The organism is Streptomyces sp. NPDC020898 (genome assembly GCF_044333925.1).
In the GTDB taxonomy this organism is placed as follows: domain Bacteria; phylum Actinomycetota; class Actinomycetes; order Streptomycetales; family Streptomycetaceae; genus Streptomyces.
In genome coordinates this window covers 79575-134858 of record NZ_JBIRRV010000004.1, presented here as the reverse complement: position 1 = coordinate 134858, position 55284 = coordinate 79575, and the positions used below count along the sequence as shown (strand labels likewise).

The following is a 55284-nucleotide window of genomic DNA, read 5'->3' as shown; positions in this document are numbered from 1 at the left end:
CGCGGTACAGAACCCGAGGGCGGAAGCTGACGAGTCCGGCCAGCAGGTAGACCGGCGACATGTGGCGCACCGAGCGGCCATGCAAGAAGACCGGCTAGTTCCGTTGCAGCGAGCTGGGCAGGAAAGGCGAGGGGAGCACGAGCGCCGGCCAGGTCGTCCCGAAGCCGTCCACTCAACCGACGGCGCGGACGGAACCGAGTCGTCGCGCTCCTGGTGCTCGCAAGCGCGGTGGTGATCCGGCCGACCAGGTGCTCGGCGCGAGTATCGGTCTTGGCCTTCGACGCGATACGCAGAGCAGCGAGGAAGTTGGCCTCACTCAGCTTCTTGCGCTGTTCCTCGATGTCCTCGGCGGCGAAGGACACGGCGAGCTCGCCGAGAAGTCGCGTCGTCTTGGCCCTCGTGGCCGGCGGGGCTTTGGTCGGGGGTCTTTTAGGGACAGCCGCGGTGACGACCAATTGCGTCAGGACTGCCTCGCCGGGGCCGAGCTGCTGGACGCTCGCGAGCAACGTGGCCGCGAGGTTCGCAGGCTTCGGGATGTTCAGTAGCCGATCCGGTGAGGTCTGGCCTAGCTCAACTACCCAGCTCCACTCGTGCGTTGGTGGAGTCTCCTCGGGTGTGACCACCGTGCCGGGCAGCAAGGTGCGCAGTTCACTGGCGATCAGGTCGGCGTGCGCTGCGGGAGCCCTCAACCGATAGGAGATGCCACGTTCGGTGGCGAGGAGTTCAAAGGCGAGCGTGTTGACCCCAAAGACGCCGAACGCGCCCGTGCGCAGCGTGCCGCTAATCGCTTGGAGCCACGAGGTAACTTGCTCGGCCGTCAGGTCGGGCGGAAATAGGAGCGTGTACGCGCGGCGGCTGTCGTCTCGTGCCGCCTGCTTATTTTGTCGCATGTACCACAATCCAGCTAAGACCAGTAGGGGTGTTGCAAAGGCGAGCAACACAAAGGGGCTCATACTGAGAATTTTCGTATGAGCCCCTGAGTTTTTGCTGCTTACCGACGTCGGTAGACCAAGATGCCGAAGATGGTTACCAGCACAAGCAGAGTCGCTGCGGCGCCGATGATGTATGGAATGACTGGTTCAAGCGACCACCACAGAACCCGGATGCCTAACGCGAACCCGATGACCAACACAAGGTAGTGGCGAGCCTTGCGCACGGGCTTACCGCTTCTTCAGCCGGTCAATGTCCCGTTGCGCCCTTCGCCGGAACTCGGTGATGTCCGTGATGGTGGCGTACAGCTCCGAGGCCGTTTCGCTGAATCGCACGGCCGCCCGGTCGCGCTGCCACTGCCAGGCTCGGCCTCCGAAGAAAGCCAAGACCAGCAGCAGGAGGATGGTGACGCTGTTCATCTCTACTGCCAGTCGTTGTTGAAGTTGGCGACGCTTCGAGCGATGCCCTGCACTGTGATGTTGACGATCAGGGCGATGGCTTCGGCCGCATCGGGGTTGGCCTGCTCGGCCTGGTGCTGGATGGCCTTGATGTAGCCGACTTCCTGGATGGCGAACTCGCCGACCATGGCCTTGGACTGGACTCGGCTCTGCTCGATCTTGGTGTAGTCCGCGATGCGGCTAATGTCGCGCCGTGTGCGAGCAGAGGGGGTGGATCTTGCCTGTCCCCTCGGCACGATCTCGTATGACATGAAGGTTCCTTCCGACTTCCCATGCGACTGCTGGCACCTTGCGCCGTAGTCGTTCTGGGCTTGCGGTGAGGAGCTTGGAGTCTGCCGAGACAGGTCGCCAATCGGCGGGGGAAAACTGCCCACTCTTGCGATTGTGTGACTAGGCGGGAGGTGGGCACGGTTGTCGATACGGTTCGGTCATGGACACCAGAGAGCGCTACCAGCCGAACCAATACGAAGGGCTGCGGGAAGTCCTTAAGAAAGTTCGCCTCAAATATTCGCCAGGCTCTTTTCGAGGAGAGACGGAACTCAAGCGAGTAGTTGGCTATCTGAACGCGGGATTGAGTCTGCTCTTTGGGGATGGAAAAGAGGTGCCGGTAGCTCCCCATAAATTCTCAGTCGAGGCTTTGACCAAGAAGGCGCAAATTGATACGGGAACTGGATCGCCAACCGACTTCTATATCCTATGGAGGGGTGTCGATGATTGCGCAGTCGATATCCTTCACTATTCGGTATGGGTGGGTCATTGGAAAGCTCATTTTAAAGTCGCTTCAGACGGGAAATCGACCCTGTCGAAGCCAGGAAGCGGGCTGTCTCATGCCATCCACGAGGTTGCATACAACGATTTTTGCGTCAGTATCAAAAGTGCTCAGATTTCCCTAATTTCTAGTTGTTTTGTCGCTGGGAACCCTGATGTTGGGGAGGCGGCTAGTCGGGTGTATGCCGAGATTCATAGGAACTGGAAAGAGGTGTACTCGTCTATCCTTAAACTCCATAGACTCCGGCTTCGTGACGGAATGAAAATTGGTCAGCTTACAGACATCCTTACTGCACAAGCGGATGGTCTTGTAGCTCTCATGAAGTCCAATCCGAATGCTCGTGTCGTTGACCACGAGAAGCGCCGGACTCTGCTTGGCTATGCAATCCTCGCGATTGTTGCCGGAGCTGTAGAGAAAAACGACCCACAGAAACCGGAGACCTCTGTTGTCTCCATTGTGGATGGTCTCTTGCGGTAAAAATAGCTATTGACCTTGATGTGCATTTCATTCTTAATGGGGGCAAGCTATCTAGCCCCTGGAGGAAAAATGCGCATCGTAATCATCGATGATGATGGTAACAAGAGTGAGTACGTCACTGAGGCCACCGAGACTCATTATGCGCTTCTAGAGGCAAGTTGCGCCCTCGAAATCATGCCTGACGTCGATAGGGACGCGGCTCCCGAGTGGTTTGACAGGCGGCTTAAGGAAGCTCTTGAGCTTAAAAAGGCTCACTACGACAGTCGAAGGAGCCATGAGGCGTTCAAGTGTGACTATCCAATTCCTCATGTCCATTGTCGAACCTGCCAGTCCTGCACCCCTCTGGTAGAGGCAATGTAACGACTCTGGCCCCGTGACATAATGTCACGGGGTTTTAAACATCATCTATCTCGTTGAAGGGATCTAACATGCGCTACGAGCACAACCTGCAAGCAAAGCTCAAGCAGAAGTACGGCCTCGTCTACGGAGCCCATCACGATGCGTACAAGCACGAGATTCGGTACCTTCGCGACTTCATCCAGAAGTCTCCGGCTCTCCGAGCTATCACCGAAACGCTCGAAAATTCCAACACCGAAATTAATCCCGCTGAATGGGTTCGCGACAATTTTCGTACGCGCAGCTTTTCTTGGCCTGACACCGAGTCGGGACGGGCAAAAATTATCTGGTGGTTCATTCAACGATGGGCAGACGGGGCAGACCCTTTTGGTGTTGCCCAATCCTTCTCAGTTAGCAAATATCTCGATGTCATCCTTCGTGAGATGACGGAGCAGACGGTTCGGCCGTTTGTTGAGTACCTCATGGAGCAACTCGGCTCCGCGAGCGAAGTGCTCTACATGCTCGAACGCTTCGCACGGCGTCTTGAGTGGTTCGACCAGGCTGAGCTGTACGCGAAGTACGGAGCTGACACCAAGCACGGCGAAGACACCTACGACACCCACCTGCGTAAGTTCCTCTTTGACCAGGGCATCGACTATCCGTTCTCGCAACCGAAGTCCGCTTCAGGGCAAGTGGACGTTGTCTCAGGGCTGGACGGAGACGACCCGTTGGTCTGCGAGGTCAAGCTGTACGACACCTCAAGGAAGGGCTACGGAGTTCCGTACGTAGCCAAGGGCTTCCGCCAAGCACTCGACTACGCGCATGACTACAGCAAGAGCGTTGCGTACCTGGTGACGTTCAACTTGAGTGACCAAGGGCTCCAGATGCCGACGGATGAGGTGACGAAGCCCTGGCCGCCTCGACTTCACGTTGATGGCGTCACCGTTTACTTGGTGACCGTCAACGCCAAGCCACTTCCGTCGGCGAGCAAGCGGGGGAAGGCAAGTCCGCGAGTCGTGACGCGGGATGAACTGGTGAACCCGCACGAGGACGAGGCGAGCGAAGGCTGACGCGCGACGAAGAGCACCCTGCACTGGATGAGTGCAGGGTGCTCTCTTGCTTGATCGAGCCGACCAACCGTCAGCCGGCCTCGCTTACGGGGCTCCTCCGCCCATGGGTCACCTCCTCCGCTCGAAGGTCGTCACCATCAGGCGGTCAAGCAGTGCTTGACGCGCCTGAAGTTCAACCGGCCCCCATGGGGCTCGGATGCCTGCGGGCAACAAGAGGGGACGGTGCGGAGGGTCAGAAGGCGGCGGCTCTGTAGACCCCAGGGCAAGTTCCGCCCACACGACCTTGCCGCCAACGTGCGGGCGGTAGACGTCCCACTTCTCGGCGAGAGCCTCGACCAGCAACAACCCTCGGCCACTGGTGGCGTTGAAGTCGGGGTTCTGGCGCACTGGCGTCTCTGGTGTGCGATCCCAGACCTCGGCGAAGAGCGTTCCGTGTACGACTTGCAGCTGCACGCCGATGACGTGCTCTTCCTTGATCTGCCACGGCTTCGGGTCGGGGTCGGTGATGCCGCTGGCCTGGATCGCGTTCGTGACCAGCTCGCTCATGATGAGCGTCGCCGACTCCTCCTGATCCAAGAGGTTCCAGCGGTTCAACGTGAAACGGACGAACGTCCGGGAGTGGCCGACTGCCGTAGGAACGGCGGTCAACCGAAGCGACGCCGCGAGCAGTGGAATGGGGCGCACGATGTCGGCATGGTTCATGACGCGTTGCTCCTTGGCATCGAGGAGCCCTGAACCACCCAAAGACGAGCGCCGATCTCGCGTTCAATGTGGTCGCGCATGGCAGCTTGCAGACCAGGCAGGCGAGCGAAGTGCCACAGGGACGGCACGATGACGTGGCGGACGTCAGTGCTCTTGAGTGCGTCGGTCAGCGCGAAGAACGCCGACTCCTCGTCGGCGCGGAGCCGTTCGATAAAAAGTCGCTCCAGCGTGAAGCCCTCGCGAGTTGCATGTCTGGCCAACTCCGCTTTGATTGCCTCGTTTTCGTCCTTGTCGTCGTCGCGGGCGAGCTGCCGCATGTAACCGAACATGTTGGGGGTCATCCGTCCTCCGGGGGCTGAGGAACGGTTGGCGAGCAGTGGCACGGGGGTTCCGACTGCCCGCCAACACGCCACCCAGAGAAGCGGTTTGACCTGGGAAAACACCACAGCAAACGTGCTGCACGAATGTCGCATCCGTGACGCATTCACCGGTCTGGCCTGCACAGATGACCCACTGGCCGCTACGGTAGAGACTCGCCCCGTAACGGAGGGATGGGCGATGGCAGCGAGACGTATAGGCCTCGCCAGGCGCCGGAAATCAGCAGGCTTCACCCAAGAGGGACTAGCTGAGCATCTAGGCGTCGAGCGGTCAACGGTAGGTCGCTGGGAAAGCGCCGACACGGAGCCTCAAGCGTATATACGGCCAAAACTGGCACGGGCGCTCAAGGTTGGTCGCGACGAACTACAGGCGCTCCTCGAAGACATCACAGTCACGGACACCAAGCCCAGCGACCGCATGAGTTATGTTCTCGAAAACCCAGCGTCCGCGGACCTGGTGGTGGTTGCCTACCTTCACGAGCGCCTGCGGCAACTGGATGAGTCGTACGACCAACAGTCTTCGACCAGTCTCCTTGGTACGGCCGGTCAGCTGCACGGGCAGGTTCGCTACCTCCGTGAGAACGCCAGGAACCCTCGTGTACGCCGAGCGCTGTACGAAGTCGAGGCCGATTCGGCAACCTTTCTCGGCCAGTTGGCCTGGGATGCTTCCCAACGCCGCGACCATGCCGCACCACTTGGGTACTTCGAGGAAGTGGTGGCGGCAGCAAGACACGCTCGTGATCCGTCCACCGAGTCGTACGCCACCCTCCGCATGAGCTTCGTCGCCCTGTACGGCGAGAAGAACGCGGAGCGCGGGGTCATGCTCGCCGAGCGGGCAGTCGAGGCGGCCCGGTTGGTCAGCCCGTCGCTGACGGGCTTGAGTCTTCTTCACGTCGCCGAGGGGCACGCCATGACCGGCGCGCTCAAGGAGTGCGAGGAGGCCCTGAAGAAGGCCGAGGCTCAGTTCGATCGTGTGCACTCGGATGATCTGGCCGCGCCCTACTACACGGTGAACGAGTACAACCGGCTGGCGGGCTCCTGCTACTTGGCTCTCGACCTCCCAGAGCGGGCCGAACCGATCCTCCGCATGACTTCCCGGGCGCTGGCCGCCAAGAAGAAGAGTCAGGCCATCGCGCTCGGCAACCTGACATTGGCGCTCATCCGTCAAGGGAAGCTCGACGAAGCCGCTGCGACCATGCACCGCACCATTGATGCCGTCGAGCTGACTCGTGGCGGAGGTGGTCTTAATCTGGCCTTCTCTGCCGGGCGCGAGCTGCGGCAGTGGAGGTCGGAGCCGTGGGCGCAGGAGATTAATGATCGTCTGCTCGCCCTGATGTAGATGGGTGGGGCGTGACAGACATCGACCAGGCCAAGCAGGCCGTACGCGAGCGGGTATGGCAGCGACTGATTGACGGTGGCGGCGCCCCGGCCGACTCGTACGGGAAGATCCCCGGGTTCTACGGCTCGGAGGCGACGGCGGAACAACTTGCCGGTCTGGATGAGTGGCGGGCAGCGACCACCATCAAGGCCAACCCCGACTGGGCGCAGCTTCCTGTGCGCGTCCGTGCCCTGAAGGAGGGCAAGCGCGTTTACATGGCCGTGCCGAAGATGGCCAGCGTCCAACCGTTCTACCTGCTCGACCCTGAGGCGCTGAGCATCCCACCCGAGGAGGCCGCCGAGAAGAAGGGCGCGGCTCGGGTCGCTCGACGTGTCAGCGTAGATGAGGTGCAACCCATCGACATCGTGGTCTGCGGCAGTGTCGCCGTGAACCGCTCCGGTGCTCGCATCGGCAAGGGTGCCGGGTACTCCGACCTTGAAGTGGCGCTTCTTATCGAAGCCGGCCTCGTCACCGAGAAGACGGTCATCGTCGCGCCAGTGCACCAACTTCAGGTCATCGAGGACGAGATCCCCGAGACCGATCACGATTTCAGCGTGGACTACATCGTCACGCCCGACGAGGTGATCCCGTGCCCCAACCGCCGCCGTCCGCGCGGGTTGGTGTGGGCAGATCTAACGCCCGAGAAGATCGCGGCAATCCCGGTACTGGCGCAGCGTCGGCCGTCGTAGGCGCCTGGCACGCCTGATGGCCTGTCACATGGTCGCTGACCTGCGCGTTTGGCCCGCTCAGGCACCCTGTCGGGGGCTACTCAACAGGGGTAGACTGTCCCTGTCCGCACCACCTCGTATGCGAATGTGCTGGTCCAGCAGCATTCCGGTCAGCGCGGCGAGCGGGCTGCGGCCGAGGAGTGCGTCGGCCTCGGGGTCCTGGGCGAGGTGGAGAGTGACGTCCATGGGTCGATCATGCCCCGATCGGTGCCGGGTTGCCCGGTCGGCCGTTCGTCACGGCCGCCAGTTGCCCAGGCGCGGTCGGCGGTCGTACGGAAGGGGTTCGTGGCAGGGCCCGTGGTCGTCCTGCCCGAGATCGACCTGCCTGACGTGTATCTGCCCCAGAAGCGCGCCCAGCTGGCCTTTCTTCCCCGGGAGGTAGTTTTTCCCGGGTGACCCCGACCTCAGGACATCCGACGCCCGCCGATCTGATCGCCCACTACGGGCTGGAGCCGATCCCGCGTGAGGGCGGGCTGTTCCGGCGTACGTGGGCAGGACCCGAACGCGCCGACGGGCGGCCGGAGGGCTCGGCGATCGTCGCGCTGCTCACCTCCGCGCCCGGCGACTTCTCCGCGCTCCACCGGCTGCCGTCGGACGAGGTCTGGCACTTCTACCTCGGCGATCCGCTGGAGATGCTCCTCCTCGCACCGGACGGGACCTCTCGGACGGTGGTGCTCGGGCCCGGTCTTCTGGACGGTCAGGAGGTCCAGCTCACCGTGCCCGCCGGTACCTGGATGGGTGCGCGGGTCGTCGCGGGCGGCGCGTGGACGTTCTTCGGGTGCACCATGGCGCCCGGGTTCACCTTCGAGACGTACGAGCACGGGGACGCCGTCGAGCTGGCCGCGCGTTATCCGGCCGAGGCGGCCCGTATTGAGGGACTGTGTCGCCCATGAGCGCTGTGGGTCTTCTTGCCGGTCAGGTCGCCCTTGTCACCGGGGCCGGTGGCGGTATCGGGCGTGGGATTGCTTTGCGGTTCGCGGCGGAGGGGGCCGCCGTCGCGCTGCACTGCCGGACGTCCGACGAGGGTGCGCAAGAAGTGGCGGCGCGGGTACGGGAGTTGGGCGGGGAGGCCGTCGTACTGCGGGCCGATCTCGCCGTCGAGGACGAGTGCCGGCGGGTGGTGCGAGAGGCCGCCGAGTGGGGTGGCGGGCGGCTCGACGCGCTGGTCAACAACGCGGGCGTGCAGCCGGTCCAGGAGCTGGCCGGGATGACGGTCGCGGACTGGCGGGCCGTCGTCGACACGAACGTGCTCAGCGTCTTCGCCTGTACGCAGGCCGCCGCCGAGATCATGCGGGAAAAGGAGGGAGGGGGCGGGGGCAGTGTTACGCACGTCGCTTCCATCGAGGCCGCGCATCCGGCGTCCGGGCACGCCCACTACTGCGCCTCGAAGGCGGCGGTGGTGATGCACGCCCGGTCGGCGGCCCTGGAGTACGGGCCGTACGGCATCCGGGTCAACACCGTCTCGCCCGGGCTCGTCGACCGGGAGGGGCTGGCGGAGGCCTGGCCGGACGGGGTGCGGCGGTTCCAACAGGCGGCGCCTGTCGGGAGGTTGGGGCGGGCCGAGGACATCGGCGACGCGTGCGTGTTCCTCGCCTCGCGGCTCGCGTCCTGGGTCAGCGGCCATGACCTGGTCGTCGACGGAGGGGTGTCCGCCCGGCCCACGTGGTGAAGGCCACGGCGAATCCCGTGCCGGCGCGGTGAGCGGGGCGTCAGGATCGTCCGTACGTATACGAGAGCCGGAATGTCCCGGAGACGGAGAAGGTACGTGGGCCGACTACGGAACGAAGGGCGCGATGACCGACGAGCCGCGGGAGGTGAGCACCCAGGAGCCGGCAGAAGGGGATTTCAAAGGCTGGTGCTGCTGGGCACCGTGCTGGTCCTGCTCCTCCTCGTCGGCGGGGCGGGTACCGCGTCCGCGCACGCCGCTCTCCGGGACACCGACCCCCGGGACGGCAGCGTCCTCGACTCCGCGCCCCGACAGGTCACCCTGAGCTTCACCGAGGCCGTCGGTCTGCTCGACGACTCCTTCCGCGCCTTCGACCCCGACGGCCGACGCGTGAGCACCGGCGAGGCCGAGCATGCGGACGGGCGTTCCGACGCGGTGCGCGTGAGCCTGCCCGAGGGTCTCGGCGAGGGCACGTTCACCGTGGCCTGGCGGGTCGTCTCGGCGGACAGCCACCCCATCTCGGGCGCCTTCACCTTCTCCATCGGCGAGCCCTCCGCGACCACGGCCACCGTCGACACCGGCCCCGCCGAGAACGCGGCGACCACTGCCCTCTACGACATCGTCCGCTACCTCGCGTACGCGGCCCTGGCGCTGCTCATCGGCACCGTCGTCTTCGTCCTCCTCTGCCGCCCGGCGACCGTGGACCCCCTGCGCAAGCTGGTCCTGGCGGGCTGGTGGACCCTCCTCGCGTCCTCCGTCGCGCTGCTCCTGCTGCGCGGCCCGTACGAGGCGGGCACCTCCCCGGCCACGGCCTTCGACCTCTCCACCCTGGAACGGACCACGACCGGCAGGCCGGGCCTGGCACTTCTGGCCCGGGTGGCCCTGCTGGCGGCAACGGCCGTGTTCCTCCGGGTGCTCGTCCGGGTACGGCAGCGCGGCGACCGCGAGAAACCGGCACTCCTCGCCGCCGGGGGCGTGCTCGCCGTCGGCCTCTCGCTGACCTGGGCCGCCGCCGAGCACGCGTCCGCCGGCATCCAGGTGCCGGTGGCGATGACGTCCTCCGTGCTGCATCTGCTCGCCATGTCCGCCTGGCTGGGCGGCCTCGCGGCCCTGCTCACCAGCCTCCAGGCGGCGCAGCCGCTCCCGGCGGCCACCGTCGCCCGCTTCTCCCGGCTGGCCTTCGCCTCGGTGAGTGTCCTGACGGTCACCGGCGTCTACCAGTCCTGGCGCGGCCTCGGCTCCTGGGACGCGTTCACCGGCACGTCGTACGGTCGCATCCTGATCGCCAAGGTGGGCGCGGTGGTGTTGTTGCTGGTGGCGGCGGGGTACTCGCGCCGGTGGACGGGGCGGCTGCTGCTGGCGGAGGCGACGTCGGAGGTGAAGGTTGCGGAGCAGGTGCCGGTGCGGGTGCCGGTCGGTGGATCGGCGCCGGGGGACGGGAGCACCGACGACGCTCCCGACGACGTACGCCCGGACACGTCCCCCTCTCCGTCCTCCTCCTCTCCCTCCTACCGGCGTCGGCTGCGCCGGTCCGTGCTGGCCGAAGTGACCGTCGGGGTCGCGGTGTTGGTGATCACCACCGTGCTGACGACCACCCTGCCGGGCCGGTCCGCCGCCGAGGCGGCGGAGGCGGCGAAGGACGCGCCCGTGCCCGGGGTGATCAGCGCGTCCACGACGACGGTCCCCTTCGACGTCGGTACGCCGGGCGGGCACGGCAAGGTGCAGGTCACCCTCGAACCCGGCCGGGTCGGCGAGAACACCGTGCAGGCCGTGGTGTTCGGCCCCGACGACGGCTTCGCGATCGTCCCCGAGCTGCGCCTCGCGTTCTCCCTGCCCAGCAAGGACATCGGTCCGCTCAACGCCGAACTCACCGACCAGGGCGGCTACTGGGGCACCAACAACCTCAACCTGCCCATCGCCGGCACCTGGACGATGAAGGTGACGGTCCGGGTCTCGGAGGTGGATCAGGTGAGTGTGTCGCGGAAGGTGAAGATCGGGCAGTGACCTGGTCTACCCGGCTGCTCTGACCCGGCTGCTGTGCGAGGTGGTCGGCGAGGGCCGCGACCGACGCCAGGATCTCCGCCGGAGGGCGGGACAGGTCGACGGCGTGGGCGGTGAGGGTGATGCCCGCGTTGCGGATCGCGTGGGGGACGGGGGCGTCGCCCCGCTGGGCCGCGTAGACGAGGTGGCCGTGCGGGATCGCCAACGCCGTGCAGTAGCCGAGCAGTTGGTACAGGTTGTCGGTGGACGGTGTGCTGGCACCGAGGTCCTTGTACTTGGCGTCGACGACGGTCAGCGGGCGTCCGGCGCGGTAGAGGACCAGGTCGGGTCTGATCCGGACGCGGGCGCCGACGTCCAGGCGGTGATGCCGTTCCTGGGGTTCGACGCGTACCCGGTGGGGGCGCAGGGCGGCGGTCAGGGTGTCGGTGAGGAACCGCTCGAAGACCGTGGCCAGGTCGAGGACGAAGCCGTCGGTCGTCACGGGGGTGGGCCCGTGCGGGGTGAGGGTGCGGTCGGTGAGGATCAGCTCCGCGAGGCGCAGGACCGGCGCGTAACGGGAGTTGAGGCGGGTCGGCGTCCAGACGGGGAGCGGGGTGCCGGGGCGCAGGGGCGTGACCTCGGGGAGGCGGGCGGCGAGGTGGCGCAGGGTGCGGCGGGTCGTGTCCGTGACCCCGGGGAGGTGTTCGAGGCGGTGCAGGGCGGCGAGCAGGACGCGGTTCTCGGGGATGTCGGCGGTGAAGTCGTCGTAGCGGACGGCCACGGGGAGCGGAAGTCCGGTGCGGCGCAGCTGCTCGGCGGTGCGGATGCGGCCGCGTACGACGGGGAGTTCGTCGTCGGTGACGCGGTAGCCGTGCAGGACGCCCGGGTCGAGGGCGCGTCGGGCGGCGCGGGCGTAGGCGTCGGCGAGGGCGGGGAGCAGGTCGTCGTCGGATGCCGATGCGGTGACCTGCTGGTCCCGCCAGGGGGTGCCCGGGGCGTAGGTGAGGAGGAACAGCAGCTGGGCGACGGGGAGTTTGGGGTCGATGTGGAGTTCGACGGCGCCGTCTCCGCGTCCGAGGCGCACCAGGCCGACGCGTTCGAGGCCGGAGACACGCCACCGTCCGCCGGGGCCGGGGACGGGGGTGAGCCGGACGAGGCGCGGGCTGTTGATCAGCGTGGCGACCTGGGCGGGGTGCAGGGCGACTTCGACGCCCGGGCCGGTCTCGGTGAGGCGGATGGGTTCGGGGCCGGTGCTGAGGGCCACCGGGTCACTCGCCCTCGGCGACGACGGCCTGGAGGGCGTCGAGTCCGTACTCCTCCTCCACATCGACACCCGTGCCGTACAGCTGGTCCTCCAGGAGGGGCAGGATCTGGGTGCTCCAGATCAGTTCCAGGCCTTCGGGGTCCGCAGCCTGATGGTTCATCAGGTACGACGGTCCGATCGCCCGATCCGGGTCGGCGAGGCGGGAGTTGAGGGCATCGAGGAGGTCGGCCGGGCGCCCGGGCAGGTCGTGACGGTCCAGCCAGCGTCGCAGCAGACCGGCGACGGGCGGGCGGTCCGGGGAGAGCCGGCGGAAGGCGAAGCGGCGGCGCATGGCCGCGTCCACGAGGGCGATGGAACGGTCGGCGGTGTTCATCGTGCCGATGACGTAGACGTTCTTGGGCAGGTCGAACTCCTGGTCGGGCGAGTACTGGGTGGTGATCGGCTCGTCCCGGTACTCCAGCAGGAAGTACAGCTCGCCGAAGACCTTGGCGAGGTTGGCCCGGTTGATCTCGTCGATGACCAGCACATACGGGTTCGCCGGGTCCTGCCGGGCCCGGTCCACCAGCAGCTTGAACGGCCCCGGTACGACCTCGAAGGCCACGTTGCCGCCGTCGCTCCTCACCGGACGGAACCCTTCGAAGAAGTCCTCGTAGGTGTACGACGGGTGGAACTGCACCAGCTTCGTACGGTCGGACCCGGCCACGTGCTGGGCGAGGCGCCGGGCCAGGAAGGTCTTGCCGGTGCCGGGCGGGCCGTACAGGATGATCTGCTGCATCCGCTCCAGCTGGCGCGCGGTGTCCCGCAACCAGGGGACGGGCATGAGCAGTTCGCCCGCGAGGTCCTCCCCGACCGGCGGCAGCTCGATCGGGCGGGTCGCGTCGGCCTTGAGCAGCTCCTCCTCGACGGCGTCGGTCAGGCCTGCGGCTTCGGCGAGTTCGGCGGCGACCGTGCTGATGTCGTAGACGGTGGGCGGGCGTTGGAGCTGGCTCTGCACCTGCTCGGGGAGGTCGGCGCGGCGCAGGGGGCGGGTGGTGGTGGCCCACTTGACCGGGCGGCGGCGGGCTTGGTCGGGGCCGTCGGACAGGTCGTACAGCGCCGGGCCCTCGATCGTGCCCACGTGCACTTCGTCGGCGGTGACGGTGACGACGACGTCCCCCTGCTTCATCTGGCTGAGGAACAGGTGGAGTTGGCCGGTCGCCTGGCCGCGTGCCTGCGCGGTGGCGTCCGGCATGGCTCGGGCGACGGCCTGCTGGATCGCGGGTTTGGTGGCGCCCGCGGGAATCTCCGGTATTTCGCCGAAGGCGGTCGAGCAGTAGCCGTGGGCCAGCCAGTCCGGCAGGAAGCTCTGCCCGGCGGCGCCGAACCCCCGTACCAGCCAGCCCTGTTGACCGACCTGGGCCGCCCCGGGGCGCCAGTGGCTGAGCCAGGGGTCGGCGAAGAAGTTCACCGGGTCCTTGGACTCCTCCTGCAACAGGGTGCGGAGGGCGAGGAGGTCGCGGTCGTCGTCGCCGGTGGGGTCCGGGAGGCGCTCGCGGTAGCCGGTCAGGATGCGCCGCTTGCTCTGGGTGCTGGCGATGGGGAGGAAGGTCTCGGGGAACAGGAGTGCCTGGAGGACGTGGAGTTGGGCGCGGGCCTTGTTGTGTCCCATGGAGGCGAGCACCTGACGGCACTCCTCCTGGAAGTGCCACGGGTCGGCCAGCAGGTCCCCCCTCTCCTTGGGAGTCCACGCCGTCAGCTGCTCCACCAGGAGGACGAGGAACTGGAACTGCGCCCAGCGGTAGTTGAGGAAGGCCTGGCCGCCGTTGATGAACCCGGTGAGCGGGGCGTCGAGTTCGGCCGGTATGACGATGTCCCCATTGGCCCAGGAGAGAACCTCGTTCAGGATCTCCCGTTTCCTCGGCACACCTATCTGTTCCGGCTTCAGCGGTACGAGGTTCACGTAGAGGAGTTCGGCGGCGAGGACGATCGTCGCGTGGGGCGCGCCGGCCAACTGCCGTTCCAGCTTCACCAGGAAGGTGTCGGAGGACTGGTCCGGCTGGTCGACGAACCGGCGCCGTAGGTCGACCGCCGTGTCGTACGTCCAGATGGTCAGCCCCGGGACGAGAGCGGAGCGGCCGTCGAGCAGCCCTCGCCGGAAGACACGGCCCACTGCCCTGACGACTGGAGCCCCCTCAACTGTCGTCCCGTACAGGCCCGTTCGTGCCCGGCGCTGCTCGATCACGTTCGCTGTCCCCCAGTCCGCCCCGGCGCCGGCCCTCGCGCCACGCGCGCCGCTCATCGTAGGGGCCGACGCGGAATCGCACCGCCAGGACGATCGGATGCGCGGGCCCCGCCGAACCGGTCCGCCCGCTCGCCGCGACGCCACTCGCGACCAGCAGAGCGACCGCGAGGACGAAGCGGTGCGGGCCGTGCTCCGCCGGCAGGTGCCCGGGCAGCGGGCTCGCCGCCGGAGAGCGGACGCCGGCCCTGCCCCGCGGAAACAGCACCACGTGCTCGACGAGGGCGTACGGGTCGGTCTGGGCGTGCGGGTCGGGCGGGGCGTGCGGGGCGGATCGGGGCGTGCGGGTCGGTCTGGGCGTGCGGGGCGGATCGGGGCGTGCGGGTCGGTCTGGGCGTGCGGGTCGGTCTGGGCGTGCGGGTCGGGCGGGGCGTGCGGGGCGGATCGGGGCGTGCGGGTCGGGCGGGGCGTGCGGGGCGGATCGGGGCGTGCGGGTCGGTCCGGGCGTGCGGGTCGATCGGGGCGTGCGGATCGCTCAGGGCGACGGGGCGATGACGACGGGGTGATGACGACGGGGCCGTCAGGAGGGGGCGGCCGGCGCGGTAGCCCGTTTGGCCGCCGTCTGCTCCGCCGCCACGACGATCAGTGCGGGGCCGAGGGCGGCAGCATCCAGGCGGCCCACTTCAGCGCGGCCGCGCCGCCGATAACCGGCCCGGCCGCGCATCGGCTTCGCCGTGCACCGGCCTGGCTGCGCTGCTGGGACCGGCCCGGCTTTGCCGTGCACCGGCCTGGCTGCGGCGGAACTGGCCTGGTTGCGGCGCGCCGCTATGGCCGCCCCGCCGGAACCGCCCCGCTCCGGCTGGAACCGCCCCGCCCTGCCCCGGTCGGAACCGCCCCGGCCCGGCCAGAACCGCTCCGCCCTGGCCGCCCCGCCCCGGCCCGCCGACGCGAGCCCCAGGTGCATCAGCCCGCCACCGGCAGGTCCACCCCGCCGATGGCGAGGGGCAGGGCCCCGGCGGGGAAGAAGACCGGGCGCCGTGGCGACGGGCCGTGGCGGGGTGGCGGGTGGCCGAGGCGGTGCCGGTGTCGGGTGCCCGTGGTGGCGGGCGGGGGCATGGCCGGAGGCCAGGGGCGGGCTGCTGTCGGCTTCGGGCGGCTGGCGGTGAGGGGTGATCGCCGCCCATGCCGTTCCCGGGCCGGGGGCCGCCCAGGCCGAACGGTCACCTTTCGGGGCCGGCGGGCTGGGCCGGTCGGCCGAACGGCCGACGCGGCCCAGCCGCTCTTTCCCGGCCACGCTCGTGCCCTCCCTCACCCCCTGCGCGCCAATTGTTTGCTAGCTGTTTGTTAGCAAAGGACTGCGGGGCGATGTCCATTACGTTTCAGGCACGGCGGGCGCCAGCTCTTGACGCATGACAGGACATGACGCTCTTATTGCCGCCACGATGTTTGGTCAAGTTGATTTCTGGTCGATTTAGATCAGCATGGACTCAGCGTAGTCGTGACCTTGCTCCCCGTTTCGGGGAGTCTGTCCTCAGGAGCCGTCATGCACCACACTTCCTCCGGTCTGTCCGTCCCCGGTCCGAGCCGCCGCACCCTGCTGCGCGGTATCGGCGGCGCGGCGGCGCTCGGCGCTGCCGTCCCGCTGCTGAGCGCCTGCGGCGACAGTGACTCGGGTTCCGACGAGAAGACCGTCACCCTCGGCTCGAACGCGTCGGACGCCGTGCCGAAGAAGGCCTTCGCCGAGATCTACGCGGCGTTCACGAAGAAGTCCGGCATCAAGGTCGACGTGAACACCAAGGACCACAACACGTTCCAGGAGCAGATCAACTCCTACCTCCAGGGCACCCCGGACGACGTGTTCACCTGGTTCGCCGGCTACCGCATGCAGTTCTTCGCGGGAAAGGGCCTGGCCAGCCCCATCGACGACGTGTGGCAGACGATCGGGAGCAACTTCCCCGAGGCGATGAAGACGCTCAGCAAGGGCGCGGACGGCAAGTACTACTTCGTGCCGCTGTACACGTACCCCTGGGCGATGTTCTACCGGAAGAGCGTCTTCAAGGAGCACGGCTACGAAGTGCCCACCACCTGGGCGCAGTTCATCGCGCTGTGCAAGCAGATGAAGGCGGACGGCCTGGTCCCGATCGCCTTCGGCGACAAGGACGCCTGGCCCGCGCTCGGCACCTTCGACCAGATCAACTTCCGTACCAACGGGTACGACTTCCACACCGAGCTGATGGCCGGAAAGGCGTCCTGGACCGACGCGAAGGTTCGCGCCACGTTCGACAACTGGGCCGAAATTCTCCCCTACCACCAGGAGGGCTCGACGGGCCGCACCTGGCAGGACGCGGCCCAGACGCTCGTCGCGAAGAAGGCCGGCATGTATCTGCTGGGCACTTTCGTGGGCCAGCAGTTCACGAACGCGACCGATCTTGAGGACCTCGACTTCTTCGCCTTCCCGGAGATCGACCCCTCCTTCGGACAGGACACGGTCGAGGCGCCCACCGACGGCTTCATGCTCAGCAAGTCGCCGAAGAACAAGGCCGGTTCCGTCGAGCTGCTTGAGTTCCTGGGCACTCCGGAGGCCGAGGAGATCTACCTCAAGGCCGACCCGAACGTCGTCGCCGCCTCCACCACCGCCGACACCTCCTCGTACAGCGCCCTGCAGAAGAAGGCGTACACGATGATCAGTGAGGCGAAGAGCCTGACCCAGTTCATGGACCGCGACAGCCGCCCCGACTTCACCTCGACGGTGATGCAGCCCGCGCTCCAGAAGTTCATCCGCGATCCCAAGGGCATCGACAGCCTGCTCTCGTCCATCGAGCGCCAGAAGAAGACGATCTTCGCGTCCTCATGAGCATCCCCGATTCGACTCCCGTGATCCCGGGGGCGGCCGATGTACCGCCCCCGGGCGGTACCCGTACCCCTTCGTCCCCGCACAGCCGCCGGGCGCCCGTGGGCCACCGCCGGCTGCTGACCCGCCGCGACAGGATCGCCCTGGGCTTCATGGCGGGTCTGCCGACCTTCCTGCACATCGCCCTCGTGTGGGTGACGGCCTTCGCCTCGATCGCGCTGGCCTTCACCACCTGGGACGGCATCGGCTTCGGCTCGATCGAGTGGGTCGGGCTGCAGAACTTCCGCGACCTCTTCGCGGACAACCCGCAGTTCTGGCCGGCCGTCCAGCACAACGTCGTCTGGTTCGTCGTGCTCATCGCGATCCCGACCCCGCTCGGGCTGTTCCTGGCCGTGCAGCTGGACAAGAACATCCGCTTCAGCCGGGTCTACCAGACGGCCTTCTTCCTGCCCGTCGTCGTGTCGATGGCCGTCATCGGTTTCGTCTGGCAGCTCATCTACAACCCCGACACCGGCCTGATCAACAGCGTCATCGGCGCCAACGAGCCCGGCCACTACATCGACTGGATCGGCGACCCGGACCTCAACCTCTGGGCCATCCTCGTCGCCGCCGCCTGGCGCCACACCGGCTACATGATGATCCTCTACCTGGCCGGCCTCAAGGGCGTGGACCCGTCCCTGCGCGAGGCGTCCTCGCTCGACGGCGCCAACGAGTGGCAGACGTTCAAGAACGTCATCTTCCCGACCCTGCGCCCCACCAACACCATCGTCCTGGTCGTCACGATCATCGAATCGCTGCGCGCCTTCGACCTCGTGTACGTCTTCAACGGCGGCGCCGAGGGCACCGAACTCCTCTCGATCCTGGTCACCAACAACATCATCGGCGAGTCCAGCCGTATCGGATACGGGTCCGCCATCGCCGTCGTACTGCTGCTGATCTCCCTCGTCGTGATCATCCCGTACCTGGTCAGCACCTTCCGGAAGGAGCGACGGGCATGAGCGCCGACGCCATGAACACCAAGGGCGCAGGCGGGAGCGGGAGCGGCGGCATGCACGCGGTCGACAGTGCGGGCAAGGTCCGCGCGCCCGTCCGTCCCGGCCGTGTGCTGCTGCACGTCTTCCTCGTCGTCATGTCGCTGGCCTGGCTCGCCCCGCTGGCGTGGGCGATGTACGCGGCCCTGCGCCCGTACTCCGAGACCAGCGACAAGGGCTACGTCTCCTGGCCCGACAAGCTGAGTTTCTCCAACTTCACGGACGCCTTCACGCAGTCCGACATGGAGCACTACTTCCTCAACACGCTGATCATCGCCGTCCCCGCGGTGCTGCTGACGCTGTTCCTGTCGTCGATGGTCGCCTTCTACGTCGCCCGCTTCGACTTCCGGATCAACCTGTTCCTGCTCCTGGTGTTCACCGCCGGCAACCTGCTCCCCCAGCAGGTCATCATCACCCCGCTGTACCGCCTCTACCTGCTCATCGACCTGCCGGGGATCACCGACTCCGGCAAGCTGTACGACTCCGCGCTCGGCCTCGTCCTCATCCACATCGCCTTCCAGTCCGGGTTCTGCGCCTTCGTCCTCAGCAACTACATGCGGATGCTCCCGCACGAACTGACCGAAGCCGCGCTGGTCGACGGCGCCTCGGTGTGGCGCATGTACTGGCAGATCGTGCTGCCCCTGTGCCGCCCGGCGATGGCCGCCCTGGCCACACTTCTCTCCATCTGGATCTACAACGACTTCTTCTGGGCCATCGTGCTCATCTCCACCGGCGAGAACATGCCGATCACCTCGGCCCTCAACAACCTCTCCGGCCAGTACTTCACCGACCCCAACCTGGTCGCCGCAGGTGCGTTGCTGACCGCGATCCCCACCCTGATCGTGTACTTCGCGCTTCAGCGCCAGTTCGTCAGCGGCCTCACCCTGGGCGCCAACAAGGGCTGACGCCCTTTGCTCGAAAGAGAACAACACCGTGCCTCACCACTTCACGACGAAGCGTGAACTCGCTGTTCCCGGTATCGCGTACGGGGGTGACTACAACCCCGAGCAGTGGCCCGAGGAGATCTGGGCCGAGGACATGCGGCTGATGCGCGAGGCCGGGGTCACCATGGTGAGCGTCGGCATCTTCTCCTGGGCGCTGCTCGAACCGGCCGAGGGCGTCTACGACTTCACCCGCATGGACCGACTCCTGGACCTGCTGGCGGAGAACGGCATCGCGGCCGACCTGGCGACCCCGACGGCAGCGCCGCCCGCCTGGTTCTTCCGCGCCCACCCCGAGGCGCTCCCGGTCGACAAGGACGGTCGCCGACTGTCGTACGGCAGCCGCCAGACGTTCTGCCCGAGCAGCCCGGCCTACCGGGAGGCGGCGCTGCGGATCGCGGGCGCGCTGGCGGAGCGGTATGCCGGCCATCCGGCGGTGGTGATGTGGCACGTCCACAACGAGTACGGCTGCCACAACCCCGCCTGCTACTGCGACGAGAGCGCGGAGTCCTTCCGCCGCTGGCTGCGGGAACGGTACGGGGACGACCTGGCGGCGCTGAACGCCGCCTGGGGGACCACCTTCTGGAGCCAGTGGTACTACGACTGGGCCGAGATCATTCCGCCGCGTGCGACGGGAGCGGTCCCGAACCCGACCCATCAGCTGGACTGGCGCCGCTTCTGCAGCGACGAGCTGCTGTCGCTGTACAAGGCGGAGCGGGACGTCCTGAGGGCAGCGGCCCCGTCGACTCCCGCCACGACCAACTTCATGGTGATGTACAACTTCGACGCGCTGGACTACTGGCGCTGGGCCCCGGAACTGGATGTGGTGGCGAACGACCACTACCTCCGCTCGACGGACCCCGAGTCGGAGATCGACATCGCCCTGAGCGGCGACCTCATGCGTTCCCTGGCCGGCGGCCCCTGGTTCCTGATGGAGCACTCGACGGGCGCGGTGAACTGGCAGCCGGTCAACAGGGCGAAGACGGCAGGGGAGTTGCGCCGCAACGCCCTCGCCCATGTCGCCCATGGCGCCGACGGCATCGCCTACTTCCAGTGGCGGGCCGCGAAGGCGGGCGCGGAGCAGTGGCACTCGGCCATGCTTCCGCACGCCGGCACGGACAGCCAGATCTGGCGTGACGTGGTCCAACTGGGCGCAGATCTAAGGGCGTTGGCGGAGGTGCGCGGCAGCACGGGCACGGCTTCCGTGGCCATCGTCTGGGACTGGGACGCCCGTTGGGCACTGGAACTTCCTTCTCAGCCGAGCGGCGAACTCCGCTTCCAGGACCTTGTACGGGACTGGTACGAGCCCCTGTGGCGAGCGGGCGTCGCGGTGGACTTCGTACGGCCGGGGGACGAGCTGGAGGGGTACCGGCTGGTGCTCGCTCCCAGCCTGTACCTGGTCGACGACGAGGGCGCGGCGAACCTCGTGGGCTTCGCGGAGCGCGGCGGCACGCTGGCCGTCGGCTTCCACAGCGGTGCCGTGGACGCCAACTGCCATGTACGGCTGGGGGGTTACCCGGGCGCGTTCCGGGAGGCCCTCGGGGTGCGGGCGGACGAGCTGTTCCCGTTGCTGCCGGGGGAGTCGGTCGGGCTCAGCGGCGGCGACGGCACGGGGTCGCTGTGGTCGGAGCGGCTGCGGCTGGAGGGGGAGGGGACGGAGGCGGTGCTGTCGTACACGGACGGCCCGCTGACCGGGGTGCCGGCGGTGACACGTAACTCCCTTGGCGCGGGCGTCGGTTGGTACATGGCGACCCGGCCGGACGCTTCGACGCTGGGGGCGCTGCTCGGCCGTATGTGCGCGGAGGCGGGTGTCGAGGCGGCGCGGGCGACTCCGGTGGGGGTGGAGGCGGTGGTGCGGCGGGGGCCGGATGCCGACTATCTCTTCCTGATCGACCATGCGGGGGACGGGGCCGAGGTCGAGGTGGCGGAGGGGGCGAGTGAACTCCTCACCGGTACTTCGCCCTCCGGCAGGGTGACGATCGCGCCGGGCGGGGTGGCGGTCGTACGGGAGCCGCGCGAGCGCCCGTAGGTATCCAATAGCCATACCCATACGCCCTCTTGATGACGTGTCAGGCGGCCCATACTCTGCTTCCCGGGATCGTGGACCGCGTCGACCGGGGGAGCAGGGTTGGCAACGACACCGTCCGAACCGACCGACTGCGCTACCGGGCTTCGAAGATCTCTGCGGCGGACGCTGCGGTGACGGCGCGGCGGAGCCAGCAGCTCAGGGTCTCGGGGTCGCCGCAGCCGGTGATGCGTTCGCGGACGTCCTCGGGGACATCGATGCCGCGCTCGGTGAGGACGGTCAGGATATTCCCGGCCAGGGCTTCAGCGCGGGCTTCAGCGCGGCCTTCGGCCAGGCCTTTAGCGCGGGCTTCAGCGCAGGCTTTCTCGCGGGCTTCTTCGAAGATGGGCGACTTGTAGAAAGAAAGGTCCACGGCCACCAGTGTCCTCCATTGCGATGCGGCGGGCAGCTTGCCCAGGCCCTGTGAGATGAATTCGATGATGGGGTTCTTGACGTCGTCCGTCTCGTCCACGGACCGCAGACGGCTGCCCCGCGCAGCTGACCGGCACCAGGGCGTGACGACGATCAGCACACCTCACCGGCCGCGATGGGCGGCGCTGGGCGCGGGTTTCCACCTGCACGCTCACGCCACCCCTCCACGGTGGGCAGACCCCATACCGGACACCACGTCTGACATGGGATCACTAAGCTGATCAGGGACGCTGCGGCCACTGGCTCCAGCAGGAACGCCCTGAGGAGACCAACGTCCTCCTGGTCGACTGGCTCAAGTCGCTGCCTGCTGTCTGAACTTGTACGGTCCCCGCACTCGCTACCACCAGCGATGACGGTCGCTGACGATCCGCCGGTCAACGAGTGGCGACACTTCGATACATGGCGACCGCGCACGCCGAACCGGAGCACGCGAATCTGGCCGCCAGTGCCCGGGCGGGTCGGCCTGAGCCCGATACCGCAGCCAAAGCCCGTGGCGGTGTGGCAGTGGCTCCGGCATCATCCCCGTGTGATGGTGATGCAACCGGTGATGCAACCCGTTCTGGAGATCTTCGCTGCCGACGACTTCGCGCTCTGGCAGGTTGGCGAGCACGAGTCGTACGGCTACCTCGTTCTGGACGGGGAGCTGACTCCGGCGGAGGTCGGTACGGCGGTCATGCGGATCGCTGACTGCAACGACTTCGAGCCGGAGGAGGAGCACGGGCAGCCGTGTCCGACCGACCCGCTCGGCGCGTTCCTGCACGGGCTGCTCACCATGCCCGACCTGTTCGCCGCCGGCGGGTTCCGGGTGACCGACAACGCCACCGGCACCGTCTTCGTCGAGCCGGGTTGCTGCAGCGGTCTGGAGAGCTGGCGGGACTGGCTGGAGGTGCTCGACGGCACCGGCTGCTCCTCCTTCGGCCACGACCCGTCCTCGGTGGCCGAACGCGTCGGCGACACCGTCCGGCTGACTCTCGACGCCTACGCGAAGGACGGCAGCCCGGTGATCGAGCTGCCGCTGGACCAGGTACGCACGCTCGTCACCGGCGCCCAGCAGGACTTGCGGGACTTCCTCAGCCTCGCCGGCACCTGGGCGGAACAACACCTGCCGGCACACGCCGCCGCCGTCACCGCCGCCCTGGCCCGGGCACTGGACCTGGAGCTCCCACAATGACCAGCTTCCTGACTCACCGAGCGCGCGTGCACGACGCCCGCCTTCCTCTCCGCCGCCGGCACAGCGCGCTGCGGACCTGCATCACCCTCTTCGCGCCGTACGGCTTCCGGGCGACCTACCACCACCTCACCCTCAGCGCCGCGATCCCCCGGCGGCTGGAGGCGGATCCGGACGCGGTGGTGCGGGCGGTGGAGGAACTGCACGAGGCGAGGGTGCTGTGGGTCGCGCGGGCGGAGGAGTTCATCGCGCAGCGCCGGGCGGAGAAGCAGGCCGGGCGGCGGGCTGTGGCGAACCCGCGACCGTGGTGGCTGCGGAGCAAGTGGGAGGGGCCGGGCCGCGCCTGGTACGAAGACCCGTTTCGCCACCCGTCGCTGCGACTTTCCGAGTACGTCCGGCGACAGAACGCCATTCTGGACGGCGCCGATCTCCCCGGCTGCCCGGCCTGCGGGGACGAGGGACGGCTGGAGCCGCACTCGACCGGGCACAGCTGGGTCGAACTGTGCCGTGGGTGCGCGTGGGCGCCGATGCCCTGTCCGTGCGGGCAGCAGCACCGGCTCGTGCCGGGGATCCCGTACGGCTGGAACGAGATCTGGAAGCGGGCGCACATGAGCGATGACGGCACACCGAACCCGCACTGGCCGGCGGGCTGACCCGCGCGCTTCCGCCCGTACTCACCTGTTCATTGCCTGTCATCGCCGCTCACGCCAGTGCACGAAGCGCGGAGCGGGCGGGAAGTCGACGCCGTACACGGACATGAAGTCCATGTAGTCCTGCGGAAACCGGTTCCCCAACGCGTTTCGGCCGCCGCCCAGTCGATGCGCTCGCCCGCACCGGGACCAGGAGGCAGCAACTGCCGCAACGCCGTTGTCTCTGTTGCCTCTTCTGTCCCTGTCAGGTCTTCCATGGTGTTCCCGCCCTTCGACCGAGTCGGCGGGAGTCCAGGAGGCGGCACTGACACTGACCGCGTCCCGTCGATCAGTTGAGACCGACCCGCATGGTCAGCAAACGGGGCCAACAAGCGGTCTTGTGTGACGTTCCGTCACCGCTTCCATGCCGGACATCGCCGAAATGCGGGGTCGGCTGTCATCTTCCGGTCACACTAGGTGATCAGCCGCCGAAGACGCCGTCAGCGTGACATACGGTCGCGGCTGCAACCGAGGGGGCCCTTGCGCGGCTCTGGACCTGTGACCCGCAATTCACCGGTGAGGAGACAGAGATGACCCTCTGGAGCAACGAGAGCCTTGGTTCGTGCGCCTTCGTCGACCCCTACGTCGCACATCCCAGTGACATTGCCTGGCCGACTCCCGCCCAGCCCTGCGACGACATCGACTACTTCCTGCCGCCGCCCAACCCCGCCCACCGCCTCAACTACACCCTCACCCCGTCCGACCGGCAACGCCTCGCCCTGCACGCGGCACTCACCGTCGCAGGCATCCCCCCGATGCCCGAGGACCGTGCCGTCATCGACCAGCTCAGCGCCCTGCCGGCAGACGTCAACGACACCCTCCAGCGCTGGCTGCAGCACGCCAGATGAGATCAGGGGAGCCGCGTGGTGAGCGCTGCTCGACGCTCCGGCACGCCCCCTGGCTCCAGCAGGAACGCCCCGAGAAGACCGACGCCCTCCTGAGCGGGCGGCTCAAGTCCCTTCCCATGTAAGGGAATTCAGCGTCCAGATTGCAGCTGCCCGCCTTGCGTCTGGGTCCCTACTGCGAACGACGGTTACTCAGACCGGAGTTGAGTACGTGCGCTCATACCCGGTGCCTGTTGCGCGGCCAGGATGGGTGCAACGGCGCAGCCAAGTGCGCCAGGTTGATTCTGCTGAATCTGATGGGGGAATTCTCATGGCGCGTCGTACCGTTCTGGCCGTGGCCGCTGGTGTCGTCGTTCTCGGAGGTGCCGGAGCCTTCGCTCTCGCCTACGCCGGGGAGCAGTCACCCTCGGTGGCGCACAGCGCCGCCCGCTACGCGGCTCCCGTTGGTGAGCGCGACGGGTCGTTGACCTTCACCACTGACGTCACGGCGTCCTCCGGTGTCAAGGACCTGAAGGTGCTGGCCTGGCCGGCGAACTCGTCCTTCGCCAAGAAGGGGCTGACCGCCAAGGACATGGCCGCCGTGGAGTCGGCCGTGTGCAAGCCGTCCGGTGGGGACACGGCGCGCTGCACCTACACCGTCAAGGTCACCGGTGCCGACGCCGAGGCGTCCCCGCGCGGTGTGTGGCACGTCGCCGTCCTGGCCACATCGAAGGACGGCGACACGAAGCTGGTCACCAAGGCCGCGGACTTCACCGTCGCGTGATCCGCACGTACAGGTGATCGTGGCGGGTGTGCGGTGGGGGCCGGGTGCGGTCCCCTTCCTGGCTCCTCGCAGGTCGACCCCGACACCGGACACATCGAATGACAAGCACCGGCCCCGCCCGTTCATCGGCGGCTCCCTGGACGCCTCCACCACCTGCCTGGCCGGCGCGATCAACGCCCACCCGGTTACCTGAACGTCCGGTGGAGACCAGCGCCTGCTGACCAACTGGCTCAAGGCCCTGCCGCCGCCTGAGCTTGTTCGGTCCCAGATCCGCAGGAACTCTGCGCGCGGCCTGCTGTCCCCGACCGCCTACCGCGGCTGCGTCGCGATCTGGATCAGGTTGCCGCAGGTGTCGTCGAAAACGGCGGTGGTGACGGGCCCCATCTCCAGGGGCTCCTGGGCGAAGCGGACACCGAGGCCGTGCAGGCGCGCGTACTCCGCCTGCACGGCCTCGACGGCGAACTGCGCGAGCGGGATGCCGTCCTTGACGAGCGCGTCGCGGTAGGGCTTGACGACCGGGTCGCCTGCAGGCTCCAGGAGGAGTTCGGTGCCGCCGGGCTCGTCGGGCGAGACGACGGTCAGCCATCGGTCCTTCTTGCCCAGCGGGACGTCGTACTTCTCTTCCGGTCCGGAAGTGTCGGGCAAGGGCCATCGCTCGGTTATTTGCCGCAGTGGGGCCGTGTTCAAGTCGTTCGCAGAGATCAACAAGGCCGGAGAAGGGCACGGCGCCGACGCCTGCCTCGACGTTTACTTGAGATCGACGTGCAGGAGCAGCAGATCGAACTCGGGCCCGTCGGCCCTGCCCCGGTACGGACCCGCGTACCGGTAGCCGAGCCGGGCGTACAGATCCTGACCCCGCCGGTTGGATGGCAGGGCGAGGAGCGAGGACCACTGCGGGGCGATGGCTGTGAGCAACTCGGTGTGCAGCCGCGTACCGATCCCTTTTGCCTGCCACGGCGGTCGTACGGCCAACTCGCACAGCCCCATCAGCCGTTCGGTACGGGCGCCTTCGGGAACCTCGTCCACAAGGCTGGGGCCGAACCAGTACGACGCGCTGCACGGAAAGGCGTACCCGAACCCGACGGCGGTTCCTCGGACGTACGCCACGACGAGAGTGAACCCGGCGTGCTTGAGGTGGCCTTGGACCTGGCGGTGGAGCGCGGGTACGGACAGACCGGAGACTTCCGCTCCGGGGGCGTTGACCAACTCGGGGTGGGCGTCGGCCCAGATGTCGGCAATTACGTCGAGCAGGGGTGGGACATGGCCGGGGCCGTAGGTGCGGATCACCAGGTCTGTGCGGGTGTTCGGGGTGCTCACCGTCTTCTCCTAGCTGACGCCGGTGGTGGTGCGATACTCCTCCAACCAGTCGGCGACCGCGGGGACCGCAGCATGCCGCTGGAGTGCGCTCTCCACGTTCTGCAACTGCTGTAGGAGCCTGTCGGAGCGGACTTCGGGGAGGTATGCGAGGACGCGTCCGGCAGCCTCGGCGGCTGCCTCGGGCTCGGGACGTTCCCTCACCGCATGTTGGATGGCGACATCGGCGGTGTACAGGGCCCTGTTACGGGCGAACTGGTCGCCGTGGAGCAGGACGGCTTGCTCGGCTCCGGAGGCAGCTCGCTCGTGCTGGTCGAGGTCGGCGCGGGCGAGGGCCTCCAGGCCGGCGAGTTCGGCGGGTGTGTAGAACTCCAGCCACTCCGGGTCGGATTCGGTGGGGCCCTTCGCGTAGAGGCGATGTGCGCGTACGACGGCCTGGTCGGCGGCTCCACGATCGCTGAGAAGGGCCCATCCTCCGGCCTCGCGCATGGCGAACAGGCTGAGTAACCGCGAGGAGCCGTAAGCGCGGACGACGCTCTGCGCGCCCTGGGCGGCGCTGATGGCCTCACGCGGCCGTCCGCTGGCTTTGGCCAGCAGGCTCAGGCAGCCGAACGCGTGCCCTTCCAAGCCGGGGTCGTCAGCGATCCTGGCGGCGGCCAGTGCTTCGCTGTACAGGGAGCGGGCGTCGGCGGCGCGCCCCGAGTCGTAGGAGAGCCATCCGGCGGCGATCGACAGGTGCCCGGTCGCAGTACGGAGCCGTTTGCCGGTCTTCTCGGTGTACGAGCCGTCTCGCAGCCAGTCGTACGCGATGTGCAGCACGTTCGAGGCATCCCGACGCAGTGCGGCGGAACCGTGGTCGTGGTCGTGGCTGTAGATGGTGGTGACAGCCTGGTCGACGGCTCGGACGTCCGCGATGCCGATTCGGCCGGGACGCCTCTGAACCAGGGCACCGAGGGAGAAGGAGAAGGCTGCGCCCGCGCTGTCGAAGAGGAAGTCGCGCCGGTTCACCGGCGCGACCGGCTCAGGCTCGTGCGACGCGAGGACCGGCTGTCGTCCGCTTGCTGAGGATGCCGGGCGAAATCCCAGCTCGGTCATGGTTCGTCCACCGGTGAGTTTGCTGAGGATCCTGCGATAGACGGCTCTCGGACAGTCGACGTCTCCGTCCTCCCATGCGGCCACCAGACGCGACGTGCAGCCGACAGGTTCGCCCATCTTCTCGCCTATGGAGACAACCAGTTTCGCGAACTCCTGACGGCTCATCTGAAACTCCAGCTCGCGCACAGCGCGCAGCTGGACGTTGGGACTGTGGCGGCGGTCGGCCATACCGGACTCCGGGGCTGCATCCGTGTGCGGAAAAGGGTGCGGAGATCGTACGGGTCCTCCCTCTGGCATGCCCCGCTTTTGAGGCGGGATCACCCGTGCTGGATGGACTTGCATCGTTCTTGCATCGGGCTGGCATCGCTCCCGCTCGGCCCCAACTGCTTGCGTGGACGGTGACATGGCGGCCGACCAAGGAGGCAGCCGTGGCGAAGTCCCTCAGCAAAGGAGCACACCGACATGCTTGACTTCCTCCGCCGGACCGTCGCTTGGGTGAGGCTTCTGTTGTCCCCGGGTACGGGGCGACGTCGAGCGGGAGCTCACCTTGCCTCGCTTCCCACGGCCGATTGGCAGGACCCCGCCCGCTCCTGCGCGATGCGGCTCCCGGCCCTCCGGTCGCCGTACGGCCTGGACGATCCCCTCGACGGTGGTGCGATCGCCATGGTGCGCCCGTACCTCGATGCGTACGAGCGGGAGTGCACACGGCGGCAGCGGCCTCGGCTCGCTCTGGTGCTCGCTGCCGACTTTCGGATCGACCTCGACCGGCACTCAACGGGTGCACCGGAGGTGGCCGCCTGATGGAACCACTCATCCCACCCCGCCTCCTCCCCTGGCCCTCCCCCGAAGGCAAGCCGTGTTTTCTCGTGCACGGCAGCGAACGCGGCTACGTCTCACGCCTGGCCGACGAGATGGAGGCGACGCAACTGTCCATGGGCACGGACGTGCTGGGCCTCGCCCGCAAGGTGCTGGACGATCCGGTGTCCCCGACCGCCGAGGTCCGGTACGCCGGGATTCGGCTCGCCGAGTGCCTGGGGGATGTGTTGCGGGTCGCCGAATCGAGGGGGATGCGGCTGCCCGTTTCGGACGGTGACGACGCCGAGGACACCGATGTCTTCGAGGTCGTGTCGGGAGCCCACCCATGAGTCCTGGCCCGCACACGGTGTACCGCTACGTTCCGCACACCATCAGGCAGATACCGGAAGCCGGAGTGAGCTACGCGGCGTACTGCTCCGCACCTGGCTGTACGGAGGAGTCCGGGCCGCAGGGCGCCCAGGAGAACGCGCAGGACTGGGCCCTGCGGCACACCGGGCGTACCGGTCACGCCCTGTTCCGCCGGGTCGTGACCGACCACGCTCGGGTGACTCGCGCGGAGGGAAGATAGGCGCGTGACTGACGCGAGCGAAGGCTTGGACGGGTTGACCGGGGACGAGCAGTTGGCGCAGGTGTGGCGCGATGGGTTGATCCTCAATCCCGCGCTGCCCGCGCCCGTGCTGGCACGACTGCTCACTGGCGGAAAGCTGACCGCCACCGCCGCCTTCTGGCTCGCCCACTGCTCGCTCGACCGGGACAAAACGGCAGCGCTGGTGGCCTCCCCGCACTCCGACCACCGGCGTCTGGTGACGGAAAACCCGTACGCTGACGTCGACGTACTGGCGCGGCTCGCCCGTGATCCCGAACCCCGGGTCCGGGTGGCCCATGCGGCGAGTGTGGGTGACGGCGGTCGGCGTATATCGGAGGGTGTGCTGGAGATCCTGGCCGCCGACAGCGAACCGAGAGTCCGGCGGGCAGCGGCGCGCTTGCCTCTGCCGGTTCCTGTACGGGCCCGGCTTGCCGAGGACGAGGACGCCTCGGTGCGGGCCGCTGCCCTCACCGAGGAACTGTGGCCGCAGCTTTCGTCCGCCGTACGCGAGGCTCTGCTCGCCGACCCGGAGCCCCAAGTCCGGGACGCCGTAGCCAAGTTGTTGCCGAGCAACCCGGAACCCCTGCCCGAGCCCCACCTACGCGTGCAGGATCCCGACCCCCGCGTACGGAGTCGGGCGGCCCTGGACCCCGACGTACCGACCGCCCTGGCCCTGCGGCTCGCCGAGGACCCCGACGACAGAGTCCGGCTCGATCTCTCGATGCGCGAGGACCTTACGGCGGAACAGCGCTCCTCCATCGCGTACGTCGTGCCGGGTGGCTACGCCACAACGCCGCGTTGGATCATGGAACGCGGTCACGAACCGGACGTGGCCCGGCGGGCCGCCGCCTCCGGGCACGTCCTGCTGCGGCGGGGCATCGCCGGCCGGCGGCATCTGCCCGCGGACGTCGTGGACCGCCTCGCGCAGGACGAGGACTTCTTCGTCAAGCTCACCCTGTGCGAGTCGTGCCAGGACGCCCCGCACGAACTCGTGCTGGAGATGTACACCCACTGGCACGGTCTCAGGTGGAGCTTCCTGCGCGTCCACCCGAACTTCGCCAGACCCGGCCTCGCCCGCTTCGTCGACCATCCCAATCCGCGGCTGCGTCGCGCCGCCCTGGACGATCCCGAGGCCGGACCCGAGCTGGTCATGCGGCTGATCGACGATCCGGATGCGGAAGTCGCCCGCTGGGCACTGCGGGACCCCCGACTGCCCACCGAGGAACTGCACCGACGCCTCGGCGTCCCAGCCTCCGCACGCGACGCAGCGGCGAATCCCACCCTGGCGCCCGAGACGATGCACCGGCTCCTCGATCTCGCCGGGGTGGCGAACCCTTCGGGAACTCACTGAGCTTGTCTTCCGACCTCGGGCGGCCCCGTGACAGCTACGTTCGATCGCCCAGCTCAGACGCGGTGCGCGGACGTACTGCCGGTCGGCGCATGATGGCCGTCATGGAGAACCCGGTCGAGAAGATCAAGGTCTGGTTTCGGTTCGTCCCTCGCGAGGGGTGGTTCGCGCAGGACACCGAGGGCCTGTGGGCGACGAAGCTCAGCGATGACACGGCCGGCGTGCAGAACGCGCCCTTCCTACAGGACGGGGTGGCCGAGGGCGACGTAGTGCGGTATCGGACCGACTCCGACGGGCTCCACTGGGCCGTCGGGCGGGTCAGTTCCTCCGGCAGTTGCACCATCCGAGTGGTGCCGGTGCCTAACGGGCCTCTGGGACGAAGTCCGCAGGCAGTACATCAGCGCCTTGCGGCGTTCGGACTCGGCGGCGAGGTCTTCAGCGAGGACTTCCCCATGGTTGCCGTCACCGCACCGGCAGGCGCGGACTTCGCCGGGATCAAGGCCCTTCTGACGCAGGGCCAAGAGGAGGGATGGTGGCACTACGACGTCGGCTGTGGCACCGACGAGTGGTGGAACGCCTGAGCGTGGCCCTGCGTCAGGGTCGGCGCCGTGGGCCGGCACCGCGTCCGTTCTCTTACTGGACCGCCCGTGGCACCCCCCTCAAAAACCTCTCGTCCCCCCGACCGACCCGCCCCCGAGGCCCCGCAGCCCGAAGCACGACGTCGAGAACCCCCTCCACCCCCGCCGCGTAACTGTGCGAGAACCACGGCATGTTGGCCTCCACCACAGCCCATCGCTCGCGCCCTCCCCGGTCGGGATCCTGGACGAGGCCGATGTCGACGGTGACCGCGCTCGGCAGGGAGTCCCCCTCCTCGGTGAGGAGTTGATCCGCGAACCGGAGGACATGGGATGCCCGCGCGTCCCCGTCGAGGGGGGCCGGGTCGAGCCGTCCGTACACCGCGTACCGGCTTCCGGTCACCACCCGGCCGTCGAGTACGAACAGGCGGTACTCGACGGCGAACGTGACGACGTCCGACACCAGTACCGCCGTGTCCGGGGTCAGGTCCTCCCCCGTACGGGGAACCCGCGACCCGTCCGAATACACCGCCGCCGGGAACGACTTGGCGCTCGGTGGCTTCACGAACGCCGGGCGCCGGGACTGCCACGCCTCCGCGAGGGTGGTCAGTTGTACGCGCCGTCCCGTGAACTCCTCCGGCAGTTCCGCCAGCCAGCCGTCCGAGGGTTCGAGCAGCCCGAGGCCGAGCGCACCGGCGATCCGGTCGGCCGCGAGGGGACCCCCGTACCAGTGCACCGACCCGGCCACCGAGTCCGCCCAGCGGGCCCGGTCCGCCGGATCGTCCAGCGACCGCACGTCCATCCCCCGGCCGGCCGCGACCTCCGTGAGCAGCACCGTCGTACTGGTCCGCTGCCCCGAGGTCAGGAACACCGGCCCCCGCCCGTTGCCGCCGCTCACGATCCGCTCCTCCTGTGTCCCGCATCCCGTGTCAGCTCACGCCCGGGACAGGTACTCCTTCACCCGGCCCACCCCCCAAACCTCACCGATCTTGTGCCGGATGTCGAACAGGTTTGCTTCGTGGACCCCCGGGTCGCGGTCCCCGACCGCCTCCTCCACCACCACCGGAACGAACCCGTGCTGCATGGCGTCGAGCGCGGTGGCCCGTACGCAGCCGCTGGTCGTCAGGCCGGCGATGAGGAGGGTGTCGATGCCGTTGGAGGTGAGGTAGGTGGACAGGGCGGTGGCGAAGAAGGCGCTCGGGTACTGCTTCGTCACCGTCAGGTCGTTGTCGCCCGGCGCCAGGCCCTCGATGAACTCGGCGTACGGGCTGCCCTCGACGAACACGCGCAGGCTCGGCACCTTGCGGAAGAAGACGCCGCCGTCGCTGCCGTCGGGGCGCAGCACCACGCGTGTCACGATCACCGGGATGCCGGCCCGGCGGGCATGCGGCAGCAGTTCCCTCATCGCCTCGACGGCCGTCTCCGCGCCCGCCCCCGCGTAAAGAGGGCAGGCCGGATCCACGTACGCCCGGGCCGGGTCCACGAGGAGGAGGGCGGGGGCGGCGCCGGGGGTCAACTCGCCGCCCAGACCGGCACGTTCGTAGTCCTCCTCCTGAGCCCGCTCACCGGCGCTCACGACACCGGCGCTCACGACACCGGCGCTCACGGCACCGGCCCGCCGTGCACCGGCCCGCACGGCACCGGCGCTCACGGCACCAGCCCTCCCCGCACCGGCCCGCCGGGCGTCAGTCCTCCCGGCGCCGGGCCTCCCCGCACCAGCACCCGGAGTCGGGCTCACGCCGAACTCCCCCTCCCTGCCCGGCACTTCATCAGCGGCTGGATGTGTGTGCCGAAGTTCTCCAGGCCCTCCAGGAAGTCGTCGAAGACCAGCATGATCCCCTTCGTGCCCGTCACCCCGGCGACCTCGTCGAGCATCCTCGCCACGCTCTCGTACGACCCGACGAGCGTGCCCATGTTGAAGTTGACCGCGCCCTCGGGCAGCGCGATCGTCCGTGCCGTCGAGGTGCCGGTGGAGGTGGTGTCCGTGGCCGTTTCGCCGGCCATGTACGCGAGCGCCGCGCGGTCGGCGTTGTCGTGGTAGTCCTGCCACTTGGCCTGGGCGGCCTCGTCCGTCTCGGCGGCGATGATCATGAACAGGGACAGGGCTCCCACGTCCCGGCCCGTCCGCTCGGCCTCCTCCACCAGCGTGGCCGTGCTGCCCGACAGTGCCGTGGGGGTGTTGACGCCGCTGCCCAGGATGAAGTTGTACTCCCCGTGCTCCGCGGCGAACTTCATGCCGGTGCCGCTCTGGCCGGCCGCGACGATGTCGATGTGGCCGTTCGCCGGGCGCGGGGAGAGGACGCAGTCGTCCATCTCGTAGAACTCGCCCTTGAAGTTGCTGACGCCGTCGCGCCACAGGTCCTTCATCACGGTGACGTACTCGACGGCTCGCGCGTAGCGGTTGCCGAAGTGGTCGTCGCCGGGCCACAGGCCCATCTGGGAGTACTCACCGGGGGCCCAGCCCGTCACGATGTTGATGCCGAAGCGGCCGGGGGCGATCGAGTCGACCGTGACCGCCATGCGCGCGACGATCGCGGGGGGCAGGGCCAGGATCGGGGTGGAGGCGTAGAGCTTGATGCGGTCGGTCACCGCCGCCAGGCCCGCCATCAGCGTGAACGACTCCAGGTTGTGGTCCCAGAACTCCGTTTCGCCGCCGAAGCCCTTCAGTTTGATCATGGAGAGGGCGAAGTCCAGGTCGTGGGCCTCCGCCTTCTGCACGATCGCCTTGTTGAGGTCGAAACTCGGCATGTACTGGGGCGAACTCTTCGAGATCAGCCAGCCGTTGTTGCCGATGGGGATGAAAACACCGATGTCCATGCCGCTCCTCAGACGTTCCTCTGGCGATGCTCAGACGTTCCTCGGACGATGTGAAGTCCTCGACAGTCACTTACGTTAAAAACTCAACTGTCCGCCAACGGGACGGTACATGGCCGTCATGACGGCGATATGTCGCACAACTTGCCCTGGAACCACAGCCGTTGGTGCCCGTCAAGCCTGGTGAAGGTGGCCGGAGGTGTAGGAGAGATTCCTGCAAAGCCTCGCTTCAGGTGGCACCGGAACGGTAAAACTTCAAGCATGAACGCACGGCTGGCACTGCTCGGCTCGGTGGATCCCGGTGTCGCGGAGAGCGAGGTCTTCCGGCTGGCGCTCCAGCACTCGGTGGCGGAGCTGGGCGCGCTGGGGGGAACGATTCACCTTCGCGGCCCCATGTCGGCCCTGCGCCTGGTGTCGGCCACCGGTCTGCCCACGGCGCTCACCGGCCCCTGGGAGATCATCGACCAGGAGGGCCCGCTGGCCCCTGCCCGCGCCCTGTACGAGGGCCGCGGCGACCGCAGCGGTAGTGGCAGCGGTGTGTGGATACCGGGGGATCCGGCCGGGCGCCGCGATCCGACCGCCCCGGTCTGTCCGTCCACCGCCCCGCTGCCCGGCAGCGGTCTGGCCGCCGTACCCGTCGTCCGTGGCGACCGGAGCATAGGAGCCCTCACCGTTTTCACGGGGGACGGCGGTCAACCGACGCCCGCCCACTGGGAGTTCCTCCGGGCCGTCGTCACCTGGACCGAGGAACGCATGGTCCAGGCGCCCCTGCCGGCCGGCCCCGTGCACTCGGAGCTGAGCGGCGACCGGCTCCGGCAGGCGCTGAAGGAGGTCCGCGTCGGGTCGTGGGACTGGCACATCACGAACGGTGAACTCATCTGGGACGAAGCCGCGATGGAGCTGTACGGCACCCGGCCCGAGGAGTACACCGCCCGCGTCGAGAACTGGATGCGCTGCGTCCACCCCGACGACCTCGGGCCCACCCTCGCCCTCGTCGACCAGGCCATCCGCGGCCACTCGGTGTTCGAGGCCGAGTACCGCGTACGGCGCTTCGACGGGACGTACGGCTGGCACCAGGCGCGCGGCATGGCGACGTACGACGAGCAGGGTGAGCCCCTGCGCATGCTCGGCATGGGCTGGGACAGCAACGAGTCGCGGACCGCCCGGGACGCGCTCAGCCGGGCCCTGCGGCACATGAGCGACGGGTTCCTCGCGGTCGACGACGCCTGGCGGATCACCTTCGCCAACCTGGAGGCCGAACGCACGCTCGGCCTGTCCGAGGACGAACTGTTCGGGCGGGTCCTGTGGGACCTGCCGACCGTGCAGGAGCTGCCCGGACTGGAGAGGCGTTGCCGGAAGGCCGCCGCCGAGGACAAGCCGGCCGGCTTCGACATACGCGTGCCCGGCACCGGTCGCCGCTACCACCTGCGACTGGTCCCGGGCCCCGACGGCCGCACCCTCTACCTCCAGGACGTCACGGAGAAGCGGCGGCTCGCGGAGGAACGACAGGCCGCCGAACGCGCCGCGTCCGAACGCGCCGCCCGGACAGCGGAGTTGACCGCCGCCCTCGCCAAGGCGACCACCTCGCGGGACGTCGTCGACGCGGTCGCCCGGCGCGTACTGCCACCGTTCGCCGCAGCCGGCCTCATCGTCCAGACCATCGAGGACGACCGCCTGTGCACCGTCGGAGCCATCGGCTACGAGGACGACTTCCTCGACCGGATCAGCGACACCCCGCTGACGCCCGGCTTCCCCAGCTGTGACGTGATCACCACCGGGACCCCCGCGTTCTTCTCGTCCGCGGAGGAGTTCACCGCCCACTATCCCGCGCTGGCCGACCTGCCCGGGCGCACCGGCAAACAGGCCTGGGCGTTCCTGCCGCTGACCGCCTCCGGCAACACCTTCGGCGTCTGCTCGGTCAGCTTCGACCGCCCGCGCGGTTTCACCGACGAGGAACGCACCCTCCTCACCACGACCAGCGCCCTGGTCGCCCAGGCCCTGGCCCGGGCCCGCCTGTACGACGCCGAGTACAGCCGCTCCCGCGAACTCCAACGCGGCCTGCTCCCACGCGAGTTGCCCAACCTGCCCGCCTGCACGGCCGCCGCCCGCTACCTTCCCGCCGCCCAGGGAGTGGACGTCGGCGGCGACTGGTACGACATCATCCCGCTCTCCGGCGGCCAGGTCGCCCTCGTCGTCGGCGACGTCATGGGCCACGGCCTGCCCCAGGCGGTCACCATGGGCCGGCTGCGCACCGCCGTCCACACCCTCGCCGACCTCGAACTGCCCCCCGACGAGATCATGAGCCACCTCAACGACATCGTCGGCGGCATGGGCGAGGAGTCGTACGTCACCTGCCTGTACGCCCTCTACGACTCCACCACCCAGACCTGTTCCATAGCCCGCGCCGGCCATCCGCCACCGGCGATCGTGCACCCCGACGGCACCGTGTACTTCCCCGAGTTCGACGCCGACCCGCCCCTCGGTGCGGCCGAACCCCCCTTCGAGACCGTCGAGTTGAGGGTCCCCGAGGGCAGCCTGCTGGTGCTGTACACGGACGGTCTGGTGGAGTCGTCGAAGCGGGAGATCGACGAGGGGATGGGCCAGCTGGCGCGCCTGTTAAAGGGTGCGTACGACGCCGGCCAGGGAGACGACCTCGAAGGGCTCTGCGACACGCTCACCACGGGGCTGCTCCCCGCCGACCAACCGAGCGCGGACGACGCGGCCCTCCTCGTCGCCCGTCTGCACGCGCTGACCGCCGACCGGGTCGCCTCCTGGCCGCTCCCCGAGGACCCGAGGGCGGCCGGCCAGGCCCGCCGCCATGTCCGCGAACAGCTCGCCGAGTGGGGCCTGGACGACCTCACGCCCACCACGGAACTCCTGGCCAGCGAGCTGGTCGGCAACGTCGTACGGCACGCCAAGGGCCCCGTCCGGCTCCGCCTCCTGCACGGCGCCGAGCTGATCTGCGAGGTCTTCGACGGCAGCCTGACGATGCCCCGCATCCGCCGGGCCACGGAGACCGACGAGGGCGGCCGGGGCCTGCAACTGATCACCGCCCTCTCCCAGCGCTGGGGCACGCGCTACACCCCGACCGGCAAGTGCATCTGGACGGAACAGGCCCTCCAGCCCCCGGAGAACCGACGGGACGAGACACCGGACAGCGCGCTGGAGCTGATGTTCCTGAACCCGGGGGAGTTCGACGACATCCCGGAACTGAGGGGCCTGGGAGACCTGAACTGAGCGCTCCGCGGGACAGGCGGTTCTTTTGCCGCGGGCCCGGTGGGGGCTTGTCGCGCAGTTCCCCGCGCCCCTTAAGGGCGCGGCCCGCACCCGGTGTGATCTAGTTGCCGCCCTAGTTCTGGTACACCTTGTCGACGCCCGGGCCGCCCGAGAGGGTGTCCTTGCCCGGGCCGCCGTACACGACGTCGTTGCCGCTGTTGCCGAAGATCCGGTCGTTGCCCTGCTCGCCGTACAGACGGTCGTTGCCCCTGCCGCCGTAGATGCGGTCGTCGCCCGACCGTCCGTACGCGACGTCGTTGCCGTCGCCGCCGTTCAGGATGTTCTCGTCGCCGTCCTCGTCGGCGTCGCCCGTGAGCGAGTCGTTGCCGGCGCCGCCGTAACACGCGACCGAGCAGCCGGTGAGGACGTCGTTGCCGGCGCCGCCGAGCGCCCCGAGACCCCAGATCCCGCCGCCGCCGACGAGATGGTCGTTGCCGTCCTGGCCGTGGAGGACGTCCCAACCGGTGCCCACCAGAACGTCGTTGCCCTTGCCGCCGTAGATCGCGGCGTACGCGTGGTTGTTGGCGGCGATCGTCGCGGTGTCGTTGCCGTCGCCCAGGTCGACGTCGTAGATGTCGGTGTCGTCCGAGCCCACCGGGATGTGGACCGCGCAGCGGGCGAACGTGTGGTCGGTCGCCGAGGGGTGCACGCACTCGTACTTGTCCGCCGCGCTGTTGTCGATGGTGATGGGGGCGCGGTCGCGGAAGGTGAGGATGTAGTAGGAGTCGAGGTCGGAGTCACGGGTCTCGATCCTCATCGAGACCGTCAGCCGGTTGGTCTGGCCGGCGGCGGCCTTGTACCAGAGCTCGCCGGCCGTCTGGCGCAGCGTGCCGGCGCTCGGGGTCGCCGCCTGGGCGGCGGGGGCCGTGAGCGCGGCGGCGCCCAGGGCGAGGGTGAGGGTGACAGCGGTGGTCGTCGCGGTGGCGATCCTTCTCCGTGTACGCATGCGGAAGCAGCCCCTTCGGGGGAGTGGTGCCGTGGGTGGGTGGGTCGCGGTGATCGGCGCTTCTGAGAGCTCCTGAGCGCTTCTGATTACCCGTTAGACCCCGGACCGGGGGCCGGGGTTGTACCGGAAACCCGAATCGTTCCGAATCGCGAGGAACGCAGCGAATCGTTGGTGATCACAGTGAATCGCGACGGAATCGCGGTGATTCACGCCTCCGGAGAGAACCCGCACCGCCGTTCGACCCTCTCTATGAGAGGGCCCAGCTCTTCGAGAGGGCCGAGCGAGCGGAAGGGAACCGGGGACACGTGCCGGTCATAGGCCAGCGGACGCACCTCGTGCTGCTCGCCGCCTGGACGATCCTGTGGTTCGCCGTGGTCGAGCCGCACGGCGGGTTCTCCTGGCACTACCTGCGCACCGGCGGGGAGCTGATCTACGAGGGCCCGGGCAGCCCCGACGGCGGCCTGAACCTCTACGCCCACCACCCCGAACTCCAGATGGGCCCCGTCAGTTTCCTGGCGGCGGGCCTGCTGAACCCCTTCCCCGAGCACGTCGGGCAGTTCCTGGCCGCCGCCGTGATGTCGTTCCTCGGCCTGGTGATCCTGGTGGTGGCCGGACGCAGCGCCGCCCAGTACTTCCTGGGCACCGGGACCAACCACCAGCGGTTGCGGCAACGCGTGCTGATCGCGGGCCTCGCCTTCATCCCGATGTGGATCGAGGTCGCCGTCCGCTTCGGCCACCTCGACGACGTACTGGCGCTCTTCTTCACGGCCCTGGCCGTACGTTCCCTCACGCGCGGGGACGCCGCCGCGACCGGCATCCTCCTGGCCCTCGCCGTCGACTCGAAACCGACCGCGCTCGCCTTCCTCCCCCTCCTGCTGGCCCTGCCGAGACCGAAATGGCCGCGCGCCGCCCTATGGTGCGCCGGCCTGATCGCGGTGGTCTGGCTGCCGTTCTTCCTCGGCGCCCCGCACTCGTTCGACGCGGCGGAGTTCGTCATCCCCAACCAGCCCGCGTCCGCGCTCCGCCGCCTCGGCGTCGGCGATCCGGTGACCCCGCCCTGGGTCCGCCCGGCGCAGGCCGCGCTGGGCCTGGCCCTGGGCTGCGTCGCGGTGTGGCGCGGACGCTGGCCCGCCGTCGTCCTGCTCGGCGCCAACGCCCGCATCGTTCTCGACCCCAGCGTCTACACGTACTACACCGCCTCCGTCCTGCTGGGCACCCTGCTGTGGGACGTGATCGGGCAGCGGCGGCTGGTCCCCTGGTGGAGCTGGATCGCACTGATCACCCTGTACGGCAGCGTCTTCGCCGTGCCCGACGACGCGGCCCGCGGCCTGGTCCGCCTGGGCTTCGTCGTCGTCTCCACCTCGTACGTCCTGTTCTGGCCGGTACGGGACCGACGGCGCAGGCATTCCGCGGCACGACCGACGGTCGTTGCCCAAGTGGCCCCGGGAGACGGGCAGTTCGGTCGCGGGGCGGCCGACCCGGAACGCTCCGGTGACCGTTCATCAGGCCGCTGCTAAGCAGGTGATACGCCTCGCGGTCCCCCTCGGACGCATGGGCGCGGTCTCACCCGGCTACACCGACCGCCGAGCCGTCAACGCCGTCCCGCCGGTCTGCGCCGCACCCCGGCATCCGTACGACCCTGGACCTGCCTGCGTTCACGGCCACCCTGGCCTGAGGACGGCGCCGGCGGGACCGGTCGGGCAACGCTCGGGGTCAGCGTTTCTTGGTCTTCTTCTTCTGCGGCGGCGTCCACTCGCCGCGGTGCAACTGGCAGCGGGGGTAGCCGATCATCGCCGGATTCTGGCACCGCTTGCCGGTCGTGGTCCGGGTCGACCTGCACTTGACCTGCTTACCCATTCGTCCTCTCCTGCCCGGTCGAGGGTGTCCCATGCCGAACCCATCGTCACCGGCCGGAGGTGCCCTGCGCTCTACGCGCGGCCATATTCGGCTGATTACGCCTCTGTTGTGCCTGGATGCCGATATTTACTGACCCGTATCTTCGACTGGCCGTGCGGCCGCTCCTCCCAGTCCTCCATGAAGCGCGCGTGCAGGCCGTGTTGGCGGGCCAGGGCGAGGAGGGTCCCGGTGCGGTAGTAGAAGTCCTCGCGCAGGACCTGGTGTTCGGTGCCCTCCGTGCGGTCGAAGGTGAAGTCGAAGAACCCGGTGTCGGTCAGCACGCGGCCGACATGGCTGAGGCACTCCTCGATGACCTCCAGCGGCGAGTGGGAGAAGACGCTGTGCGCGTGGACGACGTCGAAGTGGCCGCTGGGCAGGAAGTCCAGGGTGAGGTCGCCGGTGATGGTCAGGTGCGGCAGCTTGGCCTGGAGGCCGCGCTCGGTGAGGGTCCGCTTGGCGGCGACCAGGATGTCCGGCGAGATGTCGATGCCGTAGTAGTGGCAGGCGTCGAGGTGCTCGATGAAGCGCCAGCCGCCGCGCAGGTTGCCGCAGCCGACGTCGAGCATGCGGTGTTCGGGGCGCAGCCCGTGCTCCACGAGGTAGTCGAACTGCATCCGCCCGAGCGCCAGCCAGCGGTCGTGGTTCCGGCTGCCGACCGCCGCCTCCGGGTCGCGGCGGGTGTCCGAGGCCATGACGGCCCGGTAGTAGCCGACGTGGTCGGTGTGGATCAGGCGCAGCCAGGCGTCCCGGCCCGCCCGGCGGAGGTACGGGGTGACGCGGCCGGGGTGGCGCAGGGCGTAGCCGACCTTGTGGGTGAGGGCGGCGCGGTTGCTGCGCAGCTTCTTCGGTGACGTGGCATCGGCGGGCATCGTGACGCGACCTCCGTGCAGAGGATCTTCGTGCGGCGGATCTCCGTACAAGGGTCGGCCCTGGGTGCGGGGATGACAACCGCAGCCCGCCCGGGCCCCGGATCCCTGGCCCCGGGGCCCGAAGCCACGACCCCCGGACCGCAAGGGGCGGATTAAATCGTTTCAATGTCACTCCAGCCAATTCCGTCCCATCTGTTGACCGGCTTCTGTACCTGCCTCTAACCTCCGGGCACCCCGACTGAAACCTTTCACCCCCGAAGGTGCCCATGCCCAGACCCCTGTCGCGCCGCAGTCTCCTCCAGCTGGGGGGCGTCGTGACCGCCTCCGTCGTCCTCACCGGACCGCGCGCGGTCGCCGCCGTACCGGCCAAGGGGGCGCCTCCCGCGCCGACCGGGATGCTGACCGATCTGCTGCCGAAGGGGCTGGGCACCACCGCGGGGAAGCAGCCGCGGTTCAGCTGGCAGGTCCCCGACTTCGGGGCGGGCACCCTCCAGCGCGCCTACAAGCTCCAGCTCGCCGCGACGCCCACCGGGTTCGACGACGACCAACTCCTCTGGGACAGCGGCAAGGTGGACTCCGCCGCGTCCACCGCCGTGGTCTACGGCGGACCGGCGCTGAAGCCCCGTACCGCCTACTGGTGGCGGGTCAGCACCTGGCCGGACAAGGGCGGGCGGTCGTCCTGGTCCCAGCCGGTGCTGCTGGCGACCTCGGTGGAGGACGAGTGGGAGGCCGAGCCGATATGGGCGCCGGCCGGACCGACCATGACCGACGGCACCTTCGCCGCCCGGCTGAGGATCACCACGGTGGCCGCCGGCTTCTGGTTCCGGGCCACCAACACCGCCAACAACTACATGTGGCAGCTGCGCGCGGGCGCCGCTGCCGGAGTGCTGCGCAAGCACGTGTGCGTGAACGGGACGTACACCGTCCTCGGCGAGGTCACGCTGCCCTTCCCGGTCGTCACCGGCGAGTGGGTGGACTTCGCGGTCACCATGACCGGCTCCACGCTCACCACCACCGTCAACGGCACCGTCGTCGACACCACCACCCACACCCGCTACACCTCGGGCAACGTCGGCCTGCGCAACGGCTCCACCGAATCGCAGGCGTACGACAGTGTCCGCTTCACCGCCGCCGACGGCACCGTCCTGCTCCAGGACGACTTCGCCTCCGACAAGGGCACCTTCGCCGCCGGCACCGTGGCCAACGGCGTCCTCACCTTCCCGACCGGCGCCTCCTCGCTCTCCTCCTACGGCGCCGACGACACCTGGGCCCTGCTCCGCCACGAGTACGACCTGGCCGGCAAGGACATCGCCGCCGCCGTCCTCTATGTCGCGGCCACCTCCGCGACGCCCGCCCGCCAGTACGTCGCCAAGGTGTGGAGCAACGGCAGCCCGGTCGGCCACGCCTCGGTGCGCTCCGGCAGCGGAGTGGCGTACCAGGCCTTCGACATCACCGACACGCTGCGCTCCGGCGAGACCAACGCCCTGGCCGCGCTGTGCTGGACCACCTCGCAGCAGAAGTTCCTGGCCCAGCTGGAGGTCACGTACGCCGACGGCAGCCGGGCCACCATCGGCTCCGGCGGCGACTGGAAGGCGCGCCGCCAGGCCGGTCTGCTGCCGGCCAAGGGCAGCGCGGGCAGCAGCTACTTCACGGTTCCCCAGGAGTACTGGGACCTGCGCCAGGAGCCCGTCGGCTGGACCGGCCCCGGCTTCGACGACGCCGGCTGGTCGGCCCCCGTCGTCCGCGCCGCGATCGACGGCCTCGTCCCCGCCCCGATCGAGCCGGTACGGCTGCACGACGTCACCCCGGCCTCGGTGACCAAGGTGGCCGACGGCCGCTGGCTGGTGGACCTCGGCCGGGAGATCGTCGGCGGGCTGGCCCTGGAGGTCACCGGCAGTGCCGGCGACACCGTCGAGGTGCGGCTCGGCGAGGAGCTGAACAGCGACGGCACGGTCAAGTACGTACTCCGCGCCACCAACACCTACCGCGAGGTGTGGACCCTGCGCGACGGCGCCCAGCGCTTCGAGCACTGGGGCTACCGGGGATTCCGCTGGGCCGAGCTGCGCACCTCCCTCGACCTGTCCGGGGCGACCGTCAAGGGCCGCGCCTGGAAGCTGGACTGGGACGACTCCCAGACCGCCTTCAGCAGCTCCGACCCCGCCCTGGACCGGGTCTGGGAGCTGTGCCGCTACTCCATCGAGGCCACCCGCGGCGACCTCTACCAGGACACCCCGACCCGCGAACGCGGCCCCTACGAGGGCGACGCGCTCATCAACCAGCTCTCCGAGTACGGCGTCCAGCGCTCCTACGCGCTCGCCCGCTGGTCCAACGACTATCTGGTCCGCCTGGGCACCTGGCCCACCGAGTACCGCCTGATGTGCGCGATCTCCGCCTGGGAGGACTACCTCGCCACCGGCGACGACCGCCAGCTCGCCAAGGACTACGACCTCCTCTCCGCCAAGAACCTCACCGCCTACCTGGGCTCCGACGGCCTGGTCCACAAGGCCCCGGGCTCCTCCAGCCAGGACCTCGGCGACCTGGTCGACTGGCCGGTCGCCAGCCGCGACGGCTACGTCTTCACCAGCGTCAACACCGTCGTCAACGCCTTCCAGTACGCCGCTTTCGACGCCCTCGCCAAGTGCGCCACCGCCCTCGGGAAGACCGACGACGCCACGTCCCTCCACGCCCGCGCCGACACCCTGGCCGCCGCCATGCGGGCCACCCTGCTCGACAGCGCGGCGGGCCGGTTCCGCGACGGCGCCGGCACCACTCACAGCGCCCAGCACGCCACCGCGTTCCCGGTCGCGCTCGGGGTCGCCGACGCCCTGGACGACGCCGTACTGGCCGCACTGGGCGACACACTCGCCGCCGGCGGCATGAAGGTGAGCGTCTACGGGGCGCAGTTCCTGCTCGACGCGCTCTTCCGGCTCGGCCGGTCCGACGCGGCCCTCGCGCTGCTCACCTCGACGGCGACCAACTCCTGGCTGCACATGCTGGACGCCCTGAAGGCCACCATCGTCACCGAGGCCTGGGACCCGGCGCTGAAGCCCAACACGACCCTCTCCCACGCCTGGGCCTCCGCCCCGGCCAACGCCGTCGCCCGGCACGTGCTGGGCGTCCAGGTCACCGAGGCGGGCGCGGCCGGGTTCCGGATCCGCCCCAGGACCGGCGCCCTCACCGAGGTCGACGGCACGGTCCCGTCCCTGCGCGGCCCGGTCTCGGTCTCCGTCCGCCGCTCCGCCGACGCCCACTCCCTGAAGGTCACGGTGCCGCCCAACAGCAGCGCCGTCCTGGAAGTGGAGATCGGCGACGCCGACCCGGCCGCGTACCGGGTGATCGCGGCCACCCCGGGGTGCACCGGCCGGGTCCAGGTGACCTCGTTCACCGACCTGACCGGCACCGTGCTGAGGGTCGGTCCGGTCGGCGCCGGCACCGCGACGGTCGCCCTGAGGAAGTAGCCCGCCCCGCCGGAGGGCCCCACGCGCACGGCATCAGTCCGCCATGTCGAACCGGGGCTCTTCGGTGCGGGTGCGCTTGATCTCGTAGAAGCCCGGCACGGCGGCCAGCAGCAGAAACCCGTCCCACAACCGTCCGGCGGCCTCCCCGGTGGGAGCGGGTGAGACGACCGGGCCGAAGAAGCCGACCCGTTCGCCACGGGGCCCGGTGGCCGACACCACCGGGGTGCCGACGTCGTCCCCGGCCAGGGCGACGGCCTGCGCGTGCGAGGCCCGGACCGCCTCGTCGTACGCCGTGGACCAGGCGACCTCGGCGATCTGAGCCGGCAGCCCGGCATCGGTCAGGGCCCCCGCGAGGTTCCCCCAGTCGCCCCGGAGGTGGAAGCGGGTGCCCATCGCCGTGAAGAGGTCCCCGAGCGCCCGCTGACCGAACCGCTCCTCCACGGCGGCACACACCCGTACCGGAGCCCACATGTAGTCGGCCCACTCGCCCCAGTCGCCCTCGGGGTTGTCGTCCCGGTGCTCGTTGAGCACCGACAGACTCATCACCCGCCAACGGACGTCCACCGGCCGCACCTTGGTGACCTCGACCATCCACCGCGAGGTGATCCACGTGTACGGACAGACGGGGTCGAACCAGAAGTCGACGGTCCGTTGTCCGGTCCGTTGCTCGGTCCGTTGCTCGGGCATCTGATCGACTCCTCGTCCCGGCCGGTACAAAGGGTCAGTGCAGGGTTCAGTACAGGGGGTCAGTACAGGGCCTTGTACCCCTGCCAGCCGGTGGTCATCGCGGTGCGGGGGCCGAGGGAACCCCTGCCGTCGCCGTTGTTGCGCCACAGCTTGCCGGCGGTGTCACGGGAGACGATGTCCGCCTTCCCGTCCGCCGTGATGTCCCCGACGCCCACCACCACGTTGTACGAGGCGCCCCAGTTGTCGGCCACCTTGACCCGCGCCCTGAAGCCGCCGGTCGCCGTGCCCGCGTGCCGCCACAGCTCGTTCGACGTGTCCTGCGCCAGCAGGTCCCCGTACCCGTCACCGTTGAGGTCGCCGACGCCGACGATCTTCTTGTAGCCGGCCCACTTGGCGATCTTCACCCGTGCCGAGAGGGTTCCGCTGCTCGTGGCCTTGTACAGGTAGACGTCACCGGTGGACGTCTGGCGGGCGATCAGATCCGCCCGGCCGTCACCGGTGACATCGCCCGGTGAGGTCAGCACGTTGTACTGGTTCCAGCCCGTTCCCAGCGCGGTGTACGGCGTGGACGTCGTCAGCGCCTTGCCGCACCCCGGCCGGTACGCCCGCAGCGCCCCGCTGCCGAACCGCACGAGCACGTCGTTGCAGCGGTCGCCGCTCAGGTCTCCGAAGGGCACCGCGGTGATGGAGGACGGCCAGCCCGTGGCCGTCGTCCTCGTCGGGAACTTCCCGCCCCCGTCGCCCTGGTGGAAGGCGAGCGCGCCCGAGGGAGTGAGCGTGAGCAGGTCACCGATGCCGTCGGACCCGACATGGTCGCGTCGTACGGCGGCACCACCGGTCAGCCTCAGCGAGCCGACCGCGGTCACCGCCGCGCCCTGCCCGGCGACCGGTGTCACCGTCAGCGTCCAGGTGTAGGTGCCGTTCGCCACGTACGCACCTGTCGACGTCCTGCCGTTCCAGGACGCCTGGACCGCGTCGGACGCGGCACCGCCGGACAGGGTGCGCACGGTGGCGCCGGTCGCCTTGTTCCTGAGCGCCAGCGTCCACGACGCGGCCGGCTTCGACAGCCACCACGTGCCGCCCCACGTGGACGACGAGCTCACGGTATTGACCGAGGGCTGCGTCTTCACTCCGACGACCGCGATGTCCGTGGCGGGCGTGCCGCTCCCCACCCGTGGATGTGCTGGTCAGGACGGTACGCCCGTACGTCTGCAGATAACTCTGGCCGGCCGGAACCGCCACGGTCTCCGTCGTCCCGGTTCCCATGTCACGGAGCAGGACCTGCCGACCGCCGCCGTCCTGGACGGGCCCGCCAAGGGCGACGATGTCCGACCCGGTGCCGTAGACCCCCTGAGTACGAGGCTCGAGCCGCTCGCCGCCTTCCACGGGCTTCCGGCTGCCGTCGTAGGAGGTCCACCAGAGGCCGTAACCCGCCGTGGTGGAACGGTACTCAAGGAAGCCGGAGGCCCCGGCACTCTGCAGAGACGCCGTGCGCGCAGTCGTACGCATGGTGGCCGGAACGACGATCTCTGCCGCGACCTCCGCGTGAGCGGGCGCTGCCAGCGGCAGGGCGGACACAGAGAGCGCCAAACCGGTGATGGCGGCAAGCGAGCCACGCAGGAACACAGGATGAGTCACTTGGTTTCCCTCCCCCCACGGAGGGCCCCATCTCCCCGAACAAGCTGGCGAATGCTAGCAGTTGCGTGCTGCGGACGAGCTTGCTGGGCCAGGCGATGCACCCGGTCAGCGGCTGTTCGGGACGACCAGGCCGGACTCGTAGGCGAGGACCACGAGTTGGGCCCGGTCGCGGACGTGGAGTTTGGTCATCGCCCGGTTGATGTGGGTCTTCGCGGTCATGGGGCTGATCACCATGCGGGCGGCGACCTGGTCGTTGGACAGGCCCTGGGCGACCAGGACGACCGCTTCGCGTTCCCGGCCGGTCAGCTCCTCCAGTGCGGCGCCGGAGGTGGGGAGGGGCTGGGTGACGTACCGGTGGATGAGCTTGCGGGTGATCGACGGGGCGAGCAGGGCGTCCCCGCGGGCGGCGACCCGCACGGCGTGCAGGAAGTCCTCCGGCACGATGTCCTTGACCAGGAACCCGGCGGCGCCGGCGCGCAGCGCTTCGAAGACGTACTCGTCCATGCCGTAGTTGGTCAGCATGACGACGTGTACGCCGGCCAGGGCCGGGTCGGCGGCGATGCGCCGGGTCGCCTCGATGCCGTCCATGACCGGCATCTGGATGTCGATGAGCGCGACGTCGGGCAGATGCTCCTTGACGAGCGCCAACCCCTGTTCGCCGTCGGCGGCTTCGGCCACCACCTCGATGTCGTCCTCGAGGTCGAGCAGCGCGTGGAAGCCGCTGCGGATGAGCGGTTGGTCGTCGACCAGCAGGACACGGATCATGATGCTCGTTCCACCGGGAGTTCTGCCTGGACGGTGAAGCCGTGCTCGTTACGCGGTTCGGCGCGCAGCCGACCGCCGAGGGCGGTGACACGTTCGCGCATGCCGAGCAGCCCGAGGCCGGGGGCCGGGGCGTCAACGGGGACGGCCTTGCCGTCGTCGTCCACCTGGACAGCGAGGGCGTCGGGCCGGTACTCGATCCGGACCGTCGCGGTGGTGGCACAGGCGTGCCGGGCGGTGTTGGTCAGCGCCTCCTGGACGATGCGGTAGGCGGTCCGGCCCACCGCGGCCGGCACGTCGTGCCGCTGCCCTTCGATCGTCAACGTCGCGTCCAGGCCCATCGACCGGGCACGCTCCACCAGTTCCGGCACGTGTGCGAGGCCGTGCGGCGGGGTCGTGTCGTCGTCGCGCAGGGCCTCCAGCGTCGCGCGCAGCTCCCGGGTCGCCTCCCGCCCGGCCGCCTGGATCGCCAGCAGCGTCTCGGGCACCTGCTCGCCGCGCCTGCGGGCCACATGCACGGCGACCTCGGACTGCACCTTGATGATCGAGATCTGGTGGGTGAGCGAATCGTGCAACTCCCGCGCGATGTGCAGCCGCTCCTCGTCCGCGCGGCGCCGCGCGGTCTCCTCCCGGGTGCGCTCGGCCTCGTCCGCCCGCCGCTCGGCCTGCCGCAGCGCCTCACCGGCGGCAAAGGCGGCGATCAGCCAGGCGATTTCGAGTACGTTCCTGGCCTGCGCGAACGCCTCACGCGCCGACCCGTCGCGGAAGGCCAGGGCCGTGAGCGGAAGGACGACGAGCAGGCTCACGGACACCGCCACCGTCGGGGCACGGTGCCCGGCCCGTACCGCGCCGTACACCGCGACCAGATACGAGACAGCGAGCACCTCGAAACCGGCCGCCTCGTACCCCACCGCACACAGCCCGGTCACGGCCAGGACGGCAACCGGAGCCCGGCGCCGCGCGACCAGCGCCAGACCGCCGGCCGCCAATAGCACGGAGCCGAGCAGCCCTGCCTCCCCGGCCGAGCGCTGCCCGGACAGCCCGGTACCCAACAGCAGTGCCGCCACGCTGAGGGCGATAGCCCAGTCCATGACACCGGCCGGGACACGAAAACGCGCCCCTGTGTCCATGGGCGCACCCTAGCCGGAGGCCGGCGGCGGGCGAGTCGCGCTCGCGGACGAGCGGCCGGCTACCGCACCCGCGGTACGTGAGCGGCGTCTGCCGCATCCGCGGTAGCGGGCTGCGGCACGGGCGGCAGCCCGAAGTGACCGCGTCCGCCGGACGACCAGCAGGGCGGTCGGCAGGCACGCTCAAGGCACGGCGAAACCCGGAATTCGTCCCGCACGAAGGACACGAAGGAGGAGAGTGGCATGAGCGCAGTGGATGCCCTGATGGTGGCCGCCGAGGGCGGAGCCATCGGCGACGGCCGGACCGGGGCCAACCTGGCCCTCGGCGTGGGCCTGATCGGCGTGGCCCTCGCCTGGCTGACCCTGACCCGCCTCACCAACCGCCCCGACCCCGCCAAAGCACGCACCGGCGCCCTGTCGGCCATGGCCGCGGGCCTGATCGCCGCGGCCCTCGCCACCCTGCATCTGGCCACCTCCAACGGCGGCCCCGGCACCGGCAACGGGACCATGGGAGCCGTCGTGGCCCTCCCCCTGGCCCTGACCGCCCTGACCCTCGGCCGCCGCGCCCTCTCCCACACCCGACGCCCCACCCGACCCGCCGACCACCTCGAACCCGAACGCGAGGCCTCCGCCTGACCCTGGACCACACACGACGAAGGGCCCCACCGCGAACGGTGGGGCCCTTCGACATCGTGCCCGGTGAGGCACTGGCGGAGGATACGAGATTCGAACTCGTGAGGGGTTGCCCCCAACACGCTTTCCAAGCGTGCGCCCTAGGCCACTAGGCGAATCCTCCGCGCCGAACATTACAGGACGTTGGACGGTGCTTGCGAACTCGTTCGGGCCCCCTGCGATCAGGTACGCTGGGCCTCAGCCCCTCACGCGGCGCTATCTGACTGAACTCCCCCAGGGCCGGAAGGCAGCAAGGGTAGGTTGGCTCTGGCGGGTGCGTGGGGGGTCTTTGTGTTTCCAGGGTCGTCTGGCCTCTTCCCCGGTCGCCGGAGTGAGCGCGAAGGTCGCAACGCCCCCGAGGGCCCCAGTTCCAGTTGGTGCTCAGGGCACCCGCGTGGAGGGGGTCGCGGTGCCGCAGGGCCAGGGCCGCGACCAGGACCACCCCGTACGTCCAGAGGGCCGGGCCCAGTGCTGTCAGGGTGCCGGCGGCGGGCGTGCCGGGGAGGGCGAGTGAGGCGGCCACCGTGTGCCGTATCGCGAAGAGGGGCTCCCTGTGAAATGCACCAAGGGGAACGTTTGGTGATTCTTCGCCCGTCCGGAGACGCCGTGCGCGCGGGGTCGGCCGCAGGGGTGGGACCGGCGAGCGGGGCCGACTGTCAGTGGGGCCCGATATCGTCGTATGCGTGTCGTCCCTTGCGCTGTACCGCCGCTATCGCCCGGAGTCGTTCGCCGAGGTCATCGGGCAGGAGCATGTAACCGACCCGCTGCAGCAGGCGCTGCGGAACAACCGGGTCAATCACGCGTACCTGTTCAGCGGGCCGCGCGGCTGTGGCAAGACGACCAGCGCGCGTATCCTGGCGCGCTGTCTGAACTGCGAGAAGGGACCGACGCCGACACCCTGCGGCGAGTGCCAGTCCTGCCAGGACCTGGCGCGCAACGGGCGGGGATCGATCGATGTCATCGAGATCGACGCGGCGTCGCACGGCGGTGTGGACGACGCCCGTGACCTGCGAGAGAAGGCCTTCTTCGGGCCGGCCGGCAGTCGCTACAAGATCTACATCATCGACGAGGCCCACATGGTCACGTCGGCCGGTTTCAACGCGCTCCTCAAGGTCGTCGAGGAGCCCCCGGAGCACCTCAAGTTCATCTTCGCGACCACCGAGCCCGAGAAGGTCATCGGGACGATCCGCTCGCGTACCCACCACTACCCCTTCCGCCTCGTCCCGCCGGGCACGCTCCGCGAGTACCTCGCGGAGGTCTGCGGGCAGGAGAACATCCCGGTTGCCGACGGCGTGCTCCCGCTGGTCGTCCGCTCCGGAGCCGGGTCGGTACGAGACTCGATGTCCGTCATGGACCAGCTGCTGGCCGGCGCCGGTGCCGACGGTGTGACGTACGCCATGGCCACCTCCCTGCTGGGCTACACGGAGGCCTCGCTGCTGGACTCCGTGATCGAGGCGTTCGCCTCCGGGGACGGGGCGGCGGCCTTCGAGGTCGTGGACCGCGTCATCGAGGGCGGCAACGACCCGCGCCGCTTCGTCGCCGACCTGCTCGAACGGCTGCGCGACCTGGTGATCCTGGCCGCCGTGCCGGACGCGGCGGAGAAGGGGCTCATCGACGCCCCTGTGGACGTCGTCGAGCGGATGCAGGCACAGGCCGGCGTCTTCGGCGCCGCCGAACTCAGCCGCGCCGCCGACCTCGTCAACGAGGGGCTCACGGAGATGCGGGGCGCGACCTCGCCCCGACTCCAGCTGGAACTGATCTGCGCGCGCGTGATGCTGCCCGGCGCTTACGGCGACGAGCGGTCGGTCATGGCCAGGCTCGACCGACTGGAGCGCGGGGTCAACTTCTCCGGCGGCCCCGCGGCGGGCATGGGCGGCGCCGGCCTCGCCATGGGGTACGTCCCCGGCCCCGGCGTGCACGGCGGGCCGGCCGTGCACGAGGGCGCGGCACCCGGCGGTGCCCCGGCGGGGGCGCCCACGACCCCGCACCCTCAGCCGCAGGTTCAGCCCCAGCAACAAGTCCACCCTCAGCCGCAGGCCCAGCCCCAGCACCGGCCCGAGGTCCAGCACCAGCCCCAGGTCCAGCAACAGGCTCCGGCTCCGCCACCCCCGGCTCAGGCCGCCCCCTCTCCCGCCGCTCCACCTCCGGCTGCCGCTGCCCCCGGCGCCTGGCCCACCGCGACGACCGCAGGCAGCGGCCGGCGCCCCGGTGGCTGGCCCACGGCGACCCCCGCGGGCGGTGGACAGCCCCCGGCGCCCGCTCCGGGCCCGGCGGCCCCAGCCCCGGCAGCGGCCTACGCGCAGCCCCAGGCCCATGCCCAGACCCCGGCTCAGGTCCCCGCCGCCCCGGCCGCCGCCCCCGTGCCCGGCGGGCTCGACCCCCGCATGCTCTGGCCGAACATCCTGGAGTCGGTCAAGAACCGCCGTCGCTTCACCTGGATCCTCCTCGACCAGAACGCCCAGGTCACCGGCTTCGACGGCACCACGCTCCAGTTGGGCTTCGTGAACGCCGGGGCGCGGGACAACTTCTCCAGCAGCGGCAGCGAAGAGGTACTGAAGGCGGCGCTGGCGGAACAGTTCAACGTCAACTGGAAGATCGAGGCGATCGTCGCCGCGACGGGCGCCGGCCAGGGCGCCCCGGGCAACACGGCCCCCGGCGGCTACGGCGGAGGCGGCGCCCCCGGTGGTTACGGCGGGGGCGGCGGGGGCGGTTACGGCGGCGCCGGTACGACACCCGCAGGCACTGCAGGCCCCGCATCCCACCAGCCCGCGCCCCCGGCACCCGCGCCCACACAGGCGTCCGGCGCCCCCCGCCCCCAGGCCTCCGCACCGGCACCGCAGCGCCCGCAGCACTCGGCCCCGGAACCCGCGCCCATCGCCCCCGAGGACGACACCCCCGAGGACGACGACCCCGACCTCGACGAGTCCGCCCTCTCCGGCCACGAACTGATCGTGCGTGAGCTGGGGGCGACGGTGCTGGAGGAGTTCTCGAACGAGTAGGCGTCCCCAGCCCGCAGCCCGCAGCCCGCAGCCCGCAGCCCGCAGCCCTCGGTCCCCGATGCCCAGCCCCCGGTCTCCGATGCCCGGGACCGAGCCCCCGGAGACGACGCCCGCACCAACCCCAGCCAGGCATCCCACCCCCACCCCGACCACGCCCACTAAGCTGACCCCCGTGAAGGTCCTCCTCATCGGTAACGGCGCCCGCGAACACGCCCTGTGCCGCTCCCTGTCCCTCGACCCCGACGTCACCGCGCTGTACTGCGCCCCCGGCAACGCCGGTATCGCCGAGGTCGCCGAGCTGCACCACGTCGACCCCCTCGACGGCGGGGCCGTATCGGCGCTGGCCGTGGAGCTGGGCGCCGACCTGGTCGTCGTAGGGCCGGAGGCGCCGCTCGTCGCCGGGGTCGCCGACGCCGTGCGTGCGGTCGGCATCCCGGTCTTCGGCCCCTCCGGGGAAGCCGCGCAGCTGGAGGGCTCCAAGGCCTTCGCGAAGGACGTCATGGCGGGAGCCGGCGTCCCCACGGCCCGCTCATACGTCTGTACGACGCCGGCGGAGGTCGACGAAGCCCTCGACGCCTTCGGTGCCCCGTACGTCGTGAAGGACGACGGACTCGCGGCCGGCAAGGGCGTAGTGGTCACCGACGACCTCGCGATCGCCGCCGCGCACGCGAACTCCTGCGACCGAGTCGTCATCGAGGAGTTCCTCGACGGCCCCGAGGTCTCCCTCTTCGCGATCACCGACGGTGTGACCGTCCTCCCGCTCCAGCCCGCTCAGGACTTCAAGCGCGCGCTGGACGACGACGAGGGCCCGAACACGGGCGGCATGGGCGCATACTCACCGCTTCCCTGGGCCGACCCGAAGCTGGTCGAGGAGGTCCTCCAGACGGTCCTCCAGCCGACGGTCGACGAACTGCGCCGCCGCGGCACCCCCTTCTCCGGCCTCCTCTACGCGGGCCTCGCGATCACCTCGCGCGGCGTCCGCGTGATCGAGTTCAACGCCCGCTTCGGCGACCCGGAGACCCAGGTGGTCCTGGCCCGCCTGAAGACCCCGCTGGCCGGCATCCTGCTCGCCGCGGCCAACGGCACCCTCGCCGATCTCGAACCCCTCCGCTGGAGCGACGACGCGGCGGTCACCGTGGTCATCGCCTCGCACAACTACCCCGGCACCCCGCGCACCGGCGACCCGATCACGGGCCTCGCCGACGTGGCCGTGCAGGACGCCCCGCACGCGTACGTCCTGCACGCCGGGACGAAGCACGACGGCGACGCGGTCGTGAGCGCGGGCGGTCGGGTCCTCTCCGTGACGGCGACCGGCAAGAACCTGACCCAGGCCCGCGACCGCGCGTACACCGCCCTCGGCCGTATCCACCTGGACGGTTCCCAGCACCGCACGGACATCGCGGCGAAGGCGGCGGCGGGGGAGTAACGCGCGGCGCCCCCTCCACCAACCGAAGCCGACACACGCACACCTCACGCACACCTCGATGAACCTCTCGGGCCCCGAATCCGTCTAAGGATGCGGGGCCCGAGAGCCGTTCCGACGTCTTTCACATGCCGCTCACGTGCTGCTCGCACGCCGCTCAGCTGCGGATTCGCCGTAGCCGTGCGTCATCCACCTCTCCCCAGAGCCATTCCATCGAGTGACCGATCCCCCATCCGGCTGACGAGAACCGGGCCCCCAACTATGGTGCGGCGCAAGCGTTCCGGCACTTGGCCCACCGGCATTGCGATGTCAGTGGTGGGTGCCACAGTGGGGGAATGAGCAACGTCAGGCTGTGTGGGACAGGTCGGAACAGGTAGGGGGTGACATCCGGTCGTGACCGCTATGGGTGTGGAGGCGGGCGCGCAGGTCGCGCGTTCCCGGGCCCTCGCCGTGCTGCGCATCCGCAGCCGGGCGCTGGCCGTCGCCCTGCTGCCCGCGGCCGTCGCCGTCGTGCTGCTCGCCGGCGGCTCCACCGCCCACTTCGTGGGCGGCGGCTGGGACCTCGCCCGCTGGATCACGAGCGCCGCCGCACTCCTCGTACTCCTCGCCGCCGGAGTGGTCGCGCTCGTCGTGGCCCGGGCCCGCCCCGCCATGAGCCCCACGGTCCCGATCGCCGAGGAGTCGGCCCCGGACCTCTACCACCTGGTGCGCGACCTGGCCGACCGGCTGGGCGTCCCCGCACCCTCCGCGATAGCGCTCACCCCGGACTGCGACAGCTGGCTGGAGGACCGTACCCACCGCGCCCACGCGCTGCCCCCGGCGGAGGGCCGCGACGAGATATCGGGCGTACGAGGCCTGTCGACCGCCCTCCAAGGACAGCACCGCCGTGCGACGGCGACGGCATCGCCCGTCCTCGTCATCGGCTCGCCGTTCCTGTGGTGGATGCGCGTCGCCGAACTGCGCGCGGTCCTCGCCCCGGTCGTCGCGGGTACGGGACCTTCCGCGCACCCGGACATCGCGGCGGCGAGGCGCTTCGTACGGGGCCTGGACGCGGCGGTGGCCGTGGCTGCGGCGCCCCGGCGCGGCCCCGTCCCCCGCGCGGCGCTCGCCGGCGTCGGCTGGGCGTCGAGGCTGCTGCTGCGCAGCTGCCGGGTGCACGCGGCCGAGATGGAGCGCGGGGTGGCGACGGCGGCCGCCGAGCGCGCACAGGCGGTGGACTACGGCCTGCGGATCGTCGCGCAGGAACAGGTCGGCCTGGCGTACGCGGGCTGGGACCGGCTGCTGACCCGGGTCGCGCTCCCCGCCTGGCGGATGGGCCGCTGGCCGGCCCGGCTGGACGCGGGCGTCGTCGCCGCGCTCACGGAACTGTCCCGCCGTGACCGGCTGGCCGAGGGCTTCACCTCCCGCCTGGGCGAGCGCCCGGCCTGCGACCTGCTCGAAGAGCCCGGCGCGGTCGACGAGGCCGCCTCCCTGCTCGCCGCCCGGCTCTTCCACGGGGGCCCGGCGGAGCCCGGCCCGGACTGGGCGCCGGTGGACTGGCAGGAGTACCCGGAGGAGGTGGTCGACCGCAAATGGCGTACGGACGCGGCACGGCTCCACCGGGTCCTGGACGCCCTGGGAGTCCACCGCACCACGACCCCCACACGCCAGAACCCCGACGGCCCGACCCTGTCCCGGGTGATAACCCACCTGACGACGGCCCAACCCCCGGCGACTGAGCCAGCGGCAGAGGCGGAGCCAGAGACAGAGCCGGACGACGAGGACGAGTACCGGGACGACGAGCGCGTGGGAAGCGAGCGCAGCGAGTCCCTCGCCGCCGGACTCAGCGCGGAGGTGGCCCGCGAG

General features: G+C 69.5%; 52 protein-coding genes, 1 tRNA gene, 1 other RNA gene and 2 pseudogenes (2 of these 56 running past the window's edge). 30 read left to right on the top strand and 26 right to left on the bottom strand.

Translation table 11 applies throughout. The features are described from left to right. The 3 genes from ACH4TV_RS14995 to ACH4TV_RS14985 form a co-directional block, all read right to left on the bottom strand. Positions 1-953 carry the 5' end (the start) of a type IV secretion system DNA-binding domain-containing protein gene (locus tag ACH4TV_RS14995; protein ID WP_398398011.1) on the bottom strand. It extends 1303 nt beyond the left edge of the window, so only the first 953 of its 2256 coding nucleotides appear in the window; its start codon is at positions 951-953; the stop codon falls past the left edge of the window. Positions 954-1160: 207 nt separating this feature from the next. Then, positions 1161-1349 carry a hypothetical protein gene (locus tag ACH4TV_RS14990; RefSeq protein ID WP_398398008.1) on the bottom strand — a complete coding sequence of 63 codons (189 nt, stop codon included), beginning with the start codon at positions 1347-1349 and terminating at the stop codon, positions 1161-1163. 2 nt (positions 1350-1351) lie between these two features. Continuing rightward, the gene (locus tag ACH4TV_RS14985; RefSeq protein WP_398398007.1) at positions 1352-1639 is read right to left on the bottom strand and encodes a hypothetical protein; all 288 of its coding nucleotides are present in this window, start codon (positions 1637-1639) and stop codon (positions 1352-1354) included. 179 nt (positions 1640-1818) lie between these two features. Here ACH4TV_RS14985 and ACH4TV_RS14980 point away from each other — a divergent pair, with 179 nt between their 5' ends. Beyond that, positions 1819-2634: a hypothetical protein gene (locus ACH4TV_RS14980; protein WP_398398005.1), complete on the top strand. Its 816-nt coding sequence runs from the start codon at positions 1819-1821 to the stop codon at positions 2632-2634. Positions 2635-3062: 428 nt separating this feature from the next. Next, positions 3063-4040 carry a hypothetical protein gene (locus ACH4TV_RS14975; protein ID WP_398398003.1) on the top strand — a complete coding sequence of 326 codons (978 nt, stop codon included), beginning with the start codon at positions 3063-3065 and terminating at the stop codon, positions 4038-4040. A 108-nt stretch (positions 4041-4148) separates the two neighbouring features. Here ACH4TV_RS14975 and ACH4TV_RS14970 read toward each other — a convergent pair whose 3' ends face one another. Further along, positions 4149-4742, bottom strand: coding sequence for an ATP-binding protein (locus ACH4TV_RS14970; RefSeq protein WP_398398002.1), 594 nt, complete (start codon positions 4740-4742; stop codon positions 4149-4151). Continuing rightward, the gene (locus ACH4TV_RS14965; RefSeq protein WP_398398000.1) at positions 4739-5083 is read right to left on the bottom strand and encodes a hypothetical protein; all 345 of its coding nucleotides are present in this window, start codon (positions 5081-5083) and stop codon (positions 4739-4741) included. The genes ACH4TV_RS14970 and ACH4TV_RS14965 overlap by 4 nt, the downstream gene beginning before the upstream one ends. A gap of 85 nt (positions 5084-5168) precedes the next feature. Between ACH4TV_RS14965 and ACH4TV_RS14960 the strand changes: the two genes are divergently transcribed. Beyond that, on the top strand, positions 5169-6458 hold the full coding sequence (locus tag ACH4TV_RS14960; protein WP_398397998.1) for a helix-turn-helix transcriptional regulator: 1290 nt from the start codon (positions 5169-5171) through the stop codon (positions 6456-6458). Between the two features lie 11 nt (positions 6459-6469). After that, positions 6470-7186, top strand: a complete 717-nt coding sequence (locus ACH4TV_RS14955) for a 5-formyltetrahydrofolate cyclo-ligase (protein ID WP_398397996.1) — start codon at positions 6470-6472, stop codon at positions 7184-7186. A 123-nt stretch (positions 7187-7309) separates the two neighbouring features. On the opposite strand, the pseudogene ACH4TV_RS14950 reads toward ACH4TV_RS14955, so the two are convergent. Continuing rightward, positions 7310-7411: pseudogene (locus ACH4TV_RS14950) on the bottom strand (Fe-S cluster assembly protein HesB); the annotation flags it as partial. Positions 7412-7498: 87 nt separating this feature from the next. Here ACH4TV_RS14950 and ACH4TV_RS14945 point away from each other — a divergent pair. From ACH4TV_RS14945 to ACH4TV_RS14930, 4 genes and pseudogenes are all read left to right on the top strand, one after another. Beyond that, positions 7499-7621: pseudogene (locus ACH4TV_RS14945) on the top strand (siderophore biosynthesis protein); the annotation flags it as partial. Next, entirely contained in the window at positions 7618-8118 is a 501-nt protein-coding gene (locus tag ACH4TV_RS14940; protein WP_398397994.1) for a cupin domain-containing protein, read from the top strand. The pseudogene ACH4TV_RS14945 and the gene ACH4TV_RS14940, both read left to right, overlap by 4 nt. Beyond that, complete coding sequence (locus ACH4TV_RS14935) at positions 8115-8894, top strand: SDR family NAD(P)-dependent oxidoreductase (protein ID WP_398397993.1); 780 nt, start codon at positions 8115-8117, stop codon at positions 8892-8894. The genes ACH4TV_RS14940 and ACH4TV_RS14935 overlap by 4 nt, the downstream gene beginning before the upstream one ends. Before the next feature lie 186 nt (positions 8895-9080). After that, on the top strand, positions 9081-10895 hold the full coding sequence (locus ACH4TV_RS14930; protein ID WP_398397991.1) for a copper resistance CopC/CopD family protein: 1815 nt from the start codon (positions 9081-9083) through the stop codon (positions 10893-10895). Here the strand turns inward: ACH4TV_RS14930 and ACH4TV_RS14925 are convergent. From ACH4TV_RS14925 to ACH4TV_RS14905, 5 genes are all read right to left on the bottom strand, one after another. Beyond that, positions 10795-12135 (bottom strand): McrC family protein, encoded by a 1341-nt coding sequence (locus ACH4TV_RS14925; RefSeq protein WP_398397989.1) that lies wholly within the window; start codon positions 12133-12135, stop codon positions 10795-10797. The two genes, ACH4TV_RS14930 and ACH4TV_RS14925, sit on opposite strands and share 101 nt — an antisense overlap. Before the next feature lie 4 nt (positions 12136-12139). Further along, the gene (locus ACH4TV_RS14920; protein ID WP_398397987.1) at positions 12140-14284 is read right to left on the bottom strand and encodes an McrB family protein; all 2145 of its coding nucleotides are present in this window, start codon (positions 14282-14284) and stop codon (positions 12140-12142) included. Positions 14285-14306: 22 nt separating this feature from the next. Then, positions 14307-14624 carry a hypothetical protein gene (locus ACH4TV_RS14915; RefSeq protein WP_398397986.1) on the bottom strand — a complete coding sequence of 106 codons (318 nt, stop codon included), beginning with the start codon at positions 14622-14624 and terminating at the stop codon, positions 14307-14309. Between the two features lie 309 nt (positions 14625-14933). Continuing rightward, a complete protein-coding gene (locus ACH4TV_RS14910) occupies positions 14934-15317 on the bottom strand; it encodes a hypothetical protein (protein ID WP_398397984.1) in 384 nt (127 codons plus the stop codon). Next, complete coding sequence (locus tag ACH4TV_RS14905) at positions 15317-15469, bottom strand: hypothetical protein (RefSeq protein WP_398397983.1); 153 nt, start codon at positions 15467-15469, stop codon at positions 15317-15319. The genes ACH4TV_RS14910 and ACH4TV_RS14905 overlap by 1 nt, the downstream gene beginning before the upstream one ends. A gap of 427 nt (positions 15470-15896) precedes the next feature. Here ACH4TV_RS14905 and ACH4TV_RS14900 point away from each other — a divergent pair, with 427 nt between their 5' ends. From ACH4TV_RS14900 to ACH4TV_RS14885, 4 genes are read left to right on the top strand one after another with little or no spacing between them, the layout of a single operon-like run. Further along, complete coding sequence (locus ACH4TV_RS14900) at positions 15897-17207, top strand: ABC transporter substrate-binding protein (RefSeq protein WP_398397981.1); 1311 nt, start codon at positions 15897-15899, stop codon at positions 17205-17207. Next, on the top strand, positions 17204-18202 hold the full coding sequence (locus tag ACH4TV_RS14895) for a carbohydrate ABC transporter permease (RefSeq protein WP_398397979.1): 999 nt from the start codon (positions 17204-17206) through the stop codon (positions 18200-18202). Before ACH4TV_RS14900 ends, ACH4TV_RS14895 begins: the two co-directional genes overlap by 4 nt. Positions 18203-18252: 50 nt before the next feature. After that, a complete protein-coding gene (locus tag ACH4TV_RS14890; protein WP_398398813.1) occupies positions 18253-19140 on the top strand; it encodes a carbohydrate ABC transporter permease in 888 nt (295 codons plus the stop codon). Positions 19141-19168: 28 nt separating this feature from the next. Then, positions 19169-21205, top strand: a complete 2037-nt coding sequence (locus ACH4TV_RS14885; protein ID WP_398397977.1) for a beta-galactosidase — start codon at positions 19169-19171, stop codon at positions 21203-21205. Between the two features lie 133 nt (positions 21206-21338). Here the strand turns inward: ACH4TV_RS14885 and ACH4TV_RS14880 are convergent, their stop codons facing one another. Then, on the bottom strand, positions 21339-21713 hold the full coding sequence (locus tag ACH4TV_RS14880; protein ID WP_398397975.1) for a hypothetical protein: 375 nt from the start codon (positions 21711-21713) through the stop codon (positions 21339-21341). Positions 21714-22220: 507 nt separating this feature from the next. Between ACH4TV_RS14880 and ACH4TV_RS14875 the strand changes: the two genes are divergently transcribed. From ACH4TV_RS14875 to ACH4TV_RS14855, 5 genes are all read left to right on the top strand, one after another. Further along, a complete protein-coding gene (locus ACH4TV_RS14875; RefSeq protein ID WP_398398811.1) occupies positions 22221-22844 on the top strand; it encodes a hypothetical protein in 624 nt (207 codons plus the stop codon). Continuing rightward, the gene (locus ACH4TV_RS14870; protein WP_398397972.1) at positions 22841-23494 is read left to right on the top strand and encodes a hypothetical protein; all 654 of its coding nucleotides are present in this window, start codon (positions 22841-22843) and stop codon (positions 23492-23494) included. The genes ACH4TV_RS14875 and ACH4TV_RS14870 overlap by 4 nt, the downstream gene beginning before the upstream one ends. Before the next feature lie 566 nt (positions 23495-24060). Further along, positions 24061-24378, top strand: coding sequence for a hypothetical protein (locus ACH4TV_RS14865; protein WP_398397971.1), 318 nt, complete (start codon positions 24061-24063; stop codon positions 24376-24378). Next, a complete protein-coding gene (locus ACH4TV_RS14860) occupies positions 24375-24500 on the top strand; it encodes a hypothetical protein (RefSeq protein WP_398397969.1) in 126 nt (41 codons plus the stop codon). The genes ACH4TV_RS14865 and ACH4TV_RS14860 overlap by 4 nt, the downstream gene beginning before the upstream one ends. A 185-nt stretch (positions 24501-24685) precedes the next feature. Beyond that, positions 24686-25138 (top strand): DUF5707 domain-containing protein, encoded by a 453-nt coding sequence (locus ACH4TV_RS14855; protein WP_398397967.1) that lies wholly within the window; start codon positions 24686-24688, stop codon positions 25136-25138. A 309-nt stretch (positions 25139-25447) separates the two neighbouring features. Here ACH4TV_RS14855 and ACH4TV_RS14850 read toward each other — a convergent pair whose 3' ends face one another. The 3 genes from ACH4TV_RS14850 to ACH4TV_RS14840 form a co-directional block, all read right to left on the bottom strand. Continuing rightward, a complete protein-coding gene (locus ACH4TV_RS14850; protein WP_398397965.1) occupies positions 25448-25783 on the bottom strand; it encodes a VOC family protein in 336 nt (111 codons plus the stop codon). 102 nt (positions 25784-25885) lie between these two features. Then, a complete protein-coding gene (locus ACH4TV_RS14845; protein WP_398397963.1) occupies positions 25886-26455 on the bottom strand; it encodes a GNAT family N-acetyltransferase in 570 nt (189 codons plus the stop codon). Positions 26456-26464: 9 nt separating this feature from the next. Beyond that, complete coding sequence (locus ACH4TV_RS14840; protein ID WP_398397961.1) at positions 26465-27775, bottom strand: hypothetical protein; 1311 nt, start codon at positions 27773-27775, stop codon at positions 26465-26467. A gap of 369 nt (positions 27776-28144) precedes the next feature. On the opposite strand from ACH4TV_RS14840, the gene ACH4TV_RS14835 reads away from it, so the two are divergent. The 5 genes from ACH4TV_RS14835 to ACH4TV_RS14815 all read left to right on the top strand — a co-directional run bounded on the left by ACH4TV_RS14835 (position 28145) and on the right by ACH4TV_RS14815 (position 30878). Continuing rightward, the gene (locus ACH4TV_RS14835; protein ID WP_398397959.1) at positions 28145-28348 is read left to right on the top strand and encodes a hypothetical protein; all 204 of its coding nucleotides are present in this window, start codon (positions 28145-28147) and stop codon (positions 28346-28348) included. Further along, positions 28348-28692, top strand: a complete 345-nt coding sequence (locus ACH4TV_RS14830) for a hypothetical protein (RefSeq protein WP_398397957.1) — start codon at positions 28348-28350, stop codon at positions 28690-28692. The genes ACH4TV_RS14835 and ACH4TV_RS14830 overlap by 1 nt, the downstream gene beginning before the upstream one ends. After that, positions 28689-28931, top strand: coding sequence for a hypothetical protein (locus tag ACH4TV_RS14825; protein ID WP_398397955.1), 243 nt, complete (start codon positions 28689-28691; stop codon positions 28929-28931). Before ACH4TV_RS14830 ends, ACH4TV_RS14825 begins: the two co-directional genes overlap by 4 nt. 4 nt (positions 28932-28935) lie before the next feature. Further along, the gene (locus tag ACH4TV_RS14820) at positions 28936-30300 is read left to right on the top strand and encodes a HEAT repeat domain-containing protein (RefSeq protein WP_398397953.1); all 1365 of its coding nucleotides are present in this window, start codon (positions 28936-28938) and stop codon (positions 30298-30300) included. A gap of 89 nt (positions 30301-30389) precedes the next feature. Continuing rightward, positions 30390-30878 (top strand): DUF4265 domain-containing protein, encoded by a 489-nt coding sequence (locus ACH4TV_RS14815; protein WP_398398809.1) that lies wholly within the window; start codon positions 30390-30392, stop codon positions 30876-30878. A 52-nt stretch (positions 30879-30930) separates the two neighbouring features. On the opposite strand, the gene ACH4TV_RS14810 is transcribed toward ACH4TV_RS14815, so the two are convergent. The 3 genes from ACH4TV_RS14810 to rutA all read right to left on the bottom strand — a co-directional run bounded on the left by ACH4TV_RS14810 (position 30931) and on the right by rutA (position 33689). Next, positions 30931-31674, bottom strand: a complete 744-nt coding sequence (locus ACH4TV_RS14810) for an ATP-grasp domain-containing protein (protein WP_398398807.1) — start codon at positions 31672-31674, stop codon at positions 30931-30933. Positions 31675-31806: 132 nt separating this feature from the next. Further along, positions 31807-32523 carry an isochorismatase family protein gene (locus ACH4TV_RS14805; protein ID WP_398397951.1) on the bottom strand — a complete coding sequence of 239 codons (717 nt, stop codon included), beginning with the start codon at positions 32521-32523 and terminating at the stop codon, positions 31807-31809. An 83-nt stretch (positions 32524-32606) separates the two neighbouring features. After that, positions 32607-33689, bottom strand: coding sequence for a pyrimidine utilization protein A (gene rutA, locus ACH4TV_RS14800; protein WP_398397949.1), 1083 nt, complete (start codon positions 33687-33689; stop codon positions 32607-32609). A 258-nt stretch (positions 33690-33947) separates the two neighbouring features. Between rutA and ACH4TV_RS14795 the strand changes: the two genes are divergently transcribed. Continuing rightward, positions 33948-36923 (top strand): SpoIIE family protein phosphatase, encoded by a 2976-nt coding sequence (locus ACH4TV_RS14795; RefSeq protein WP_398397947.1) that lies wholly within the window; start codon positions 33948-33950, stop codon positions 36921-36923. 112 nt (positions 36924-37035) lie between these two features. Here ACH4TV_RS14795 and ACH4TV_RS14790 read toward each other — a convergent pair whose 3' ends face one another. Then, positions 37036-37908: a calcium-binding protein gene (locus tag ACH4TV_RS14790; RefSeq protein WP_398397945.1), complete on the bottom strand. Its 873-nt coding sequence runs from the start codon at positions 37906-37908 to the stop codon at positions 37036-37038. A 305-nt stretch (positions 37909-38213) separates the two neighbouring features. On the opposite strand from ACH4TV_RS14790, the gene ACH4TV_RS14785 reads away from it, so the two are divergent. Continuing rightward, on the top strand, positions 38214-39425 hold the full coding sequence (locus ACH4TV_RS14785; RefSeq protein WP_398397944.1) for a hypothetical protein: 1212 nt from the start codon (positions 38214-38216) through the stop codon (positions 39423-39425). Positions 39426-39621: 196 nt separating this feature from the next. Here ACH4TV_RS14785 and ACH4TV_RS14780 read toward each other — a convergent pair whose 3' ends face one another. Continuing rightward, on the bottom strand, positions 39622-39765 hold the full coding sequence (locus ACH4TV_RS14780; RefSeq protein ID WP_398397942.1) for a hypothetical protein: 144 nt from the start codon (positions 39763-39765) through the stop codon (positions 39622-39624). 95 nt (positions 39766-39860) lie between these two features. After that, positions 39861-40673, bottom strand: coding sequence for a class I SAM-dependent methyltransferase (locus tag ACH4TV_RS14775; RefSeq protein WP_398397940.1), 813 nt, complete (start codon positions 40671-40673; stop codon positions 39861-39863). Between the two features lie 266 nt (positions 40674-40939). Here ACH4TV_RS14775 and ACH4TV_RS14770 point away from each other — a divergent pair, with 266 nt between their 5' ends. Beyond that, positions 40940-44131 (top strand): family 78 glycoside hydrolase catalytic domain, encoded by a 3192-nt coding sequence (locus ACH4TV_RS14770; protein WP_398397938.1) that lies wholly within the window; start codon positions 40940-40942, stop codon positions 44129-44131. 33 nt (positions 44132-44164) lie between these two features. Here the strand turns inward: ACH4TV_RS14770 and ACH4TV_RS14765 are convergent, their stop codons facing one another. The 4 genes from ACH4TV_RS14765 to ACH4TV_RS14750 all read right to left on the bottom strand — a co-directional run bounded on the left by ACH4TV_RS14765 (position 44165) and on the right by ACH4TV_RS14750 (position 48348). Then, a complete protein-coding gene (locus ACH4TV_RS14765; RefSeq protein WP_398397936.1) occupies positions 44165-44818 on the bottom strand; it encodes a disulfide bond formation protein DsbA in 654 nt (217 codons plus the stop codon). 59 nt (positions 44819-44877) lie between these two features. Beyond that, positions 44878-45921, bottom strand: a complete 1044-nt coding sequence (locus tag ACH4TV_RS14760) for an FG-GAP-like repeat-containing protein (RefSeq protein WP_398397934.1) — start codon at positions 45919-45921, stop codon at positions 44878-44880. Positions 45922-46561: 640 nt separating this feature from the next. Further along, a complete protein-coding gene (locus tag ACH4TV_RS14755; protein WP_398397932.1) occupies positions 46562-47221 on the bottom strand; it encodes a response regulator in 660 nt (219 codons plus the stop codon). Further along, positions 47218-48348 (bottom strand): sensor histidine kinase, encoded by a 1131-nt coding sequence (locus ACH4TV_RS14750; RefSeq protein ID WP_398397930.1) that lies wholly within the window; start codon positions 48346-48348, stop codon positions 47218-47220. Before ACH4TV_RS14750 ends, ACH4TV_RS14755 begins: the two co-directional genes overlap by 4 nt. Before the next feature lie 240 nt (positions 48349-48588). Here ACH4TV_RS14750 and ACH4TV_RS14745 point away from each other — a divergent pair, with 240 nt between their 5' ends. Beyond that, complete coding sequence (locus ACH4TV_RS14745; protein WP_398397928.1) at positions 48589-48981, top strand: DUF6223 family protein; 393 nt, start codon at positions 48589-48591, stop codon at positions 48979-48981. 72 nt (positions 48982-49053) lie between these two features. On the opposite strand, the gene ACH4TV_RS14740 is transcribed toward ACH4TV_RS14745, so the two are convergent. Then, a tRNA-Ser gene (locus tag ACH4TV_RS14740) sits at positions 49054-49141 on the bottom strand. A gap of 73 nt (positions 49142-49214) precedes the next feature. On the opposite strand from ACH4TV_RS14740, the gene ffs reads away from it, so the two are divergent. From ffs to ACH4TV_RS14720, 4 genes are all read left to right on the top strand, one after another. Beyond that, positions 49215-49311: signal recognition particle sRNA small type (ffs, locus tag ACH4TV_RS14735), an RNA gene on the top strand. A gap of 389 nt (positions 49312-49700) precedes the next feature. Then, on the top strand, positions 49701-52016 hold the full coding sequence (locus tag ACH4TV_RS14730; RefSeq protein WP_398397926.1) for a DNA polymerase III subunit gamma and tau: 2316 nt from the start codon (positions 49701-49703) through the stop codon (positions 52014-52016). Between the two features lie 172 nt (positions 52017-52188). Then, positions 52189-53442: a phosphoribosylamine--glycine ligase gene (gene purD, locus ACH4TV_RS14725; protein ID WP_398397924.1), complete on the top strand. Its 1254-nt coding sequence runs from the start codon at positions 52189-52191 to the stop codon at positions 53440-53442. Positions 53443-53841: 399 nt separating this feature from the next. Further along, a protein-coding gene (locus tag ACH4TV_RS14720) for a hypothetical protein (protein ID WP_398398805.1) crosses the window boundary here: on the top strand, positions 53842-55284 show its 5' portion. The gene runs 366 nt beyond the window's last position; the window shows 1443 of its 1809 coding nt (coding positions 1-1443); the start codon lies at positions 53842-53844; its stop codon lies beyond the right edge, outside the window.

Excerpts from the sequence above, each read along its gene's own strand:
- ACH4TV_RS14965 (WP_398398000.1), bottom strand. The coding sequence starts at position 5,083 with ATGACCCCCAACATGTTCGGTTACATGCGGCAGCTCGCCCGCGACGAC.
- ACH4TV_RS14980 (WP_398398005.1), top strand. The coding sequence starts at position 1,819 with ATGGACACCAGAGAGCGCTACCAGCCGAACCAATACGAAGGGCTGCGG.
- ACH4TV_RS14790 (WP_398397945.1), bottom strand. The coding sequence starts at position 37,908 with ATGCGTACACGGAGAAGGATCGCCACCGCGACGACCACCGCTGTCACC.
- ACH4TV_RS14860 (WP_398397969.1), top strand. The coding sequence starts at position 24,375 with ATGAGATCAGGGGAGCCGCGTGGTGAGCGCTGCTCGACGCTCCGGCAC.
- ACH4TV_RS14910 (WP_398397984.1), bottom strand. The coding sequence starts at position 15,317 with ATGCACCTGGGGCTCGCGTCGGCGGGCCGGGGCGGGGCGGCCAGGGCG.
- ACH4TV_RS14935 (WP_398397993.1), top strand. The coding sequence starts at position 8,115 with ATGAGCGCTGTGGGTCTTCTTGCCGGTCAGGTCGCCCTTGTCACCGGG.
- ACH4TV_RS14900 (WP_398397981.1), top strand. The coding sequence starts at position 15,897 with ATGCACCACACTTCCTCCGGTCTGTCCGTCCCCGGTCCGAGCCGCCGC.
- ACH4TV_RS14750 (WP_398397930.1), bottom strand. The coding sequence starts at position 48,348 with ATGGACACAGGGGCGCGTTTTCGTGTCCCGGCCGGTGTCATGGACTGG.
- ACH4TV_RS14890 (WP_398398813.1), top strand. The coding sequence starts at position 18,253 with ATGCACGCGGTCGACAGTGCGGGCAAGGTCCGCGCGCCCGTCCGTCCC.
- ACH4TV_RS14840 (WP_398397961.1), bottom strand. The coding sequence starts at position 27,775 with ATGGCCGACCGCCGCCACAGTCCCAACGTCCAGCTGCGCGCTGTGCGC.
- ACH4TV_RS14775 (WP_398397940.1), bottom strand. The coding sequence starts at position 40,673 with ATGCCCGCCGATGCCACGTCACCGAAGAAGCTGCGCAGCAACCGCGCC.
- ACH4TV_RS14815 (WP_398398809.1), top strand. The coding sequence starts at position 30,390 with ATGATGGCCGTCATGGAGAACCCGGTCGAGAAGATCAAGGTCTGGTTT.
- ACH4TV_RS14835 (WP_398397959.1), top strand. The coding sequence starts at position 28,145 with ATGCGGCTCCCGGCCCTCCGGTCGCCGTACGGCCTGGACGATCCCCTC.
- ACH4TV_RS14825 (WP_398397955.1), top strand. The coding sequence starts at position 28,689 with ATGAGTCCTGGCCCGCACACGGTGTACCGCTACGTTCCGCACACCATC.
- ACH4TV_RS14865 (WP_398397971.1), top strand. The coding sequence starts at position 24,061 with ATGACCCTCTGGAGCAACGAGAGCCTTGGTTCGTGCGCCTTCGTCGAC.
- ACH4TV_RS14830 (WP_398397957.1), top strand. The coding sequence starts at position 28,348 with ATGGAACCACTCATCCCACCCCGCCTCCTCCCCTGGCCCTCCCCCGAA.
- ACH4TV_RS14985 (WP_398398007.1), bottom strand. The coding sequence starts at position 1,639 with ATGTCATACGAGATCGTGCCGAGGGGACAGGCAAGATCCACCCCCTCT.
- ACH4TV_RS14895 (WP_398397979.1), top strand. The coding sequence starts at position 17,204 with ATGAGCATCCCCGATTCGACTCCCGTGATCCCGGGGGCGGCCGATGTA.
- ACH4TV_RS14875 (WP_398398811.1), top strand. The coding sequence starts at position 22,221 with ATGCAACCCGTTCTGGAGATCTTCGCTGCCGACGACTTCGCGCTCTGG.
- ACH4TV_RS14755 (WP_398397932.1), bottom strand. The coding sequence starts at position 47,221 with ATGATCCGTGTCCTGCTGGTCGACGACCAACCGCTCATCCGCAGCGGC.
- ACH4TV_RS14745 (WP_398397928.1), top strand. The coding sequence starts at position 48,589 with ATGAGCGCAGTGGATGCCCTGATGGTGGCCGCCGAGGGCGGAGCCATC.
- ACH4TV_RS14810 (WP_398398807.1), bottom strand. The coding sequence starts at position 31,674 with ATGGACGTGCGGTCGCTGGACGATCCGGCGGACCGGGCCCGCTGGGCG.
- ACH4TV_RS14765 (WP_398397936.1), bottom strand. The coding sequence starts at position 44,818 with ATGCCCGAGCAACGGACCGAGCAACGGACCGGACAACGGACCGTCGAC.
- ACH4TV_RS14870 (WP_398397972.1), top strand. The coding sequence starts at position 22,841 with ATGACCAGCTTCCTGACTCACCGAGCGCGCGTGCACGACGCCCGCCTT.
- ACH4TV_RS14780 (WP_398397942.1), bottom strand. The coding sequence starts at position 39,765 with ATGGGTAAGCAGGTCAAGTGCAGGTCGACCCGGACCACGACCGGCAAG.
- ACH4TV_RS14855 (WP_398397967.1), top strand. The coding sequence starts at position 24,686 with ATGGCGCGTCGTACCGTTCTGGCCGTGGCCGCTGGTGTCGTCGTTCTC.
- ACH4TV_RS14990 (WP_398398008.1), bottom strand. The coding sequence starts at position 1,349 with ATGAACAGCGTCACCATCCTCCTGCTGCTGGTCTTGGCTTTCTTCGGA.
- ACH4TV_RS14970 (WP_398398002.1), bottom strand. The coding sequence starts at position 4,742 with ATGAACCATGCCGACATCGTGCGCCCCATTCCACTGCTCGCGGCGTCG.
- rutA (WP_398397949.1), bottom strand. The coding sequence starts at position 33,689 with ATGGACATCGGTGTTTTCATCCCCATCGGCAACAACGGCTGGCTGATC.
- ACH4TV_RS14795 (WP_398397947.1), top strand. The coding sequence starts at position 33,948 with ATGAACGCACGGCTGGCACTGCTCGGCTCGGTGGATCCCGGTGTCGCG.
- ACH4TV_RS14905 (WP_398397983.1), bottom strand. The coding sequence starts at position 15,469 with ATGCCCCCGCCCGCCACCACGGGCACCCGACACCGGCACCGCCTCGGC.
- ACH4TV_RS14975 (WP_398398003.1), top strand. The coding sequence starts at position 3,063 with ATGCGCTACGAGCACAACCTGCAAGCAAAGCTCAAGCAGAAGTACGGC.
- ACH4TV_RS14770 (WP_398397938.1), top strand. The coding sequence starts at position 40,940 with ATGCCCAGACCCCTGTCGCGCCGCAGTCTCCTCCAGCTGGGGGGCGTC.